55 protein-coding genes and 1 pseudogene (1 of these 56 only partly in view) are annotated in these 55335 nt (G+C 72.8%); 28 read left to right on the top strand and 28 right to left on the bottom strand.

What is annotated here, in order from left to right:
- Nucleotides 1-15: 15 nt before the first annotated feature.
- The 6 genes from ABZX02_RS02000 to ABZX02_RS01975 form a co-directional block, all read right to left on the bottom strand.
- Nucleotides 16-834 carry an ABC transporter ATP-binding protein gene (locus ABZX02_RS02000; protein ID WP_355294228.1) on the bottom strand — a complete coding sequence of 273 codons (819 nt, stop codon included), beginning with the start codon at nt 832-834 and terminating at the stop codon, nt 16-18.
- Between the two features lie 205 nt (nt 835-1039).
- A complete protein-coding gene (locus ABZX02_RS01995) occupies nt 1040-1531 on the bottom strand; it encodes a GreA/GreB family elongation factor (RefSeq protein ID WP_355294227.1) in 492 nt (163 codons plus the stop codon).
- Nucleotides 1532-1651: 120 nt separating this feature from the next.
- Nucleotides 1652-1810, bottom strand: coding sequence for a hypothetical protein (locus ABZX02_RS01990; protein ID WP_355294226.1), 159 nt, complete (start codon nt 1808-1810; stop codon nt 1652-1654).
- Nucleotides 1811-1817: 7 nt separating this feature from the next.
- Nucleotides 1818-3071, bottom strand: a complete 1254-nt coding sequence (locus ABZX02_RS01985; protein ID WP_355294225.1) for an FAD-dependent oxidoreductase — start codon at nt 3069-3071, stop codon at nt 1818-1820.
- 84 nt (nt 3072-3155) lie between these two features.
- Nucleotides 3156-4703, bottom strand: a complete 1548-nt coding sequence (locus ABZX02_RS01980) for a helix-turn-helix domain-containing protein (RefSeq protein ID WP_355294224.1) — start codon at nt 4701-4703, stop codon at nt 3156-3158.
- Between the two features lie 108 nt (nt 4704-4811).
- Nucleotides 4812-5873 carry a hypothetical protein gene (locus tag ABZX02_RS01975; protein ID WP_355294223.1) on the bottom strand — a complete coding sequence of 354 codons (1062 nt, stop codon included), beginning with the start codon at nt 5871-5873 and terminating at the stop codon, nt 4812-4814.
- A gap of 161 nt (nt 5874-6034) precedes the next feature.
- On the opposite strand from ABZX02_RS01975, the gene ABZX02_RS01970 reads away from it, so the two are divergent.
- Complete coding sequence (locus tag ABZX02_RS01970) at nt 6035-8755, top strand: BTAD domain-containing putative transcriptional regulator (RefSeq protein ID WP_355294222.1); 2721 nt, start codon at nt 6035-6037, stop codon at nt 8753-8755.
- Here the strand turns inward: ABZX02_RS01970 and ABZX02_RS01965 are convergent.
- Nucleotides 8722-9240, bottom strand: coding sequence for a hypothetical protein (locus ABZX02_RS01965; RefSeq protein WP_355294221.1), 519 nt, complete (start codon nt 9238-9240; stop codon nt 8722-8724). The two genes, ABZX02_RS01970 and ABZX02_RS01965, sit on opposite strands and share 34 nt — an antisense overlap.
- Before the next feature lie 98 nt (nt 9241-9338).
- On the opposite strand from ABZX02_RS01965, the gene ABZX02_RS01960 reads away from it, so the two are divergent.
- Nucleotides 9339-9998, top strand: a complete 660-nt coding sequence (locus ABZX02_RS01960; RefSeq protein ID WP_355294220.1) for a hypothetical protein — start codon at nt 9339-9341, stop codon at nt 9996-9998.
- A 43-nt stretch (nt 9999-10041) separates the two neighbouring features.
- A complete protein-coding gene (locus tag ABZX02_RS01955) occupies nt 10042-10815 on the top strand; it encodes a maleylpyruvate isomerase family mycothiol-dependent enzyme (RefSeq protein ID WP_355294219.1) in 774 nt (257 codons plus the stop codon).
- Between the two features lie 163 nt (nt 10816-10978).
- On the opposite strand, the gene ABZX02_RS01950 is transcribed toward ABZX02_RS01955, so the two are convergent.
- Entirely contained in the window at nt 10979-11971 is a 993-nt protein-coding gene (locus ABZX02_RS01950; RefSeq protein WP_355294218.1) for a WYL domain-containing protein, read from the bottom strand.
- A 99-nt stretch (nt 11972-12070) separates the two neighbouring features.
- On the opposite strand from ABZX02_RS01950, the gene ABZX02_RS01945 reads away from it, so the two are divergent.
- Both ABZX02_RS01945 and ABZX02_RS01940 read left to right on the top strand, forming a co-directional pair.
- Complete coding sequence (locus ABZX02_RS01945) at nt 12071-13327, top strand: FAD-dependent monooxygenase (RefSeq protein WP_355294357.1); 1257 nt, start codon at nt 12071-12073, stop codon at nt 13325-13327.
- Nucleotides 13328-13523: 196 nt separating this feature from the next.
- The gene (locus ABZX02_RS01940) at nt 13524-14087 is read left to right on the top strand and encodes an EF-hand domain-containing protein (protein WP_355294217.1); all 564 of its coding nucleotides are present in this window, start codon (nt 13524-13526) and stop codon (nt 14085-14087) included.
- 103 nt (nt 14088-14190) lie between these two features.
- Here the strand turns inward: ABZX02_RS01940 and ABZX02_RS01935 are convergent, their stop codons facing one another.
- From ABZX02_RS01935 to ABZX02_RS01925, 3 genes are all read right to left on the bottom strand, one after another.
- Nucleotides 14191-15468, bottom strand: coding sequence for a glycosyltransferase (locus ABZX02_RS01935; protein WP_355294216.1), 1278 nt, complete (start codon nt 15466-15468; stop codon nt 14191-14193).
- On the bottom strand, nt 15465-17678 hold the full coding sequence (locus tag ABZX02_RS01930; protein WP_355294356.1) for a glycoside hydrolase domain-containing protein: 2214 nt from the start codon (nt 17676-17678) through the stop codon (nt 15465-15467). Before ABZX02_RS01930 ends, ABZX02_RS01935 begins: the two co-directional genes overlap by 4 nt.
- Before the next feature lie 93 nt (nt 17679-17771).
- On the bottom strand, nt 17772-18650 hold the full coding sequence (locus tag ABZX02_RS01925; protein ID WP_355294215.1) for an enoyl-CoA hydratase/isomerase family protein: 879 nt from the start codon (nt 18648-18650) through the stop codon (nt 17772-17774).
- A gap of 130 nt (nt 18651-18780) precedes the next feature.
- On the opposite strand from ABZX02_RS01925, the gene ABZX02_RS01920 reads away from it, so the two are divergent.
- A complete protein-coding gene (locus ABZX02_RS01920; protein WP_355294214.1) occupies nt 18781-19761 on the top strand; it encodes an AraC family transcriptional regulator in 981 nt (326 codons plus the stop codon).
- A 225-nt stretch (nt 19762-19986) separates the two neighbouring features.
- Here the strand turns inward: ABZX02_RS01920 and ABZX02_RS01915 are convergent, their stop codons facing one another.
- On the bottom strand, nt 19987-20547 hold the full coding sequence (locus ABZX02_RS01915) for a snapalysin family zinc-dependent metalloprotease (protein WP_355294213.1): 561 nt from the start codon (nt 20545-20547) through the stop codon (nt 19987-19989).
- A gap of 402 nt (nt 20548-20949) precedes the next feature.
- Between ABZX02_RS01915 and ABZX02_RS01910 the strand changes: the two genes are divergently transcribed.
- From ABZX02_RS01910 to ABZX02_RS01895, 4 genes are all read left to right on the top strand, one after another.
- Nucleotides 20950-22158 carry a S8 family peptidase gene (locus tag ABZX02_RS01910; RefSeq protein WP_355294212.1) on the top strand — a complete coding sequence of 403 codons (1209 nt, stop codon included), beginning with the start codon at nt 20950-20952 and terminating at the stop codon, nt 22156-22158.
- Nucleotides 22159-22296: 138 nt separating this feature from the next.
- Nucleotides 22297-23169, top strand: a complete 873-nt coding sequence (locus ABZX02_RS01905) for an XRE family transcriptional regulator (RefSeq protein ID WP_355294211.1) — start codon at nt 22297-22299, stop codon at nt 23167-23169.
- 154 nt (nt 23170-23323) lie between these two features.
- The gene (locus tag ABZX02_RS01900) at nt 23324-24883 is read left to right on the top strand and encodes a hypothetical protein (protein ID WP_355294210.1); all 1560 of its coding nucleotides are present in this window, start codon (nt 23324-23326) and stop codon (nt 24881-24883) included.
- Nucleotides 24884-24981: 98 nt separating this feature from the next.
- Complete coding sequence (locus ABZX02_RS01895) at nt 24982-27792, top strand: AAA family ATPase (RefSeq protein ID WP_355294209.1); 2811 nt, start codon at nt 24982-24984, stop codon at nt 27790-27792.
- A 217-nt stretch (nt 27793-28009) separates the two neighbouring features.
- Here the strand turns inward: ABZX02_RS01895 and ABZX02_RS01890 are convergent, their stop codons facing one another.
- Nucleotides 28010-28825, bottom strand: coding sequence for an SDR family NAD(P)-dependent oxidoreductase (locus tag ABZX02_RS01890; RefSeq protein WP_355294208.1), 816 nt, complete (start codon nt 28823-28825; stop codon nt 28010-28012).
- An 81-nt stretch (nt 28826-28906) separates the two neighbouring features.
- Here ABZX02_RS01890 and ABZX02_RS01885 point away from each other — a divergent pair, with 81 nt between their 5' ends.
- From ABZX02_RS01885 to ABZX02_RS01870, 4 genes are all read left to right on the top strand, one after another.
- Nucleotides 28907-29848: a LysR family transcriptional regulator gene (locus ABZX02_RS01885; RefSeq protein WP_355294207.1), complete on the top strand. Its 942-nt coding sequence runs from the start codon at nt 28907-28909 to the stop codon at nt 29846-29848.
- Between the two features lie 10 nt (nt 29849-29858).
- On the top strand, nt 29859-30206 hold the full coding sequence (locus tag ABZX02_RS01880) for a hypothetical protein (protein ID WP_355294206.1): 348 nt from the start codon (nt 29859-29861) through the stop codon (nt 30204-30206).
- Between the two features lie 96 nt (nt 30207-30302).
- Entirely contained in the window at nt 30303-30713 is a 411-nt protein-coding gene (locus tag ABZX02_RS01875) for a VOC family protein (protein ID WP_355294205.1), read from the top strand.
- 35 nt (nt 30714-30748) lie between these two features.
- The gene (locus tag ABZX02_RS01870; RefSeq protein ID WP_355294204.1) at nt 30749-31789 is read left to right on the top strand and encodes an aldo/keto reductase; all 1041 of its coding nucleotides are present in this window, start codon (nt 30749-30751) and stop codon (nt 31787-31789) included.
- A gap of 37 nt (nt 31790-31826) precedes the next feature.
- Here ABZX02_RS01870 and ABZX02_RS01865 read toward each other — a convergent pair whose 3' ends face one another.
- The gene (locus ABZX02_RS01865) at nt 31827-32939 is read right to left on the bottom strand and encodes a tetratricopeptide repeat protein (RefSeq protein ID WP_355294203.1); all 1113 of its coding nucleotides are present in this window, start codon (nt 32937-32939) and stop codon (nt 31827-31829) included.
- Nucleotides 32940-33042: 103 nt separating this feature from the next.
- Between ABZX02_RS01865 and ABZX02_RS01860 the strand changes: the two genes are divergently transcribed.
- Nucleotides 33043-33504, top strand: coding sequence for a hypothetical protein (locus tag ABZX02_RS01860; protein ID WP_355294202.1), 462 nt, complete (start codon nt 33043-33045; stop codon nt 33502-33504).
- A 4-nt stretch (nt 33505-33508) separates the two neighbouring features.
- Here the strand turns inward: ABZX02_RS01860 and ABZX02_RS01855 are convergent, their stop codons facing one another.
- The 3 genes from ABZX02_RS01855 to ABZX02_RS01845 form a co-directional block, all read right to left on the bottom strand.
- On the bottom strand, nt 33509-34666 hold the full coding sequence (locus tag ABZX02_RS01855) for a DUF6357 family protein (RefSeq protein ID WP_355294201.1): 1158 nt from the start codon (nt 34664-34666) through the stop codon (nt 33509-33511).
- A gap of 87 nt (nt 34667-34753) precedes the next feature.
- On the bottom strand, nt 34754-35797 hold the full coding sequence (locus tag ABZX02_RS01850) for a hypothetical protein (RefSeq protein ID WP_355294200.1): 1044 nt from the start codon (nt 35795-35797) through the stop codon (nt 34754-34756).
- Nucleotides 35794-36297, bottom strand: coding sequence for a SigE family RNA polymerase sigma factor (locus ABZX02_RS01845; protein WP_355294199.1), 504 nt, complete (start codon nt 36295-36297; stop codon nt 35794-35796). The genes ABZX02_RS01850 and ABZX02_RS01845 overlap by 4 nt, the downstream gene beginning before the upstream one ends.
- Before the next feature lie 125 nt (nt 36298-36422).
- Between ABZX02_RS01845 and ABZX02_RS01840 the strand changes: the two genes are divergently transcribed.
- Nucleotides 36423-37583, top strand: coding sequence for a GAF domain-containing sensor histidine kinase (locus ABZX02_RS01840; RefSeq protein ID WP_355294198.1), 1161 nt, complete (start codon nt 36423-36425; stop codon nt 37581-37583).
- On the opposite strand, the gene ABZX02_RS01835 is transcribed toward ABZX02_RS01840, so the two are convergent.
- From ABZX02_RS01835 to ABZX02_RS01815, 5 genes are read right to left on the bottom strand one after another with little or no spacing between them, the layout of a single operon-like run.
- On the bottom strand, nt 37546-37917 hold the full coding sequence (locus tag ABZX02_RS01835; protein WP_355294197.1) for a response regulator: 372 nt from the start codon (nt 37915-37917) through the stop codon (nt 37546-37548). The genes ABZX02_RS01840 and ABZX02_RS01835 overlap by 38 nt on opposite strands.
- Nucleotides 37914-38663 carry a response regulator transcription factor gene (locus ABZX02_RS01830; RefSeq protein WP_355294196.1) on the bottom strand — a complete coding sequence of 250 codons (750 nt, stop codon included), beginning with the start codon at nt 38661-38663 and terminating at the stop codon, nt 37914-37916. Before ABZX02_RS01830 ends, ABZX02_RS01835 begins: the two co-directional genes overlap by 4 nt.
- Nucleotides 38660-39175: a signal peptidase I gene (locus tag ABZX02_RS01825; protein WP_355294195.1), complete on the bottom strand. Its 516-nt coding sequence runs from the start codon at nt 39173-39175 to the stop codon at nt 38660-38662. The genes ABZX02_RS01830 and ABZX02_RS01825 overlap by 4 nt, the downstream gene beginning before the upstream one ends.
- A gap of 11 nt (nt 39176-39186) precedes the next feature.
- The gene (locus tag ABZX02_RS01820) at nt 39187-39702 is read right to left on the bottom strand and encodes a hypothetical protein (RefSeq protein WP_355294194.1); all 516 of its coding nucleotides are present in this window, start codon (nt 39700-39702) and stop codon (nt 39187-39189) included.
- Nucleotides 39703-39725: 23 nt separating this feature from the next.
- Nucleotides 39726-40382, bottom strand: a complete 657-nt coding sequence (locus tag ABZX02_RS01815; protein WP_355294193.1) for a TasA family protein — start codon at nt 40380-40382, stop codon at nt 39726-39728.
- 310 nt (nt 40383-40692) lie between these two features.
- Here ABZX02_RS01815 and ABZX02_RS01810 point away from each other — a divergent pair, with 310 nt between their 5' ends.
- From ABZX02_RS01810 to ABZX02_RS01790, 5 genes are read left to right on the top strand one after another with little or no spacing between them, the layout of a single operon-like run.
- Complete coding sequence (locus ABZX02_RS01810; RefSeq protein WP_355294192.1) at nt 40693-41526, top strand: hypothetical protein; 834 nt, start codon at nt 40693-40695, stop codon at nt 41524-41526.
- A 12-nt stretch (nt 41527-41538) separates the two neighbouring features.
- Nucleotides 41539-41862 (top strand): hypothetical protein, encoded by a 324-nt coding sequence (locus ABZX02_RS01805; RefSeq protein WP_355294191.1) that lies wholly within the window; start codon nt 41539-41541, stop codon nt 41860-41862.
- Complete coding sequence (locus tag ABZX02_RS01800; RefSeq protein ID WP_355294190.1) at nt 41859-42359, top strand: hypothetical protein; 501 nt, start codon at nt 41859-41861, stop codon at nt 42357-42359. The genes ABZX02_RS01805 and ABZX02_RS01800 overlap by 4 nt, the downstream gene beginning before the upstream one ends.
- The gene (locus ABZX02_RS01795; RefSeq protein ID WP_355294189.1) at nt 42352-42846 is read left to right on the top strand and encodes a hypothetical protein; all 495 of its coding nucleotides are present in this window, start codon (nt 42352-42354) and stop codon (nt 42844-42846) included. Before ABZX02_RS01800 ends, ABZX02_RS01795 begins: the two co-directional genes overlap by 8 nt.
- Entirely contained in the window at nt 42843-43289 is a 447-nt protein-coding gene (locus ABZX02_RS01790) for a hypothetical protein (protein WP_355294188.1), read from the top strand. The genes ABZX02_RS01795 and ABZX02_RS01790 overlap by 4 nt, the downstream gene beginning before the upstream one ends.
- A gap of 43 nt (nt 43290-43332) precedes the next feature.
- Here the strand turns inward: ABZX02_RS01790 and ABZX02_RS01785 are convergent, their stop codons facing one another.
- The 3 genes from ABZX02_RS01785 to ABZX02_RS01775 all read right to left on the bottom strand — a co-directional run bounded on the left by ABZX02_RS01785 (nt 43333) and on the right by ABZX02_RS01775 (nt 47488).
- Nucleotides 43333-44646 carry an alpha-lytic protease prodomain-containing protein gene (locus tag ABZX02_RS01785; RefSeq protein WP_355294187.1) on the bottom strand — a complete coding sequence of 438 codons (1314 nt, stop codon included), beginning with the start codon at nt 44644-44646 and terminating at the stop codon, nt 43333-43335.
- Between the two features lie 146 nt (nt 44647-44792).
- A complete protein-coding gene (locus tag ABZX02_RS01780; protein ID WP_355294186.1) occupies nt 44793-45752 on the bottom strand; it encodes a beta-ketoacyl-ACP synthase 3 in 960 nt (319 codons plus the stop codon).
- A gap of 5 nt (nt 45753-45757) precedes the next feature.
- Nucleotides 45758-47488 (bottom strand): ThiF family adenylyltransferase, encoded by a 1731-nt coding sequence (locus ABZX02_RS01775; protein WP_355294185.1) that lies wholly within the window; start codon nt 47486-47488, stop codon nt 45758-45760.
- A 269-nt stretch (nt 47489-47757) separates the two neighbouring features.
- Between ABZX02_RS01775 and ABZX02_RS01770 the strand changes: the two genes are divergently transcribed.
- Genes ABZX02_RS01770 through ABZX02_RS01755 form a run of 4 tightly spaced genes read left to right on the top strand, consistent with a single transcriptional unit; the run spans nt 47758 to nt 50769 of the window.
- Entirely contained in the window at nt 47758-48153 is a 396-nt protein-coding gene (locus ABZX02_RS01770; RefSeq protein WP_355294184.1) for a GntR family transcriptional regulator, read from the top strand.
- Nucleotides 48150-49025, top strand: a complete 876-nt coding sequence (locus ABZX02_RS01765) for an ABC transporter ATP-binding protein (RefSeq protein ID WP_355294183.1) — start codon at nt 48150-48152, stop codon at nt 49023-49025. Before ABZX02_RS01770 ends, ABZX02_RS01765 begins: the two co-directional genes overlap by 4 nt.
- Entirely contained in the window at nt 49022-49981 is a 960-nt protein-coding gene (locus ABZX02_RS01760; protein ID WP_355294182.1) for an ABC transporter permease subunit, read from the top strand. The genes ABZX02_RS01765 and ABZX02_RS01760 overlap by 4 nt, the downstream gene beginning before the upstream one ends.
- Nucleotides 49982-50019: 38 nt before the next feature.
- Complete coding sequence (locus ABZX02_RS01755; RefSeq protein WP_355294181.1) at nt 50020-50769, top strand: ZIP family zinc transporter; 750 nt, start codon at nt 50020-50022, stop codon at nt 50767-50769.
- Nucleotides 50770-50977: 208 nt separating this feature from the next.
- Here ABZX02_RS01755 and ABZX02_RS01750 read toward each other — a convergent pair whose 3' ends face one another.
- The 3 genes from ABZX02_RS01750 to ABZX02_RS01740 all read right to left on the bottom strand — a co-directional run bounded on the left by ABZX02_RS01750 (nt 50978) and on the right by ABZX02_RS01740 (nt 53265).
- Entirely contained in the window at nt 50978-51877 is a 900-nt protein-coding gene (locus tag ABZX02_RS01750) for a hypothetical protein (RefSeq protein WP_355294180.1), read from the bottom strand.
- Between the two features lie 83 nt (nt 51878-51960).
- Nucleotides 51961-52326 carry a DUF1330 domain-containing protein gene (locus ABZX02_RS01745; RefSeq protein ID WP_355294179.1) on the bottom strand — a complete coding sequence of 122 codons (366 nt, stop codon included), beginning with the start codon at nt 52324-52326 and terminating at the stop codon, nt 51961-51963.
- 48 nt (nt 52327-52374) lie between these two features.
- Nucleotides 52375-53265 (bottom strand): LysR substrate-binding domain-containing protein, encoded by an 891-nt coding sequence (locus ABZX02_RS01740; protein ID WP_355294178.1) that lies wholly within the window; start codon nt 53263-53265, stop codon nt 52375-52377.
- Between the two features lie 79 nt (nt 53266-53344).
- On the opposite strand from ABZX02_RS01740, the pseudogene ABZX02_RS01735 reads away from it, so the two are divergent.
- The 3 genes and pseudogenes from ABZX02_RS01735 to ABZX02_RS01725 all read left to right on the top strand — a co-directional run.
- A pseudogene (locus ABZX02_RS01735) lies at nt 53345-54557 on the top strand (acetyl-CoA C-acetyltransferase).
- Nucleotides 54557-55321, top strand: coding sequence for a 3-oxoadipate enol-lactonase (pcaD, locus tag ABZX02_RS01730; RefSeq protein ID WP_355294177.1), 765 nt, complete (start codon nt 54557-54559; stop codon nt 55319-55321). Before ABZX02_RS01735 ends, pcaD begins: the two are co-directional and overlap by 1 nt.
- A protein-coding gene (locus ABZX02_RS01725) for a CoA transferase subunit A (RefSeq protein ID WP_355294176.1) crosses the window boundary here: on the top strand, nt 55318-55335 show its 5' end (the start). Its footprint extends 759 nt past the window's final position; only the first 18 of its 777 coding nucleotides appear in the window; its start codon is at nt 55318-55320; the stop codon falls past the right edge of the window. Before pcaD ends, ABZX02_RS01725 begins: the two co-directional genes overlap by 4 nt.

Raw genomic sequence — 55335 nt, 5'->3', positions numbered from 1 at the left:
TTCCGGGTAGTGATTTCAGACGCGAGGGGTGTGTCTGCCGACGGGGCGGCAGTGCAGGGTTCCGGTGACCGGGTCGTCCGCGACGTGCACGACGACGCCGTAGGCCTCGGTCAGGTGCTCGGCCGTGAGCACCTCCTTCACGGCGCCGCTCGCAAGAGCTTTCCCCTGCGACAGCAGGATCACGCGATCGGCGATGATCGCCGCGTGGTCGAGGTCGTGCAGCACCACCCCGACCGCCACGCCGTGGTCGTCGGCGAGATCCCGCACGACGTCGAGGATCTCCACCTGGTAGCGAAGGTCGAGGTGGTTGGTCGGCTCGTCGAGCAGCAGCACCGACGTCTGCTGGGCGAGGCACGACGCGAGCCACACGCGTTGCAGCTCACCGCCGGACAGCTCGTCGACGCCCCGGCCGGCCATGTCGGCCACGCCCGTCATCGTCATCGCCCTGGCGACGGCGACGGCCCCGTCCGGGTCCGTGCCGCGCCAGCCGGAGCGGTACGGGTGACGCCCGTACCCGACGACGTCCTGGACGGACACACCGGACGGCGTCGGCCGCTGCTGCGTGAGCAGGGTGACGTTGCGGGCGAACTCCTTGCCGGACAACACTGAGCCGCGCCACACGGACCGGTCGCCGAGGCGCACCTCGCCGTCCTTCGGCCGGTGCAGGCGGGCCAGCGAGCGCAGCACCGTCGACTTGCCGGATCCGTTCGGGCCGACCAGCGCCGTGACGGCTCCGGGCGTCAGCTCCACCGAGACTCCGTGCACGACCTCGTGCTCGTGGTGGGCGAGCACCAGGCCTTGGGCGGCCAGCACCGCCCCATCCGACTCCGACATGAGGGGAGCCTAACCTAAGTATTCCTCAGGCCAAGCGACCGTGATCGACGGCACGTCCACTGAGGACTCGTCGCCGGCCGGCGAGCGGGCTCTTGCACGACGGGGGCATCCTCCTGGCCGATCGGCCAGGAGCGCCTTACTCGACAAGACGGGAAGGCGGTCCTTGCTCGCCGATCGGACGTTGCCGGACGGGACCGGACGACGGTCAGCCCACCGGAGCCCCGTCGCCCGCCGCTCCCCCTTCACGCGCCTGCCCGTAAGGCACCGCGCGCAGGAGGGTGACGCGGATCGTGGCACCGCCGGGGGTCCGGTAGGTGCGCTGCTCTCCTTGCCGGGCACCGTTGACGGCCGCCCCGAGCGGGGCGTCCGGTGAGCAGACCTCGATCGAGCCGTGTTCCGCGCCGCGTGCTCCGAGCAGGAACGTCTCGGTCTCGCCGGTGTCGTCGAAGCTGACGGTGAGCACCATGCCGGGTTCGGCGATGCCGTCGTCCGGGGGGTCCTCGCCCACGATCGCGCCGGTGAGGAGGTCCTTGATCCGGCGGATGCGCGCTTCCCGGTCCCGCAGGCCGAGGAAGTCCGGCTCGCCGGCCTCCTCGCCCAGGCGGCTGCGCACCGGCGACAGCAAGGTCATCAGTTCGTTGCGGAGCCTGTGGTGCGCCTGCGGCGTCAGCCACACGCGCGGGGTCGTGCTCGTCATGATGCCTCCGTGGCAGGGTCTGGTGCCGTCAGGGCGGTCTGGGGGAGGTACCGCCCTGACGGCGGGGCGTCCGCCCGGGCCGGTTTCGTCGGCCCGCGACCCGCGCGGACAGGAAGGGGGTCAGCGGCGCAGCAGCGCTTCGAAGTCGCGGGCGTAGCCGGACGCCACGCCCAGGAGGATGTCGCGCTGGACGCGGAGGAAGTCGTTCTCCTTGCGCAGCCGCACCAGTTCGGTGCGCTCGTCCTCGGTCAACGGCCCGTCGGCGGGTTCGGCTTCCACGTGATCATCACCTGAGGGGGTCGAACGCGCGGAGGGCGGCGGGTTGTTTGCCGGTGGTGATCTGCTCCGCCAGCAAGCGTCCGGTGACCGGCCCCTGCGCCAGACCCCACATGCCGTGACCGCCGGCGACGTACAGGCCCGGAATCCTCGTCTCGCCGATGAGCGCGCGGCCGTCCGGGGTGACCGGGCGGGGACCGACCCAGACGTCGGTGCGTTCCTCCCACCGCACGCCGTCGAGCAGGGGCCGGGCGGAGGCGATGATCGCGTCCACCCGTGCCTCGTCCAGCGGCGCGTCCGGGGCGCGGAACTCCATGGTGCCCGCGACCCGGAGGCCGTCCCGGTACGGGGTGCACGCCACGCGCACCTCGGGCAGGTAGACCGGACCGCGCACCGGCTCGCGCACCGGCACGGTGAACGAGTACCCGCGGCCCGCCCGGACCGGGGTGCGGACACCGGCCCGTGCGGCGAGTCCCGGCAACCAGGCACCGGTGGCCAGCACGGCCACGTCGGCGCGGAGGATCTCCCCGTCCTTCGAGCGCACGGCCACACCGGCGTTCTCCGGCTCGACTCCGGTCACCTCCAGGGACCGGACCGCGCCGCCACGGGCGAGGACGGCCCGGCCCAGCGCCCGCACGAAGCCGCCGGGGTCGACGAAGCGCTGTCCGTCGACGCGCACACCGGCGGTGAGGACGGACGACGCCAGCGGCACCTGCTCGCGCAGGTCCGTTGTGGACAGTCTCGTGTGGTCGACCGGCTGCCCCGCCGCCGCGAGCCTCTCCAGCTCGCGCAGGAGGCTCTGCGCGCTCACGGCAGAGGTGAAGAGCGCTGTGATCGGCGCGTCGACTGTGGGCGCCTCGACGCCGTTCGCGGTGAGCACGTCGTAGGCCTCGACGCACTCCTCGTTGAGGGGGATGTTCGCCTGGGCCGCTCTGGTCCACGACGACCAGCGGCAGTGGGAGGCGAACCGGGTGAGGAACGACCAGAGCCCCGGGTCGGCGGTCAGCGGGATGTGGAGGGGCGCGGCCGGGTCGAACAGGGACCGCAGGCCGTAGCGCAGGACCGCCGGTTCGTTCAGCGGGATCGCGAGCCCCGGCGCGATCCACCCGGCGTTGCCCCAGGACGCGCCCGCCGCGACCCCGGTCCGGTCGACCACGGTTACCTCGACTCCGCGTTCCTGCAGGAACCAGGCCGTGGACAGGCCCACGACGCCCGCACCGACCACCACCGCTGAGCGCGGACCACCGTCAAGGCGCCCGTCCATCCCGACCTCCCGTCATCGCTTGTCGCGACTCCAGGATGCGGGCGACGACGGGCCGACCGGTTGTCCGATTCCTACAATCGCGGGTCAGCGGTTGTCGGTTTCCGACACCGTCGCGGCCAGATCGATCATCATCGCGACCCTCTTGGCGGCGTCGTCCAGACCGAGGCTGGTCACCGCGCCCATCTTCCGCAGCCGGTTGCGCACCGTGTTCCCGTGCACCCCGAGGCGTTCCCCCGCCGCGGCCAGGTCGCCCTGCGCCTCCAGCCAGGCGCGCAACGTCGCGACGTAGTCGGTGCCGTGGTCACCGTCGTGGCGGCGCAGGTCGGCCACCGGTCCGCGGGCCGACGCCCGGCCGACCCGTGCCGCGGTGCGCAGGCGCTGCACCAGGATCTCGTCCCACGACTCGTCGTAGGCGGGCGCGTCCCCGTCGCCCGCCCGCGCCTCGTGCAACGCCAGGCACTCGTCCGCCTCCTGACGAGCGGCGGGCAGGTCCGCAGGCCCGGCGACCGCGCTGATCCCCGCCGACAGCACGACCTTGCCGGGCAGCGCCGACCTCAGCGCCGCCAGCCAGTCCCGTGCCGCACCGATCCGCTCGCCCGGCAGAACCGTGTAGACGCTGGTGCCCGCCAACGCACTTCGCCCCGGCCGCGACCAGCCGAACCCGGTGGTCGCCTGCTCGAACGCCAGCAGCACGGCCGCATGCCGCTCCTCACCGACGTGCGCGCGCACGGCCACCACCCGGCCGGGTTCCGGCGGCAGCCCGAGCTGGCTGATCACCGTCGCGGCGTCCGCCGTGCCCTCCAGCAACCGGATCACCCACTCCGACTCCACCTGGCGTTCGAGGTCGGCGCTGGCCCGCAGCCGCAGCAGGTGCAACGCCACGATCCGGGCGCCGTCGGTCAGCGCGGTGCGCCGGGTGCCCGTCAACGGTGCCGGGCACGCCACCCAGATCGCACCGAGCAGTTCCCGGCCCACCCGGACCGCGACGACCATCCGCCCGGTCAGGCCGCGCTCCGGCGCGCCGGGGACGAACAGGGGTTCGTCGGACGCCAGCACGTGCGCCCGCACGCCCGCCGCGTCGAAGAGCTCCCGCACCCACGCGGGCACCTGCCGGCCCATGATGGTCTCCAGCCGGGCCGCGTCGACCTCCTGCTGCGGACCCGAGTAGGCCAGCACGCGCGACAGCGGGTCCTCGATCGTCACCGCACCCCCGGTCGCGGCGGAGACGCTGTCGGCCAGCGCGAACAGGTCCGTCGGTCCGCGGCCCGACTCCGTCTCGCGGCCCTCCAGCACCAGTCCGTAGACCACCCCGGCCAGCTGGCTCCACGACAGGGCCGGATCCGCCAGCAGCACGGCGACACCCTCGGCCTCCCCCACGGCGACGGCGTCGGCCAGGAGGTCCTCACCGCCCCGGACGAGCACCACGACGGCGCGCACCGCCACGGCCGCGCGCACGGCCTCGGCCACCGACCCGGCGCCCACGGCGAGGTAGACGTCGCCCACCTCGGCACGGTCGTCCGTGGCGTCCCGCAGCACCACACCGCGCAGCTCCGCCGACCTCGGCACCGGACAGCAGCACAACCGGACCCCGTACCCGCCCAGCACGTTGACCAGGCGGTCCAGCCTCACCATGAGCACGCTCCCCGTCCACCGATGGCGTCACCGTAGAGGCAGGACCGGCGGGCAGCACCTCCGGCAGCGACCGGACGACGATCAGTTCCCGGGAACCGCCTGCCCGTGTCACCGGGGCGGGCGGAGCGCGGCGAGCCTGCGCAGCTGGACCTGGAAGCCGTCGTCCTCCTTCTCCCCCAGCGTCGCGCCGAGGTCGTCCAGCAGGTCCCAGTACCGCCACTTGTCCCGCCACTCCAACGGGATCGAGGCGACCCGCACGGCGCACACGCGCACGGCCAGACGGGTTCGGATGACGACGTGCTCTCCGTCGTAGGCGGGTGGCTGCCACAGCGCGCTCGCCGCCGACAGTTCCGAGAGCAGTGCGTCGTGCGCTCGTTGCGCCGTGTCGCGCTGGGACTGTTCGGTGCGTCCGGCCACCAAGCGGTCGGCGCCCATCTGCAACGCGGCGGCGACCAGCGCGATGACCGCCGTCTTGACGACCTCCTTGAGCGCCGACTCCCCGACGGCGAACGCGCCCGCGGCCGCCGAGGCGAGAGCGACGGTGGCCAGCAGGACGAACTTGGACACGAACGCGAGCAGCCGGTCCAGCAGCGAGTGGTCCTGGGCGGCCTCCACCTGCCGCAGTTGGCCGCGCAGCCACGTGACCTGCTGGAGCGCTTGGTGCCGTTGGGCGGTGGTGATGCCGCCGTGCCGCTTCAGGGACGCCAGCACGGCGTCGACGCGATCCGGGGGCAGGTCCAGGAACTCGCCGATCTCGGCCAGGGGCAGCGCGGCGATCGCGGAGATCGCCACGAGATCGGGCATCGCCTCCTTCACGAGCTGCCGCGACCGGCGCCGGCCGGTCTGGCGCAGGTGGCTCTCCGCGCTGTCGAGCAGCTCGTCGAGATCGCGGACGACCCCGGCGAGCGCGCTCGCGGCGAGCCGCACGTCGCCGGAGGCTCTCGCCGCCGCCCGCTCTTCCTCGTGGTAGAGCAGGAGTTCGAGCACCGGTGGTGCCCCGGCGGCCAGGTTCTCCTCGCGGCGTTGCGCCGGCGTGACGACGACGTCGGCCTCGGGCGGCGGCGTGAGCTGCTCCGCGGCGGCCCTGGCCTCGGCGACGGAGGAGCTGTCCGCTTTCCGGGTCCTGCGGGACGCGCCGTCCTCGCGCCGGAACGGGGTGGAGTAGCTCATCGCGCTCCTCTCACTGCACGCCCACCCTACTGATCACGTCCGAGGCCGGGGCCGGCTTCGGCGCACCTGCCGCAATCGCGGCGGAACGGGACGGGCACGGGCGTCGTCCGAATGGACGGACACCGGAGCACGTCCTGGCGAGCGGAGGAGCCATCAGCAGGGTGAGCGTGCGGGTACTGGGCCCTCTGGAGGTCTGGCGGGACGGCCGCAGGGAGGGTCTCGGCGGCGTCAAGCAGCGGGCCCTGCTCGCGCACCTCGCGCTGCACGCGAACACCGACGTCTCGCTCGACCAGCTGGTCGAGGCGCTGTGGCCCGCGACCCGGCCGCGGTCGGTGGTGCAGAACGTCCGGACCTACGTCTGGCGGCTGCGGCAGCTGCTCGGCGAGCGACTGCGCACCCACGGCACCGGGTACGTGCTGGAGCTCGGGGCCGACGAGCTCGACGCGCTGATGTTCGACGAGCTGGTCGCGGAGTCCCGCCGGCGCCCCGACGCGGCGCTGGGGTTGTTGCGCCGGGCGGAGTCGCTGTGGCGCGGGCGTCCGCTCGAGGACCTGCCGGACCACGACGCGTGGGCTCCCTCCCTCGCCCGGCTCGACGAGGCCCGGCTCGCGGCGACCGAGCACCGGCTCGGGTTGCAGGTGGCCGCGGGCGAGTGCGCCGAGGCGATCCCGGAGCTCCGGGCGTTGCTGGCGGAGCACCCCTACCGCGAGAGCGTGTGCGGACAGCTCGTGCTCGCCCTGCACCAGGACAACCGCCGCGCCGAGGCGTTGCAGGTCTACGCGGACATGCGCGGGCGGCTCACCGACGAGCTCGGCCTGGAGCCCGGAACCGCGCTGCGGGAGGCCCAGCTCGCGGTGCTGCGCGACGAACCGGCACCCGCTCCCCTGCGCCAACTCCCACCGGCGGTGTCCGACTTCCGCGGCCGCGCCGCCGAGATCGCGGTGCTGACGACGGCACTGCGGCAGGGATCCGCGCCGGCCGTGGTGACCGGGCCTCCCGGTGTCGGCAAGTCGGCGCTCGCGGTCCAGGTGGCACACCAGGTCGCCGACCACTTCCCGGACGGACAGCTCCACGTCGACCTCGGCGGCACCTCCGAGCACCCCCGCGAACCGAGCGAGGTGCTCACCGAACTGTTGCACGCCTTGGGGATCACGGGTGCCGGACTGCCCGCGCAGGTCACCGCCCGGTCGGCGCTGTTGCGCTCCAAGCTCGCCGGCCGGCGGGTGCTGCTGGTGCTCGACGACGCCGCCTCGGTGAGCCAGGTCGTGCCCCTGCTCCCGGCCGACGCGGGCTGCGCGGTCCTGGTCACCGGCCGGCGCAGGCTCACGGAGCTCCCCGGCGCGCTGCAGGTGGAGCTGGCACCGTTCTCGCCGGAGGAGGCGGCGGAACTGCTCGCCGCCATCGCGGGTGAGGAGCGGGTCTCCGCGCAACCCGGCGAGGCCGCGGCGATCGCGGTGGCGTGCGGGCACCTGCCGCTGGCGATCCGGGTGGCGGGCGCGCGGCTGGCCGGACGCGGCAGGTGGTCGATGCAGGTGCTGCGCGAGCGGCTCGTCGACGAGTCGACGCGGTTGCGCGAGCTCACCTCGGGCGAGCTGGCCGTGCGGGCGAGCTTCGACCTGAGCGTCCGGCAGCTGTCCCCGCCCGAGTTCCGGGCGTTCGTGCGGTTGGCCCTGCTCGGCCCGCACGACTTCCCGAGCTGGGTGGTCGAGACCCTGCTCGACGAGCCCGGCACCGAGCACCTCGTGGACGGGCTGGTCGACGCCCACCTGCTCGAGACCTTCGGCGCGGACGGCATCGGCCAGCCGCGCTACCGGCTGCACGACCTGTTGCGGTGCCACGCGCTCGACCACGCGCTGCCGGACGGTCGTGCCGCACTCGAACGGACGCTGCGCGCGTGGCTCCGGCTCGCGGTCACGGCCGCACGGCGGCTGCCCGTCACGTTCGGCACCACCATCGCCGACGCCGCCCCGGTCGCGGCGCCGGAACACCTGCTCGCCGAGCCCGTCGCGTGGTTCGAGGCGGAACGGCGCACGTTGTGCGGCGCGGTCGACCTCGCGGCGGACGCGGGTCTCGACGAGGTGGCGTGGCAGCTCGCGGCGGCCTGCGTGCCGTTCTTCGACCTGCACAGCCATTACGAGGACTGGGCGCGCACCCACGCGCGGGCGTTGCGCTGTGTCCGCGCGGCCGGCAACGAGGCGGGCGAGGCGGCGTTGCTGCGCGGCATCTCGCAGGTGCACATCTACCGCAGCGAGTTCACCGAGGCCGAGCAGGGACTGCTTGCGGCACAAGGGCTCTACCGCTCCCTCGGCGACGACCGCGGCCAGGGCGTCTCCGTCGCGGGCATCGGCGTGGTGTACCGGCTGCGGGCGGAGTACGAGCGCTCGATGGAGCTCTACACCGAGGCCCTGCGGCTGCTGGAGCGCGCGGGCGACCTGCACTCCGTCGCCCACGTGCGGGCGTCGATCGGCGGCGTGCACGGCTCGCTCGGGCGGCCGGAGGAGGCGCGGACGTGGCTCACGAACGCCCGGCAGCTCGCCGCGGACCTCGGTGACGCACACCGCGAGGCCCTGGTGCTGGTGCGGCTCTCCGCGCTCCACCGCAGCACGGGCGAGCACGAGCGGGAACTGACCGCCGCACGCCGGGCCGTGGCGATCCTGATGGACCTCACCGACGAGCGGTGCACGGCGTTCGCCCAGGTCGAGCTGGCCGAGGCGTTGATCTCGAACGGCCGCCCGCAGGAGGCGTACGACCTCGTGCGGCAGGCGCTGGAGACCTACCGCCGCACCGGGAACCGGGAAGGCGAACCCGCCGCGCGGCGAGCACTCGCACGCGCGGCGGGATCACTGGATCAGTTGCTGTTGCCGTACTTCCAGCCGAGGTAGTTGTTGAAGTAGCTCAGGGAACCGGGGTGACCGATCTTGCCCCCGACGCTCGTCGACCAGAAGCCGCCGTTGCCGTCCGCGATGCCCACGTGGCCCCACTGGCTGATGTTCCAGAAGACGAACGCTCCCCTGGGCGGCGTGCCGGTGGTGTGGCGGGCGCCGTCCGAGGACCGCCAGTGGTCGATCGCCGACGCGTGGTGCGTCGAGCGGTTCCACGCCAGGCGAACGGCGCGCTCGCAGTAGCCCTCGTACGCCGTGCTGCCGCGGCGGTCGGCCATCCACTTGATGGCGCCGTCCGCCGTCTGCTGGATGCCGACGTCGCCCTCGACGCCGGACGCGGTGGCCGTGTCGGCGAGCCACGGCTGCGCGATCTCGACGGTCGGGCTGAACGCCTCTCCGCTCGCCGCGCCGGCCGGAGCGGCCGTGCCGATCAGGGCCGCGCCGAGCAGACCGATGGCAGCGACCGTGACTTTGGTGAACCGCATGAGATCCCCTTTTCGCATGTCTGCACTGCTCCCCCAGCGTCGGGGGGTCGCATACACGGCCGATACATCGCCGATACACGGCGAACTAGGCTGCCGTCGTGGCACGGGGACGAGCGGGACGGTCGAAGGCGCGGCGGCGGCGCGACAGCGCACGCCGTGCGGCCGCGGGCCAGGCACGAGCCGGGATGGCGCGGGAGGTCGCCGCCACCCGCGACCAGGCGGAACGCACCTGGTGGGAGCGCCAGAGCCCGGGCACCCAGGCCTGGCTCGCCATCGCGGCGATCGTCGCCGTCGTCGGCGGGCACTTCCTGATGTGGGAGCTGCTGCTGCCGGCGCTCGGCGACCTGGTGGGTCCCGTCCCCGTCGTCTCGACGGTCGTCGGCTGGCTCTTCTGCGGTGGCGCCGTCGCGGCGACCGGCGTGACGCTGGTGAACTGGCAGTCCTCCTCGGCCGGCGCGAGGTCGCGCTGGACGACCACGTCGATCGTCTGGGGCCTCGTGGCACTGGCGGTCGGCGTGCCGACCGACCTCGCCTTCGACGTGTCGCTGCCCCTCGACTACTGGGCGGGCCTGTTCGCGGGTGCGCGGGGCCTGCTGGCGCTCCCCCTGGTGGCGGGGCTGCTGGCGCTGGTCTGGGTCGGGATCGCCCGGCTGCTGCGGCGCAAGGCCCGGTGCTCCCGCACCACGGCGGGGTGGTTGTTCATCGCCTACTCCGTCGTCCTGCTGCTCTGGGGAGCGACTTCGCTGCGCACGGGGTGACGCCGGCGGAACACCCGCGCGGGCTCACGGGTTGAGCGCAGGTATGACCTCACTCGTAGACCGCACGATCACCGCCCTGCGCACCGAGCACGACGAGCTCGCCGGCCTCGTCCGCACCCTCACCGACGAGCAGCTGGCCTCCACGAGCGGCGCCTCGGAGTGGACCGTCGCCCAGGCGCTGTCCCACCTCGGCAGCGGCGCGGAGATCGGCCTCGCGCCGATCGCCCGTGCCACCGGCGAGACCGTGGAGGCCGAGGAGAACCAGGCGATCTGGGCCCGCTGGGACGCGTCCGAGCCGCGGGCGCAGGCCCAGGGCTTCCTGGAGCACAACGCCCGCTGGCTCGGCCTGGTCGAGGCGCTCACGCCCGAGCAGCGCTCGACGCTGACCGTCGACCTCGGCTTCCTGCCGGAACCCGTCCCGCTGCTGACCGCCCTGGGCATGCGCCTCAACGAGGTGGCCAACCACTCGTGGGACGTGCGCGTGGCCTTCGATCCCGACGCCGGAGTGCACGCCGACTCGGCCGCGGTGGTCGTCGACCTCTTCACCGGACCCCTGGGCTTCCTGCTGGGCTTCTTCGCGAAGCCGGCCGAGCTCACCGCGCCAGTGTCCGTCGCGTTCCCCGGCGGCGGCCTGGTGATCGACGACGCGGTCACCGTCGTCGACCACCTCGAGTCGCCCTCCGCGACGTTCACCGGGCCTCAGGAAGCACTCGTCCGCCTGCTCAGCGGACGCCTCAAGGCGCCCCACGACAAGGGAGTCGACGTCGAGGGCGCCGTCTCGCTCGACGACCTGCGCCGCGTCTTCCCCGGCTTCTGACCGGCGCGCTCAGCGGGTCCGTTCGGTGGTGATGCCGGCGATCTTCGAGGTGTTGTGCCAGGTGACCCCGACGCGGACCGGTCCGCTGTCGTTGAGGGTGCGGCCTGGACGGTGAACGTGCGGGACACGGTCCCGGGTACCCAGCCGGGGCGTGGCGAAGACGTCACGTCCCGGCGACAGCCGTGAACCGGCGCCCGAGCTCGCGGCACGCCGCGGCGAGCTCCGGCGGGTCGAGGTCGTCGAGGTCGGTGTCGAAGGTGGCGAGGATGCCGGCGATGCCCGCCCAGGACCAGGCACCGAGCGTGAGGCGGCAGTGCCGCTCGTCGAGGTGTTCGACGACGGAGCCGCCGGGCGCCCAGCGGGCCACGACGTCGGCGGGCAGGGCGAGCCGCGCGCTCCCGGTGCACTGCCAGGCCGCCGGGGTGTCCCCGCGGTCGGGGCTGCTCGTGACGAAGCCCGCCAGGTTCCCGCCGGGCAGGTCGCGGGGCGCGAAGCCGCGGGTGGTGTGGCGCGGGTGCAGGCGGTCGACGCGGTGCACCCGCCACCTGTCCTCGCCGAGGTCGTAGGCGACGGCGTACCACCGGCCCGCCCACACCACGAGGTGGTGGACCTCCAGGTGGCGGGGTGCCGCGAAGTCGGGGTCGCCCGGTGCGGCACGGGTTCCGTCGGGGCGGAGGAGCTCGGCGACGAGGACCTGCCGGAGGCGCACCGCCGTGCCGACCGCGGTGAGCGCGGCGGGGTCGACGGGCAGGGCCGGGAACTCCCAGTAGTTCCGCAGCATGGTCACCTGGAGTGAGTCCATCGCGGTCCGCAGCGCCTCCGGCATCGCCTGCCGCACGGTGGCGAGTGCTCTGGCCGCGTCGTCCTCGAGACCGAACACGGTGGCGGGAGCCGTCTGCAGCGCGAGGGCGATCGCGAGCGCCTGGTCGTGGTCGAACAGCAACGGCGGCAACGTGTGCCCGGAGCCGAGCCGGTAGCCGCCGTCCGGGCCCCGGACCGTGCCGACCGGGTAGCCGAGCTCGCGCAGGACGTCGAGATCGCGGCGGACCGTGCGCTCGCTGACCTCGAGGCGCGCGGCCAGGTCGCGCAGTGACCACCGCGCCCGCGATCCGAGCAGGGACAGCAACCGCAACGCTCGCCGCGACGTGCTCGCCATGCTCCGATCCTGCCACCGGTACTGGTCACTCGGTGGCCAGTACCGGTGACACCGTCCTCTTCGAACAGAGGTGGTCGATCGGTGGGAGGAATGGTGAGCATGCGTGTCGCGGTCGTCGGAGGAGGAATCGGCGGACTGGCCCTGGGGGCGGGGTTGCGCCGGCGCGGCTACGAGGTGGCGGTGTTCGACCGCGACACGGACGTCACGGCGACCGGCGGGTACCACATCACCCTCGACCAGCGGGCGCAGTCGGCGCTCGAACGGCTCGTGGACCCGGCGGTCCTGCGGCGGCTGCGCGCGTCGGGGTCGGCCCTGCGCCTGCGCGACCGCGACGCGTTCTGGGACCGCCGGGGCCGGCTGCTCGGCCACGGCCCGGACCTGAGCGGCAGCGCGAGCATCGACGTCGACCGCATCACGCTGCGCTCCCTGCTGGCCGAAGCCGTGGGCGAGGACCTGCACCTCGGCCGCCCGGTGTCCGGCGTCGGCCTCGACGAGCGCGGCAAGCCCCGCGTGGAGTTCACCGACGGCACCTCGGTCACCGCGGACCTGGTGGTCGGCGCCGACGGCACGCACTCCGTCGTCGCACGACACCTGGCGAAGGGCGCGACCAACCGTCCCGCCGGCATCATCGGGTTCTCCGGCCGCACCCACCGCGCCGACCTCGGCGCCGCCGAGCAGCAGCGACTCGGGACGCGCTCCACCATGGGCATCGGCCCGCGGGGCGCGGCGCTCTACGTCGGCTTCCTAGACCCGGTCGGCAACGCGGCGCTCGACGCGCCCGAACTGCGCATGTCCGTCACCACCGGACCGACCTACATCTGGGGCGCGATGTTCCCCGAGTCCGCCGAGACCGAACCTCTGCGCGACCTGCGCGGTGCACAGCTCCGGAACGCCCTGCTCGACCGGTTCCGCGAACGCGGCTGGGCCGGTCACACGCTCGAGGTCGTCGCCCGCGCCGACCCCTCCTCCGTGGCCGCGTTCCGCTTCAACGCCGCGTCGACGCGCGCCGCCGATCTCGCGCCGTGGCGAGCGGGTCACATCACCGCGCTCGGCGACGCCGTCCACGCCACACCGCCGACCGCGGGCATGGGCGCGGGCGCGGCCATCCAGGACGCCGCCGATCTGGTCGAGCACCTCGACACCGTCGTCGGCGGCGATGCGGCGATCATCGACGCGATCGCGCTGTTCGAAGCCCGGATGCGCAGGCGCGGCAGCGAAGTCCTCACCGCGGCCATGAGGACCGTCCGGCTGATCCTGTTCACCGACACGGCCCTGGGCGCTGCGGTGACCACGGTCGCCACGCCGGTCGTCGCCGCGATCGCGCGGCGCCGAGCAGGACGTCCTTCTCGGCAGTGAGGATCTCCTGGGGTTGTTGCCCGCTGCTCTCGCATCCGAGGTGCTGCGCCTGCTGACCGCGGACGAGGTTGATTTCGGTCTACACTGAACCAATAGTGAGAAAGAACCGCAAGCTTCGGCGAAGTGACCTTCCCGCTCCCCCGGGACCGGCCCGTCGGCTTGCACTCGGCGGGACCCGTTGCCAGGGTTCGGGGTCATGAACGAGGTGCTGTCCCACCGGATCGAGGCGACCTTCGCCCACTACGACGCCGACGGCAACGGCGTCATCGAGCTCGCGGACCTCTACGCGCTGGCCAACCGGTTGATGCTCGGTTTCGGTGAGCCGGCCTCGTCGGAGCGGGGCCGGGAGCTGATCGAGACGTCCGACAGGTTCTGGGACGCGCTGGTCGACCGCTGCGACGTCGACCGCGACGGGCAGATCAGCCTGGACGAGTACCGCACGGCGATGACGGCGGTGCTCGCCGACGTCGACGAGTTCGACGACGTGTTCCTGGAGGTCTCGGAGTCGTTGCTCGCGCTGGCCGACGCCGACGGTGACGGCCGGGTCGAGGTGGCCGAGTTCGCGGTGCTGCTCAAGGCACGCGGCCTGTCCGACTCCGAGTGCGGGCTCGCGTTCGCGCGGCTGGACGCCGACGGCGACGGGTCGATCAGCCTGCAGGAGTACGTGGACGCGGTGTACGACTACTACACGAACCCGGCCGAGGGGACGCCGGGCAGCTGGCTGTACCCGAGGTCGGGGCGGCTCGAGCCGTCGCTCTGAGCCGGACGCCGGTCCGGCAGGACGTCTGACTGGGACGTCGTGGTCCTGCCGGACCGACCTCAGGACTTCGCGGAGCACCGGTCCGGCGTTACGCCCGGCCGGGTCACCCCGTCAGGGCGACGGGCGGGCCGGAGGTGGCGAAGAGGCCGTCGAACACCCGGACCCGGTCGAAGGACAGGGCGTGCTCGCGGGCCCGGTCCGCCATCAGCCGGCGTTCGCCGGCCGGCATGTCGAGCACCACCCGGTCGACCGCCGCGGCGATGTGGGCGACGTTGCCCGCCTCGACGAGGACCGCCGTCCCGCCCACCGCCTCGCCGACGCCCCCGGTGGTGGTCGTGATCACCGGCCCGCCTCCCGCGAGCATCTTCTCGGTGAGCGCGATGCCGAAGGTCTCGACGAAGTCCGGTTCGGGCTTGGTCGGCAACGCGTACGCGGCGCAGCCGTTCATCAGCATCGGTTTCTCGTCGTCCTCCACGTCGGTGAGGAAGACGATCCGGTCGTCGTGCCGGGTGATCTCCCGCAGGTGCTCCAGCTCGGGGCCGGTGCCGGCGACCACGAGCTTCACCCGTGACCGCGCCCGGCTCTGGGCGAACGCGTCCACGAGGTCGTAGACGCCCTTGGCCCGGGTCACCCGCGACAGGAACAGCACGTACCCGTCGCGCTCCAGACCGCGGCGCTGCAGGGCGGCGTCCACGAGCGCCGGGTCGAGGTCGAGGTAGGCCGAGGTGTCGATCGGCGGGTAGCTGACCGTGATCCGGCGCGCGCACTGGCGGGCGAACCGGGTGCCGCAGTGCGCGTCGACGGCCTCCGCGCAGGCGATGATCTCCTGCTTGGTGTACTCCGACACCGCGATCACCTCGTCGTTGGCGAGGAACCGGGTGAACAGCACCACGGCCGCCCCGAACCGTCCCTCGCGCAGGCACGAGCGGATCACGTTGGTGACGTCGGAGCCGACCGCCTTCGCGATGGTGTGGACGTCGGGGGCGTACCCGGCCGCGCGGGCGGCGTCCACGGCGTCGCGCACCACGGCGTCGTGCGGGGCCAGGTACATCGACACGCAGGTGGTCGGGACCGGTTCGGCGAGCAGCTCGACCAGGCGTCCGGTCAGGCCGGCGAGGTACCGGCCGTCGGGTACCCGGTAGTCGCCGACCGGCTCCGGCCGTTCCACGGTGATGCCCGCGCTGTAGGGCTGGATCCGGTCCAGCGGTTTGAGCGGCAGCCCGGCCGCCTGCAGCACCGGGATCGGCCAGGTCAGCAACCGGACGTCGTCGAAGCCGCGGGTGAGCGCGGCCTCGGCCAGGTTGCGGGCTTCTCCGGAGTGACCGCAGATGACCGGGTCGGCCCGGACCACGATGACGAGACGGCGGCGAGGCCTGCTCATGTGCGAGCCCCCTTTCCGAGCGGGTCGGACACTGACGGCGGCAGGATCTTGCGTCCCCATTCCGAGGGCCGCGGGCCGAGCTCGAGCACCAGGCGGCCGCCGGCGTGGACGTCGGAGGCGCGCAGGTGCGCCGCTTCCAGCGGTCTGCCGTCGAGCCGGGCGGACTGCACGTACTGCGGCGGCGGGTCGTCCTCCAGCCCGTCGGAGCTGATGGACGTCTCGCGGTGGCCCCGCGTCTCGACGACGAAGTCGCGGTCGCCGAGGTGCAGGGTGGCGTGGCTGAAGGCGGGCGCGTTGACGAGGAACAGGTTCTGCCCGGCGACCGGGAACAGCCCGAGCGAGGCCCACACGTACCAGGAGCTCAGCCCGCCCGAGTCGTCGTTGCCCGGCAGGCCGCCGCGACCGGTGCCGAACTGCCAGGTCAGTGCCGCGTGCACGATCTCGGCCGTGCGGTCCGGCCGGGCCGCGTAGTGGTAGGACCACGGCGCTTCCATGTCCGGCTCGTTGTTGAGGCCCTCGAACCGGTTCAGCAGGTAGCCGGCCGCCATCTCCGCCGGGCCGGGCCGCCTCCCCGGCTGCGTCACGCGCGGGGCGCCGTAGCCGAAGAACGCGTCGAGCATGCCGACGAAGGCCTCGTTCCCGCCGACCATCGCGATCCTCGCGGCCATGTCGTGCAGCAGCCGGAACGAGTAGTTCCACTTGCCGCCCTCGTAGAACGACGAGTCGAGGAGCAGGCCGGTGTCCGGGTCGAACGCGCCCGACCACAGGTGGCTGCGCGCGTCGAGGTCGTCGGCGAGCTGCACGTCGTTGAGCGCCCTGGCGACGCCGGCGGTGCAGTGGCAGGCGTAGGCGAGGTCGAGCGTGTGCGAGATCGGGTGCACGACGCCGTGCTCGTAGAAGTCCTCGCCGTACATCCGGCGCAGGTCGTCGTACATGTGCACGAGCGCCCAGGTCCAGTCCAGGTCGCCGAGGCCGAGGGCGTGCGCGTCGGCCAGCGCGGTGTGGACCAGCGCGCTCGCCTGCCGGAAGAACCTGTCCGCGCCGCGCGCCATCCGGTACCCGATCGGGAAGTTGCCCTCCTCCTCGCAGACCCGGATCAGCGACTCCAGCAGGTCGACCGCCCGGTCCGGGCACAGCGCCATGAGCAGCGGGAGCTGGGTCTTGTAGATGTCCCACATCGTGCAGATGTCGAACACGAACGGCCCGGAGGACGGCCAGAACGGGCTCTCGTCGTCGGCGAAGCACGGCTTGACCAGGGAGTGGTAGAGGGCCGTCGCGAACACCTGCCGCCGCGCGGGCGACCCGCCCTCGACCTCCACCCTCCCCACGTGGTCGCGCCACCGGGCCTTGGTCCCCGCCCGCACGACGTCGAACGACGACGTCCTGTCGCCGCACTCGCGGAACAGGTTCTCCCTGGCCTGCTCGCAGCCGCGCAGCGAGAACCCGATCTGGATCTCGACGGCCTGCCCGGCCGTGGTGGGGCCCATGTAGAGCATCCCGAACGGGCGCAGCGTGGTCTGCCGGATGCGGTCGAAGTCGAGCCTCGTGCCGCCCTCGATCAACCGGCGGTCGTGCCACAGCATCTGCCGCCAGCCCGGGCTGTCGACCCGGATGTACACCGACAGCGGCACGCCCTCGACGACCACGGTCCCCTGCGCGCGGCCGTTGCCGAGGCTCTCCACGTGCGCCCGCAACGGCACCGTGCGCCCGAGGTCGATGGCCAGCCCGCCGCACGACAGGTCGACGACGACCCGTGCGCTGCGGTGCTCGGGGAAGACGTACCGGTGCACGGCGACCTTGGCGCCGACGGTGAGCTCGCAGCGGATGCCCGTGTCGAGGGTCGCCCCGTAGTAGCCGGCCTCGGCGGTCTCGTCGTGCAGCGGCCAGGCGTGCCCGAGGACGTCCAGCGGCTGCACCATCGGGGTCACCCGCACGTAGTTGTAGTACTTGCGGATCGCCCCGGTCCCGGACTGCTGGAAGTGGGTGAACCCGGACGCCTGCAGCCGGTCGAACAGCTCCTCCGGCTGCCCCTCGGTGTTCTTCGCGTAGAGGCCGTACCCGGTCGGGTAGGCGCCGGAGTAGGCGCAGGCCGACACCATGCCGAGCGGGGACGTCGCACCGGGGTGCGTGTTGCCGACCTGCGCTTTCGGCCACCACCAACTGGCCGCCAGCCCCTGCGCCGCGGGCAGTGAGGTGGCAGCCGTTCCGATGAGTGGATCGATCTCGTCGAGGATGAGCCGACAGTAGGTCGTTCGGGCGCGGCGTTGGTTTCAGCGACATGAACACCGGAGTGGATGCGGGGCTTACTCGCGGGCAGCTGTCGCCAGACGGTCGAGCAGCCCTTCGAGGTCCCGCTCGCCTTCGCGGGTCTGCACGCCGGCGGCGAGCTGCTCGTGCGCCCCCGCGACCATGTCCTCGGTGAACAGCGAGTAGAGGAAGCCGTTCTCGACCACGTAGGGCTCGGCCGAGGGCGGCGGGACCGCGGCACGCACCGTCGCCTTGATCGCGGCGACGACCTCGGGACGGACCCGCGCCATCCGGCGGGCCAGGTCGCCGACGAACGAGTCGATCTCGTCGGCGGGCAGCGCCCGGTTCACCAGGCCGTACCGCTCCGCCACCTCGGCGCCGACGAGCCCGCCGCCGACGAGCAGCTCCAACGCCCGCGCCGGGCCGAGCAGCCGGGCGAGGTGCACCGTGCCACCGCCACCGGGGAGGATCGCCAGGGAGGCCTCGGGCTGGGCCTGCCCGGACCTGCCGATCGCGGCGAACCTCAGGTCGAGGGACAGCAGGAACTCGTTGCCCGCGCCGCGGGCGAAGCCGGCGATCTTGCCGATGGTGACCTGCGGGAGGTCGCGGACCTCCACGCCCAGCGCCTGCAGCACGTTCATCCCCTCCGGGATCACGGCTCCCGGCGCGGCCTCGACGGCGGCGCGGGTGGCGGCGGGCAGCGCGTCCGGGTCGGTGAGGTAGGCCATGTCACCGTGGGCGCTGAAGAACTCCGGGTCGGCGCTCTGGAACACGATCACGCGCACCTCCGCGTCGGTGCGCACCTGGTGCACGAACCCGCGCAGCGCCGGCAGCAGCACGCCGTCCATGAGGTTGAGCGGCGGGTGGTCGAGCGACACGACGGCCACACCGCCGTCCACGGTGATCTCGAGGCCCGCCCAGCTGCTGTAGTCCACGGTGGCTCCTTCTCTTCGAACTGGTTGTGCCGCCACCGTATGTAGCGCCCGCTGAGGCAAACCATTGCTTTCGATCTCAGATAATTGATTCTCTGACTCACACGTCGGACCGAGGTGCTAGCTTCGTCTGGTGGATCCGTTGGCGGACGCCCTGGCGATGTCCGGCGTCAAAGGCGTCCTGAGCACCCGCGTCGAGGCCGGTGGCCGGTGGGCGGTCGCGATCGAGGACTACCCCGGCACCGCCCTGCACGCCGTGACCGCGGGCAGCGCCTGGCTCGTGGTGGCCGGCCGCGCACCGGTGGAACTGGCCGCCGGCGACGTGGTCCTGCTGCCCGGCGGCACCCCGCACAGCCTCACCGACGATCCCGCGCCGGGCGCCACGCACCGCCGCTGCGAGCAGGTGATCGCGCGCGGACGCGGCGCCGGTGAGGTGATCACCCTCGGCGCGCAGCCCGCGACCACCCGAGTCGTGACCCTCCACTACGACTCCGACCCGGCGGCACTCACCCAGGTCCTGGCCCTGCTGCCCGGCCTCGTGCACGTGCGCGCGGAGACGGGCACCCCCGGCCTGGCCGACGCGGTGCGCATGCTCGCCCGCGAGCTCGCCGAACCCCAGCTCGCCACCTCGGCCGTGCTGAGGAGCCTGATCGACATCATGCTGGTGCAGATGCTCCGCGCGTGGCTCGCGGCCAACCCGCCCGAGTGCTTCGGCACGTGGCTCGGCGCCCTCTACGACCCCGTCATCGGCGCGGCCCTGCGGCACCTGCACGCGAACCCGGCCGTCCCGTGGACGACGGCCACGCTCGCGCAGGCCATCTCGGTCTCCCGCGCGACCCTGGCCCGCCGCTTCCCCGCCGCCACCGGGCACACCCCCGCCGCCTACCTCGCGAACTGGCGCATGGAACTGGCCGCCGTCCGGCTGCGCGACAGCCACGACTCGCTCGAGACCATCGCCGAGGCGGTCGGCTACGGGTCGGTGCCCGCGTTCACGCGCGCTTTCACCCGCGCCTTCGGACGCACGCCCGGCCGCTACCGCAGCGGTACGCGGGAGTACGCGGGGTCGGCGTTCCGGCTGGACTCCTCCCCTGCGCCGAGCACGACCGCCGGGTGACGGGGCGCCGCAGCGAGACTCAGCCCGCGAAGTGCGCGCGGCTCAGCTTGAGCAGCCGACGCTGCACGGCGAGGTCGTGGGACACCGGCGGTGTGCTCGACTCCCGGTCCCGGTTGAAGTACCGGCCGGTCATCGACGCCCTGGGCACCTGGTCCGCGGACTGAAGCCGGCGCCCGACGAGCGAGGCCCGGGTCCACAGTGGACCCGGGCCTCGCGGTCACGCGCTCAGGAGTGGACGGGGACCTGCTCGTAGATCACCTTCCACTCGTAGGTGCCGACGAACCCGTTGGCCCACAGGGAGTTCACCCGAGCCGCCTCGGTGGCGTTCGGTGAGGCGACGGTGCACGACGTGCCCGGACCACCACCCGACATCAGCTCCGAGCACGGCCCGCTGTAGTGGTCGGGCAGGCCGAGGGCGTGCCCGGTCTCGTGGGCGGTGATGCGGGTGACGTAGTACTGCCGCGCCTGCGTGTAGTCGATGAAGATGGTGCCGCTGCCGTGCCCGTTGGTGGAGGCGTACGACCCGCGCGGGTCATTTCCCTCGCGATAGCGCAGGGTGGCCGCGCTGCGGTTCTCCACCAGCTTCACGTTGGACACCCGCGCGTTCCAGTTCGCCGCGCCCTGCCGAATGGCGCTCGCGAACGTGGGTGCGCTGCTGGTGTCGTAGTAGACGGTGACGGCCGCCGCGGTGATCGGGGCCTCGCTCGCCGACGCGTGGCCGGTCAGGGGCGCGACGACGGTCGTGGCCGCGGCGAGCGCGACGGAGAGGACGACTTTCCTGAACATGGTTTTCTCCTCGCTTGCAGGATGCGAAGAATGGAGCCCGGGGTTCCGCATTCAACGTAAAGAAAGTCTTCTCGCCCACTCGTCTGCCATTGGCGTGACGCGGTTCGAGTCCGTTGACGGTTGACGTCGCCAACTATTCGGGCGAATGTCGCGAAAGACGGGGAAAGGGGGCGAAATGTCGTCACGGAGCGTCAGGTGCCGCGAGAGCGGATCGACGGGTGTCTGCGGATAACGCTCGTTCGCACCGCGTTCGCGGTAGGTGGTGCGGTAGGTGGTCGGCGCGGAACCGGGTTTGAGTGTTGTCGGCCCGTTCCGGGCGCTTTTACGTTCGTGGGGCGGAACGGCCGCGGTCATCACCGCGGTTCCCGAACCGCACTCCCTGCGAAGCAAAGGTGCACCTCGATGCGCAACAAGATCATGAGGGTGGCCGTCTGCGCGGCCGCCGCGGCCGGGCTGGTGGCGCTGTCCGCCGGCACCGCCTCCTCCCAACCGGTCATGGGGTCCGCGGTCCTGAACGCGGCCTCCGCCGACGCCGTCGCCGACCGCTACATCGTCGTCTTCAAGGGCGAGGACGACGTCCAGGCCACGGCCGCGGCCATGACCAGGCGGTACGGCGGCACCGTGCGCAAGACCTACGACAAGGTGGTCGACGGGTACTCCGCGACGATGTCGGCGGCCCAGGCCGCGAGAATCGCCAAGGACGCCAAGGTCTCCTACGTCCAGCAGGTCAACCGCATGTCCACGATGGACAGCCAGACGCCCACGCCGAACTGGGGTGTCGACCGGATCGACCAGAGGGACCTGCCGTTGAACCGCACTTACGACTACCCGTCGAGCGCGGGCAAGGGCGTGCGCATCTACGTGCTCGACAGCGGCATCAACGCGAACCACTCCGAGTTCACCGGGCGGATCGCGGCGGGGTACGACTACGTCGACAACGACCGCGTGCCCCAGGACTGCCACGGCCACGGCACGCACGTCGCGGGCAGCGCGGCCGGAACGAAGTACGGCGTGGCCAAGAAGGCGACGATCGTGCCGATGCGGGTGCTCGACTGCAAGGGCAACGCCTACGACGACGACATCATCGAGGCGGCGGACTGGATCGCGAAGAACGCCGTCAAGCCCGCGGTGGTGAACTACAGCATCGGCTGCCGCCAGCGGTGCAGCACCCCGGCCATCGACAACGCCGTGAAGGCCGTCGTCGACAGCGGCGTGCAGTGGGTGCAGGCGGCGGGCAACTCCACCGACGACTCCTGCTACTACAGCCCGCAGAAGGTCGCGGCCGCCGTCACCGTCGGCAACGCGACGTGGGAGGACCAGCGCCGCTTCGACAGCAACTACGGCTCGTGCCTCGACATCTGGGCACCGGGCACGGACATCGTGTCGGCCTCCTACAGCAGCAACACCGGCACGGCGACGATGTCGGGCACGTCGATGGCCTCGCCGCACGTGGCGGGTGCCGCGGCGCTGTACCTGGCGCAGAACCCGTCGACCACGCCCGCCCAGGTGCGTGACGCGCTCGTGCGCAACGCGACGACCAACCGGCTGGGCGGCATCGGGTCCTCCCCGAACGCCCTGTTGTACACCGCGTTCCTCAACGGCGCGGCGTAACACCGAGCCCGGTGCCCGGCGAGCCCCGAACTCGCCGGGCACCGCCCTGTGCCGGACCAGGCACTTGAACTCCCGCGCGAAGCCGCCGACCATACCCGGACACGTGCCGGGCACCGCTCGGGCGACGGGAGGACGACGATGTCCCAGGAGGTCGGCCGGGACCGCTTCGCGTCCTTCGCCGAGGCGCTCGACGCCGCCATCACGGCCAGCGGGCTGACGCTCGACCGGGTCCGGCACCGCCTCGCCGAGCAGGGCGCGGAGGTCGGCCTCGCCACCCTGAGCTACTGGCGCCGCGCCCGCCGCCGTCCCGAGGGTCCCGAGTCGTTGCGCGCGGTCCAGGTGCTCGAACGCGTGCTGGGCCTGCCCCCGTCGTCCCTGGTCGTGCTGCTGGGGGCGCCCCGCCCGCGCGGCCGGTGGGTCACCCGGCCCGAGAGCCCCCACGTCGCGCCGCTGGTCGCCGAGTTCGACGACCCGGACGAGGGCCGTTGCGCGCTGATGTCCGCGCACGACGTGTTCACGGTGCGCGCGGACCGCACCGAACGCGGCGTGAGGTCCCGGGCGGTGCTGCGCGGGCTCACCGGCCTGGTCCACCGCTACCTCGTGCGCTACCAGGCCGACGAGCCCGGCACCGCACCGGAGCTGGACGCCGTCGAGTTCTGCCGGGTCGGCCGGACGGTCGTCGACGCCGCCTCCGGCCTGCTGGTGGCCGAGCTGCTGCTGGACCGGCCGCTCACACCCGGCGAGCACGCGGTGGTCGAGTACGCCCTGGGCGCGCCGCCCGGCCCGCGGGTCGAGTTCTACTCCCGCCGCTTCCGCGGCCCCGTGGGCGAGTACGCGCAACTCGTGCGGTTCGAGGGCGACCCGCCGGCCGAGGTCCACGCGTTCCGCAAGGACGGGCCCGACGCCCCCGAGCACACCGCCGAGACCCTGCTGGTCGGCGCGTCCGGGACCAGTTCCCTGATCGCCCACGACCTCAAGCCGTGCGTGGTCGGCACGCGCTGGCGCTGGTGACGGGTTTTTCACGGCATAGAAGCCACTTCCGCACGCAGCGCCGCCGTTTTTCACACAATTGGCGAAGCCGCTCCGAGTCCATTGCCGCGGCGGAATCCGCGATTCATCCTTTCGACCGGCACAACGCCGTGCCCACCCCGAAAGGCATCCCTGCATGTACTCCCACGTCATCGCCGCCGTGGCGGTCGCGTCGGCGGCCGCGCTGGCCGCCCCGCTGCCCGCGACCGCCGCGGCGCACTGCCCACCCGCGCCGGAGTCCTGTGTGGACACCGAGCTCACCCTCGACCGGCTGCCCGCCGTCGGCGAGTCCGCGACCGCGACCCTGCTGCTCCGCCCGAAGGCTCCCGTCGCACGAGCCCGGCTCGCCGTGCGACTGCCCGCCGGGCTCCGGCTCACCGACCGGGGCGGGTTGCCCGCGCCCCGCGAGTCCGGACTCGGCTCGGTCGCCGAGCAGACCGTCGACCTGACCACCGCCCGCACCCTGCGCTTCACCGTCACCGCCCAGCAGTCCGGTCCCGCCCGGGTCGAGGCCACCGTGCGCACCGACGCGCGCCACCGTCCCGCGCGTGCCGCGGCGACCCTCACCGTCGGCGCCCGGCCGGGAGCGTCCACGACCGGTGCCGACGGCACGGACCTCGCCGCCGTGTCCCGCACCGGGGTCCGGACGACCCAGGCCGCCGCGAACCAGGTCTGCGCCAAGGGCAGCTACCGCCACGCCACTCCGACCGGCACGTGGCAGCCCGTGCGCAACGCCGGTGTCGCCGTAGAGGGACGGGCGAGCGCGGGCTCCCCGGTCGTGACCTACGCGTCCGGCCTGACCGGCGTCCAGGACGGGTCGTACCGGCTGTGCTTCCCGACCTCCGCCACGATGACGCAGCTCTGGGTGCGCTTCACCGCGGACTCGGGTCTGTGGCAGGTGCGGCCGTTCACGACCCGGGACGCCTACCGCAGCTACACCGCCGCGAAGACCTCCGTGGCGGCGGGTACCGAGGTCGACTTCGGCGTCACCGTGCCAGCCGACTTCCAGATGCGCGGCTGGCGGGCGTTCGACACGATGACCCGGCTGTGGGGCGTGCACGGCACGAGCCGCTGCTGGAGCAGCGCCGAGACCGGCGCGTGCCGCAAGCTCTCGATCTGGTGGCAGGCGGACAGCACGGTCGGCGCGCATTGGGACAACTCCGTCGCCCTCCCCGATCGGCACGTCGAACTGGCCGCCGCCGACCCCGACTCCGAGCACCTGGTGATCCACGAGGCCGCACACGGGCTGATGGACGTGCTGCAGCAGGGCTGGTGGCCCGACAGCGACTGCCCCAGCCCGCACCTGCCGAACCGGGTGAGCGGCTCGAGGTGCGGGTGGACCGAGGGCTTCGCCAACGCCGTGGCGGGCCACGTGATGGGCGACGGCAAGTATGTCTACGTCGACGGCGTCGAGATCGACCTGATGAACACCCGCTGGTTCGACTCCTCGCAGGCGCCGTCGGCCACCAACTTCCACAACGGCGACCAGGTGGAGGCGAGGGTGGCGGGTGCGCTGATCACGTTGTGGCGCAAGGTCGACGGCGGACCCGTGCCGACGTTCGAGAGCCTGGTCGGCACCCGCACGAACACCTTCCGCGAGTGGTTCCTCACCCACCGGCCGGGTGCCGGGCTGGACGTGTCGGCGGCGACCCGCGACCTCGTGTACCGGCACACGATCGACTACCGCTCCGCCTAGGAACCCCTCGGGGCCGGAACGGATTTGCGTCCCGCGCATCCCGTTCCGGCCCCGCAGGCCTCTACACGGGTGCAGGCACGTTCGCCCGGAGGAACCAGATGCCAGGAGCCCAGCCGTCGTCCACCCCCGCGGTCCTGGTGGGCCGCGCCGCCGAACTGGGCCGGTCGCGGTCGGTCGTCGTGGGGTGCAGACCGGCGCTGGTGCAGGTGGAGGGCGAGGCGGGGGTCGGCAAGAGCCGCCTGGTCGGTGAGCTGGTCGCGGGGGTGGCCGGGGTGGTGCCGGTCGTGCTCACCGGACGCTGCCAGCGCACGCCGGAGCCGTTCGTGCTGGGACCGGTGCTGGAGGCGTTGCGCGGGCTGCGGCACGTGCTCGCCGGGTGCGAGCTGTCGCCGGTGACCGCCGCGTTGCGCGCGGTCGTGCCGGAGCTGGCCTGCGTGCTGCCCGCCCCGGTCACCGCCGCCGACCCGCGGTTCGACCGGCACCTGCTGTTCCGCGCGCTGCGCGAGGTGCTCTCGGTCACCGGACCGACCCTGCTCGTCGTCGAGGACCTGCACTGGGCCGACGAGGCGACGCTCGCGTTCCTGCGGTTCCTGCTGTCGGACCCGCCCGCGCGCCTGGCGGTGGTCGTCACCTTCCGGCGCGAGGACGTGGTGGGCGGGATGCCGCTCGGCACCGCGTTCCGTCCCGGCGCCGGGGTGACGACGGAGATCGTCGAGCTCACGGCGCTGGACGTCGCGCAGGTCGGCGAGCTGGCGGCGGCGGTGCTCGGCGTGGAGGCGGTGGGCGAGGCCGTCGCCACCGAACTGCACGAGCGGACCGGCGGGCTGCCGTTCTGCGTCGAGGAGGTCCTCCGCGCCCCCGACGACGGCGGGGTGCCGGTGCGGGTGCGGGAGTCCGTGGCGGAACGGGTGGCCGCGCTGACCCCCGACGCACGGCGCCTGGTGCACGCCGCCTCGGTGTTCACGGCTCCGGTCACCGCGAGCCGGCTCGGCGAGATGGCCGACCTGAGCGGGCAACGGCTGCGGGCCGCGGTCGACGAGGCCGTGGCCCGGCCGATCCTGCACCAGCAGGAGGAGGGGACCTACTGGTTCCGCCACGGGCTGGCCCGCCGGGCGGTCTACCGCGCGGTCGGCGCGATGCACCGCGCGGAGCTGCACGCGCGGGCCGTCCGCCTGCTGGCCGCGACCGACCCCCCTCCCCTGCTGCAGCTGGCCGAGCACAGCAGGCTCGCGCACCGGCGGGCCGACCTGCTCTCCTACGGTGAACGCGCCGCCGACCAGGCCCTGGCCGCCGCCGACGCCGCCACGGCCACCTCCCTGCTGCGACAGCTGCTGGCCGAGGAGCCGCTCTCCGGCGAGGAGGTGGACCGGCTGGGCAGGAAACTCGGGGAAGCGGCCCTGCTGGGCCTCGACGTCGCCGCCTCGGTGGCGGTGCTGCACCCCCTGCTCGCCGACGAGCGCCTGTCGCCGGCCGCCCGCGGCGAGGTCCGCATGCACCTCGGCCTGTTGCTGGCCCGCCAGTCCGACACGCTCGCGGAGGGCCGCGCCCAGCTGGAGCTCGCGGTCGCCGACCTGGCCGGCCGCCCGGACCTCGCCGCGAGGTGCGTGAGCGCCCTGGCCCAGCCCTTCAACGGCGACGCGCCGCTGCCGTCGCTCACCCGGTGGCTGCACGAGGCCGACGCCATTGCCGGCCGCTGCGAGGACGGCGAGCTGCGGATCTCCCTCGTCGCCAACGTTGTCGGCTCGCTGGTGGCCGTGGGCGACCCCGACGTCCTCGACCGCCTGGACACCCTGCCCCAGGCCGGTCGCACGCCGGGCGAACAGCGCCAGGTCGCGCGGGCGCACTGCAACCTGGCCGACTCGCTGACCATCGTGGGCCGGTTCGACCAGGCCGCGGGCCACCTGCGGCTCGGGATGAAGGCGGCGCAGGACAGCGGCGCCCGCTACGTGCTGAGCACCGCCCGCAGCACCCAGGTCCGCCTCAGCTGGTTCACCGGCGAGTGGCACGGCCTGGCCGCCCGCGCGACGTCGCTGCTGGCCGAACACCACGGCCTGGTGGCGGTGGCGAGCGAGCTGCACCTGGTTCTGGGACTGCTGGCATTGGCCCGCGGCCAGTGGGCGGCCGCCGCGACCCACCTGGAGCTGACCGGGGCGCGCACGCCGCGCGACGCCGTGACCCCGGTCGCGCTGAGCGGCAGCGCGGGTCTCGTCCGGCTGGCACTGCGCGACGACGACGTGCCGCGCGCCGTGCACGAGGCCGGCGCGGGCCTGGCACTGGCGCGGCGCAAACAGGTGTGGGCCTGGGCGGGCGACCTCGCCGAGGCGGCCGTCGACGCCTACCTGGCCGCCGGGCGGACCCACGACGCCGAAGCCGTGGTGCGGGACGTGGAGGACGGCCTCGCCGGGGTGTCCGCCCCGCTGACCGCCGCGGCACTGCACACCTGCCGCGGCGCGCTCGCCGTCCACGCGGGCGGCGACGGGACGCCGTGCTTCACCGCGGCCGCCCGCGCCTACGACGACCGCGGCGCGCCCTACCTGGCCGCACTGGCGTGGGAACGGGCGGACTCCGCTCTGCTGCGCCGCGGTGGCCCCGCCGCGATCGCCGCCCACACCCGGTGCGCCGAACGCTTCGAGGCCCTGGACGCCACCCACGACGCGGCCCGGTGCCGCCACCTGCTGCGCGGCCTGGGCGTGACCACCCCGTCGCGGCGGGGCAGCCGGGGCTACGGCGACGACCTGTCCCCCCGTGAGCGCGAGGTGGCGAGACTGCTGGTCACCGGGCTGACGAACAACCAGATCGCCGAGGTGCTGTTCCTCTCGCCGCGCACGGTGGAACAGCACACGTCGAGCGTGCTGCGCAAGCTCGGCCTCGGCTCGCGGCGCGCGATCCGGTCGTCGCACCTGACCTGACGGGCCGCCGGGGGCTGCGCGGGTGGGGTCGCGCCGCGGTGGACGCGGTCGAGCAGGGCGTACAGCGGCCTGTCGTGGTTCGCGAGCGCTGGGAACCCCGAACGAGGTTCTTCGCGCTCAGAGGGTCAACGATCAGCGGTGCGGGAACTCCGAAAACCGTTGCGTTCGCGGGCTTTCTCCGACAAGCGCGGCGTTCTCGAGCGAGAACCGTCCCCGGTCATCCGCCCGGGGTGCCGAACGCCGCGAGCGACACCGGTTGCCAGTCGCGCCACGTCCGCAGCCGCTCCTGGTAGATCTCCTCGATCACCGGGAAGAGGCGGCCCAGGATCAGCCGGCGTGGCGGGTTCTCCGCGTCGACGAGGGCGAGGATCGCCGGAACGGTGGCCGCTGCCTCGCCGACCTCGAACTCGGCGGCGGTCTCGGCGCGGACCCGCGCGTAGTCCGGCAGCTCGGCGCTGTGCCGTGAGCCGCGGTCGAGCCAGTCGGTCCGGTAGGGGCCGGGCTCGACGCACGTGACGTGGATGCCGAACCCGGCGACCTCCTGCCACAGCGACTCGGAAAGGCCTTCGAGCGCCCACTTCGACGCGTGGTAGGCGCCGATGCCGGGGTAGGCGCGCACGCCGCCCTCGCTGGTGACCTGGAGGAGGTGACCACCGCCCTGGCGGCGCAGGACCGGCAGCACGGCCTGGGTGACCCAGACCGCGCCGAAGAAGTTGGTCTCCAGCTGCCGGCGCAGCTCGCGTTCCGCGAGTTCCTCGACCATGCCGAAGTGGCCGTAGCCCGCGTTGTTGACGACGACGTCGATGCGCCCGAACCGCTCGACCGCGGTGCCGACCGCCGCGAAGACCCCCTCGCGGTCGGTGACGTCGAGTTCCAGGGTCAGCACGGCGTCGGAGAAACGCTCCCGCAGATCCCTGAGTGCCTCGACATCGCGGGCGGTGGCCACGACCCGGTCACCGCGCTCCAGGGCGGCCTCCGCCCAGAGGCGGCCGAAGCCGGACGACGTTCCGGTGACGAACCAGACTTTGCTCATGACCCGAGTCTGGCCGCGGCCTCGGCATGCCACCAGAGAAAGTCGATCAACGCTGGTATTCCGGGATGGCATACTGGCGCGATGCTCCTCGACGTGCATCCCCAGCTCCTGCGCGCGCTGCGGGCGGTCGTCGAGACCGGATCGCTCACCGCGGCCTCCGAACGTCTCGGGTTCACGCAGTCGGCGCTGTCCAAGCAGATCGCCGCCCTGGAGGCGGCCTGCGGCGCGCGCTTGTTCGAGCGGGGGCCTCGCGGCGTCGAGCCGACCGCGGCGGGCAGCCGGCTCGCCGTGCGGGCGGCGGCGATCCTCGACCAGTACGAGGTCGCCCAGCGCGAGCTCGAGGACGTGCCCGCACCGCTGGGCGGCCGGATCACCCTCGGCGGCTTCCCGACCACGGCGCTGCGGCTGGTCCCCCGCGCGATCGCCCGCGTGCGCGCCGACCACCCGTCGGTCGAGGTCGAGTTCCTGGAGTCGTCGACACCGGTGCAGATCCGGCGGCTGCGGGCCGGGCGGCTGGACCTCGCGATCCTCGCGTCCGGAGAGGACCTGCCCGGCTGGGACCTCACCGGCGTCCAGGTCGAACCGCTGCCCTCCGGCGCGCTGCTGCTCGCGGTCGGACGCGGTCACCGCCTGGCCGGCGCGCGCCGGGTCCCGGTCGCCGAGCTCGCGGGGGAAGCGTGGATCGTCGGCAGAGGAGCCCGCGGGGAACCGCAGTTCGGCGCCTGGCCTTCGGTGTCGCACCCCCGCGTGGCGGCCGAACTGAGTGACTGGTCGGCCCGGTTCGGGTTCGTGGCCGCCGGGCTCGGCATCACGACGATCCCCCGCCTCGCCGCCCCTGCCCTGCCGGACGGGATCGTCTGCCTGGAGGTCGACGACCCCGGCCGAGCGCACCGCTCGATGGGGCTGGCGTGGATCGGCGACCTCACCGCACCTGCCGCCGCCGTGCGCACCGCGTTGATCGAGGAGGCGCGCCAGATCGCCGGCGACCCGGCGTCGTGGACCGTCCCGAGTGGAGCCCGTTAGGGTGACGGGTGTGGGCGTTTCCCTTTACTACACAGCTCGCCGCGCGACTCCGCTGACCGACGCCGAACTCGCGGCGGTCAGCCAGGCGGTCGACACCTACGACGCGAACGCACCCTTCGGCACCGAGGAAGAGGGGCTGTACCTCTACGACCGGCTGGAGCCGGGAACGGTGCTCGACGGGTCGACCAAGCTGCCCACCGCGCCCGAGCGCGCGGTCCCGTCGCTGGTGCACTGGCTCGCCGCGATCACCGCGCTGCGCACCGCGGTGCCGGACGCGGACTGGACCTTCACCCTCGACGACCTCGAGATCGAGTGGGACGACCAGGCCGGCTACCACCTGCCCGGCCTCACCGGCTGATCGTTCGCCCGGTTCGCCAGCCCGGGTAGAAGCGGACGTTCCCTGACACCTACTGCTGCGAGTCTGATCTCAGAACCGCAGCAGGAGGAGAACGTCATGAGCATCGAGACCACCGTCCACCTGAACTTCCGCGACACCGCCCGCGAGGCGCTGGAGTTCTACCGGTCCGTCTTCGGCGGGCAGGTGGTCGCGTTCACGTACGCGCAGGCCCAGGACGTGGAGCACCCGGCAGACGCCGACCGCGTCGCCTGGGGCGAGGTCCGCACCGGAGCTGGTTTCCACGTCATGGCCTACGACGTCCGCGAGAACCAGACCCACGACGCGGGCGATCGGCCGTTCTTCGTCTCGGTGCGCGGCACCGACACCGAGGAGCTCACCGGCTACTGGAAGGGCCTGTCCGAGGGCGCCACGGTCATGACCGACCTCGGCCCGGCCGGATGGGCACCGCTGTACGGCATGCTCCGGGACCGCTTCGGGGTCATCTGGACGCTCGACATCGCCGCCTGACCCCGTCCCCTTCCGTTACAGCGAAAGGCTTTCCCGTGCGCATGCGCACCTTGGGCGGCACCGGCATCCAGGTCAGCCCGTACTGCCTCGGCACCATGAAGTTCGGCCCCCACGGCAACCCCGACCCCGACGACTGCGTCCGGATCATCCACCGCGCGCTCGACGCGGGCATCAACTTCCTCGACACCGCCGACGTCTACGGCGGCGACGGCGAGACCGAGCGGATCGTCGGCAGGGCGCTGCGCGGCCGCCGCGACGACGTCGTCCTGGCCACGAAGTTCAACGGCCCCATGGGTTCCGACCCCAACCGGCAGGGCAACTCGCGCCGGTGGATCATGACCGCCGTCGAGGACTCCCTGCGCCGCCTCGGGGTCGATCACCTCGACCTCTACCAGGTCCACCACGCCGACCACCGCACCGACGCGGAGGAGACCCTGTCCGCGCTGACCGACCTGCTGCGGTCCGGCAAGGTGCGGGCGATCGGCACCTCCGGTCTCCCGGCCGCCCAGATCGTCGAGGCGCAGTGGCTCGCCGACCGGCGCGGGCTCGCCCGGTTCCGGACCGAGCAGCCGCACTACTCGATCCTCAACCGCGGCGTCGAACGGGACGTCCTGCCCACCTGCGAGCGGTACGGCCTGGGCGTGCTGACCTGGAGCCCGCTGGCCGCGGGCCTGCTCACCGGCCGCTTCCGCCCCGGCGGCGAACCGGTCTCGGCGGGCAGCCTGCACTGGCTCCCCCGGCACATGACCGACGAGCGCAAGCACGCCGCGGTAGAGAGGCTCCTGCCGATCGCCCACGAGGCCGGGCTTTCACTGACCCACCTCGCCCTCGCGTTCGTGGTGGGCCATCCCGGCGTCACGTCGGCGATCATCGGCCCGCGCACCGCGGCCCACCTCGACGACCTGCTCGCCGGTGCCGGCACCGTGCTGCCCGACGACGTGCTCGACCGGATCGACGAGGTCGTGCCACCCGGCACCGACCTCGGGGCGATCGACGTGGCGCCGGTGCCGGACGCGCTCGTCCGTCCGGGGCTGCGGCGCCGGGCGGTGGACGACCGCGCCGCCGGATCGTTGTAGCGAACCGCGGAGTACTGCTCCACTGTGGACGGACGATCTACCCCCGCTGCCAGAACCGCTTCTTGGCCGGCCGGACGTCACCGCTCTGCTGGCTGCGGGACAGGTTGGCCAGGGCGAGCGACAGGTTCCGCTGGTAGGCGGGATTGCCGGCGGCCAAGGGCCGGTAGATGGTCACGGCCTCCTCGAGGGGACCGACGGCCTCGGCATGTCGCCCTGTCTGGCCGAGCTGGAGGCCGAGGTTGTTCAACGCCATGGCGAGGTCGGGCAGGTGCCCGGGGTTGCCGGCCGCCAGGGGGCGGAAGACCTCGGCCGCCTCCCTGTTCAGCACGACCGCCTCCGCACCTCGGCCCACCACGCCGTAGGCGTTGCCGAGGTTCGTCAGCGCGGTGCCGAGGTTGCCGAGGTGACCGGGATTCCGCTCGGCGAGAGGCCGGTAGATCGACACGGCTTCCTCCGCGTTGGCGAGGGCGTCCGCGAACCGGCCGGTGCTGTGGCAGCGGCCGCCCAGGTTGGTCAGGGCGGCCGCGAGGTCGGGGAGGTGGTCGGGGTTCTCGGCGGCCAGCGTCCGGCGCAGGCGGACCGCCTCCTCCGACGGGCCCATCGCGTCCGCGTGCCGGCCGACCTCGCTGTACTCGACGCCCAGACCGGCCAACGCCGTCGCCAGGTGGGGCAGCAGGGCGGGCTCGTGCTCGGCCAGGTAACGGTACAGCGCGACGGCCTCCTCGGCGGTGGCAACGGCGTCGTCCCGCTGACCGACGGCGCTGTACCGGCCGCCCAGGTTCGTCAGGGCACCGGCGAGGTTCGGCGTGTACATCGGGTCCTCCGCCGCCAGGGCGCGGCACAGGGCAACGGCTTCCTCGGACGGGCCGAGCGCGTCCGCGTGCCGGCCCAGCAAGCCGTAGAGGGTGCCGAGATCGCTCAGCGTGCCGGCCAGGTCCAACCGGTGCCCGGAGTTGTTCGCGACCACCCGGCGCCACGTCGCACTCGCCTGCTCGACTTGCTCCACCGCGTCCGCCTGCAGGCCTCTCTGGTGGTACGCGATCCCCAGGTGGGCCAACGCCATGGCGAGATCAGGCAGGTGGGCCGGGTCGTCGGCGGCCCGTGCCCGGCACGTCGCGACCGAGTCCGTCAACTCCGCGACCACATCCATGTCCGCTCCCCCTCGCCCCTGTGCCGGCCGGTGCCGGCCAGGAATCATAGGCAGAGCGACCGCCGTCGCCGTGCGGAAAGCGGGAAGCTGGTTGGATCACGTCGTGCACTACACCGAGGTGGAGCAGGCCGTCCGCGATCTGGTCGCGGCCGCAGACCACGAGAAGCGCCAACGGTTCTGCGCGGAGACCGTCGTCCGGCTGACCGCCGACGGCGATCTCGCGGACGCCGCGGAGGTCGAGTTCGACGACGCCGCCCGGCAGGCGTTCGACGAGGCGCGCACCGATCCGGCGGGCAGCACGCCGGACCAGCTGCGCGCGTGGCTGGACACCGTCGACGGCGGCACGCTGTCCGACGGCGACATGGATCCGCAGGTGCTGTGGGCGTTGCAGGCCTTGGAGCACTGGATGAACTACCTCGCCGACCGCGACCCGGAACACGTGGTGCAGCTGGCGATCCGGTCGCTGGAGGCAGTCGACTACGAGGTGTCCGCGCGCCTGGACGACTTCCTCGCGTCCCCGGAGATGACGGCCGCGTTCGACCGGATCGTCGGGTACCTGCGCTAGCCGGCTACGCCCAGTTGCCGAGCTCGGCGTCGATCCGGGGGTCGGTGCGGACCCACACCTCACCGGTGGCCGCCCCCGGTGGGGAGTCGACGCGCTCGAGGCCGAGCGTGCGGACCAGGTCGAGGAGTTCGTCCCTGGCCGGACCCGCCTCTTCGAGCGTGCGGCTGTCGAACAGGACGTAGTGCACGTCCCAGCGGTCGTTGTAGCCGCTGTCGGCCCAGATCTCGCAGAAGCGGGTCAGCGCCTCGGGGTCGAGTGGCGCGGTCTCGTCCTTCTCCGGAGCCGAGATCTCGAGGTGGTGTTCGAGCAGCCGGCCGACTCCGGTGGCCTCGATGCCGAGCCCGTCTTCCCACAGGCGCGTCACCAGGCCGTCCGCCATCGCGCACGGGCCGGAGAACGTGAAGATCCCGGTGGCGGCCACCACCGTGCCGCCGTCGGGGTGCGGGACGGTGCGCGTGGTCGCCGTCTCCGGCACGTTCCTCACCCAGGCCATCAGGTCCGCCGGCACGCCGTCGTACAGCGCGGCGTGAGTGTCCTCTGTGGAGGCGAGCGCGCTGGAGCGGTCGTACGTCAGCACCAGTCCGCGACCGTCCGATCCGAACCAGGCGTTGACGGTGTCGCCGGTGCCGAAGCCGTAGTGGGTGACTCCGGAGACCGTGACCGGGTCGCGTCCGTCGGCGCGGGTCAGGGCGTCCACATGGCGGCGCAGTTCGCGCGGGTGGGTCCGGCGCAGCACGGACCGGTCGAACTCCGAGCGGAGGTCGTCGCCTGGACGGGCCGCGGGTGCCGCTCGGCGCCTCAGGTGCTCCGATCGGGCCTCCAGGAAGCTATCGGCATCCGGCAGCCAGGGGCCGTGGACGTCGAGAGCGGTGAACCCGCCGCGGGCGAACTCGGCCGCCAGGGTCCGGTGGTCGCCAGGGCCGGTGACGACCCGGTACTCGGTGTGCGAGTCCTGCCACCCCTTGACCCGGCAGATTGCGCCGATGTCCACCATGAACACCAGCGCCTCTTCGACGGCCTCGTCCTCCATGCAGAACGACGTGTTGTCCGCGGCGCGGTGCCGGGCGACGAACTCCAGGAAGGCGTCCTCGGCGGCCTGGTCGCCGCCGGGAAGCCAGTCCTGCTCGTGGTCCTGGTCGTCGCTGAAACCCAGCGGTCGCATCAGCCGTCCTCACTGTCGGACCGCGGGTTCGTCGCGGCGCCGCCCAGGGTAGGTCGTCCGGTTGCGGACGCTCGCGCCGAGCCGGGGTCAGCCCGGCAGGACGAGCCGGTTCGCGATGTCGTACAGGTCGGCCACGGGCACGCGGCCGGCCAGGACGACCGGGGCGTCCCCGAGTGCGTCGAGGACCCACAGCCGGTGGTAGCCGTTCTCGTCGGAGTAGCGCGTCTGATGGCCCTGCACCGGTTGTCCCGGCGTGGCGGGCGGCTGGCCGACGACGGCGCTGTTGACGTGGACGGTCGGCTGGACGGCGCACGTGCCCAGCGAATAGCTCGTGCCGGCCCCCGCGGCGCCCAGGACTCGGACGGAGTCCTGCTGGACGTTGAAGGCGCAGACCCGCATCCCGCCGGGCAGCTCGCGCAGGCCGAACGCCGGGGTGACGGTCGTCGTGCCCGGGAACTGGACGTTCTCCGCGATCCGGCGGCCGGCGTCGACGAGTTGCTGCGCGGGCGCGGTGCTGCCGGGCGCGGCGGACACGTTCACGTACGTCGACCCGCCGTCGGGGTGCTCCACGTACAGCTCGTACCCGCCCGGCCCGGTCGACACCGAGCTCTCGACCGCGCGCCGGCCCCCGATGGTCGTCGGCCGGCCGGGGCCGGACTTGAAGTGCGCCTCGGCCACGGACACCATCCGGAACTCCTGGACGTCGACCTCCAGGACCTGCGCGCCGGCCGTGACGGTCAGCATGTACTCGCCGCCGTACAGGGGTGTGGCCGGGGCGGCCGCGCTGGACCCGACGTTGATCCGCTGCGCCCGGTAGGCGACCGTGCCCGGCGGCAGCCACCCCAGGGAGAAGGGCATCTTCAGGCCCGCCGGGGCCGGGTCGGCGGCCTGGGAGTCGTTGGCGGCGGTGGCGATCATCTCGGGCGGTGTCACGGGATCCGGGCGGTTCAGCACCACGGCGGTGACCGCGCCCAGCGTCAGCACGGTCGCACCGGCGGCGACGGCCAGCGGCCGGCTCCGGCTCGAGCGCCGGTCGATGCGCCGGCGGGCCGCGGCGAGCACCGCGTCGCTGTCGGGCGCCTCGTCCTCGCGCGCGGCGAAGGTGTCCTTGATCAGGTTTTCGATGTTCATCGGGTCTCCCTGGCCTCGGCCATCTGCTCGATGGCCAGGCCGTGTCGCAGTGCGGCCAGTGCCTTGTGGGCGTGTGCGCGGACGGTGGCCTGGGCGCAGCCGAGCAGCCCGGCGATCTCGGCGTCGGGCAGCTGCTCGTAGTACCGCAGCACCACCACGGCCCGCTGGCGCTTGGGCAGCCGCGCCAGGCGCTGCCACATGTCCTCGCGCGCGGCGTGGTCCGCCGCGAAGTCGTCCGCCCGCGCCTCGTCGGGGAGGTCGCCCGGCGTGATCACACGCGCGGACCAGCTGTGCCGCCAGGACAGGTAGCCGTTGGTCACCATCCGCAGCACGTACCGCTCGGGGTGGTCCGCGGCGCTGATCCGGGACCAGTGCCGGTACATCTTGACCAGCACGTCCTGCACCAGGTCCGCGGCCTGCTCCCGTTCGCCGGTGAGCATCGTGGCGTACCGCAGCAGCCGCGGCAGGTGCGCTCGGGTGAAGTCGTCGTAGTCAGCCATCACCCTTGAAGACTCGCCTCGGCGGCGAACCGTTTACCCGCTACTCGGAAGACCACGACCGGCGCCTGTCCCCCGATGGTGTCGGCGACGTGCGCCGCCGTCCCGGTCGTGCCGATACTCGAACGGTGATCAGCGACGCGTGGGACGCCGAGATCAGCAGGGTCGCGGCGGTGCGCGGGACCGGTGTGCTGGACACTCCCGCCGAGGAGCGGTTCGACCGGATCACCCGCACCGCACGGCGTCTGCTGAACGCGCCGATCGCGCTGGTGTCACTGGTGGACCTCGACCGGCAGTGGTTCAAGTCGGCCGCGGGCCTCGACGCCGCGCAGACACCGCGCAGCGAGTCGTTCTGCTCGCACGCGCTCGGCGAGCCGGAGCTCATGGAGGTGCCCGACGCGCTCGACGACCCGCGGTTCGCGACCAACCCGATGGTGGTGGGGCCACCGCACGTCCGGTTCTACGCGGGCCGGCCGATCGCGGCGGCGTCCGGGCACCTGATCGGCACGTTGTGCGTGCTCGACGAACGGCCGCGCAGGCTCACGCCGGACGAGCGGGAGCTGTTGAACGACCTGGCGGCGTGGGCGGAGGTCGAGTGCCGGGCCGGGGCGACCGGGGACCTGGTGGCGGTCGCCAGTCACGAGCTGCGGACTCCGCTGACGTCGGTGCACGGGTCGCTGGAGCTGCTGGAGTCGGGGCGGTTCGGGTCCCTGCCGCCGCAGGCGGAACGGCTCGTGGAGATCGCCGTGCGCAACACCGACCGGCTGGTGCGGCTGACGAACGACCTGATGGACCTCACGCTCACGCGCCGGGGCACGCTGCCGTTGCGGATCGGCGAGGTGGGGCTCGCGTCCGTGACGGAGCAGGCCTTCTGCTCGGTCGCGGAGACGGCGCGCCGGGCCGGGGTGCGGCTGGCCGAACGCGGCCCGGACGTGGTCGTGCGCGGGGACGCCGACCGGTTGGCTCAGGTGCTGACGAACCTGCTGGCGAACGCCGTGAAGGTGTCCCGCCCGGACACCACCGTCGAGGTCGTGCGCGAGGCCGGGCCGCTGACCGCGCGGGTGCAGGTGCGCGACGAGGGACCGGGCATCCCGCCGGACCAGGCCGACCGCGTCTTCGAACCGTTCGTGCGGCTGGAGGCGGGCGCGCGCGACGGGGGTGCGGGGCTCGGGCTGGCCATCACCCGCGGGATCGTGACCGCGCACGGTGGCACCGTCGCGGTGACGGAGACGTCGGCGGCGGGCACGACCTTCACACTGGAGCTGCCGCTGGCGGAGCCCCGGGGCTGACCAGCTCCTCCACCTGGGCCGCCAGGAGCAGCGGGTCGAACGGCTTGCGCACGACCGGTCCCGGCAGGTCCTCGACGTCGGCCGAGGCGGTGAGGAACACGACCTCGACGGTCGCGCGGGGATCGGCGAGCAGTGCCTCGGCGGTCTGCCTGCCGTCCATGCCGGGCATGTCCACGTCGAGGAGCACGACGTCGACCCCTCCCGCGGCGCACAGGCGCACCGCCTCCTCGCCGGACGCCACCGCGCCGACGGTCCAGCCGGTGCCGAGCAGCGACAGCACGACCAGCTCGCGGATGTCCGCTTCGTCGTCGACGACGAGCACCCGGCGGGTCACAGGTTCTTCCAGTTCACCCGGTAGCCGACGCCGCGGACCGTGCTGATCAGGTCGGGGGCTCCGGCGGTGGCGAGCTTGCGGCGCAGGTTCGACAGGTGCACGTCGACGGCGTGGTCGTCGGCGAGCCACGCCTCGCCCCACGCACGGGTGCGCAGCTGGTCGCGGGTGCGGATCTGACGCGGGTTCTCGCTGATGGCGGCGAGCAGCTCGAACTCGATGCGGGTGACCGGCACCGGTTCGCCGCGCACCAGCACCTCGCGGGTGTCGAGGTCGACCTCGACGGGCCCGAGCGTGCGGCGCTGGTGCGGTACCTCGGGCGCGGACGGACCGCCGCGCGGGCGCCGGAGCATCACCTGCACCCGCGCGGTGAGCTCGCGCGGGGAGAACGGCTTGGTCATGTAGTCGTCGGCGCCGCTGGTCAGGCCGATCAGCTTGTCGACCTCGTCGGCGCGGCCGGTCAGCATGATCACGTAGGCCGACGTGAACTGGCGCAGCCGCCGGCACACCTCGAACCCGTCGAGGTCCGGGAGGTTGAGGTCCAGCACGACGACGTCCGGCACCCACTGCCGGGCGGCCCGCAGGCCCTCTTCGCCGTCCGCGGCGACGCGCACGTCGAACCGGGCGTCGGCGAGCGCCAGCTCGATCACGTAGCTGATCTCGGGGGTGTCCTCGACGACGAGGATCTTCGCGGCGGCCATCCCGTCCAGTGTGGAGCGGCCGGCCGGACGCGGCAGGACGGATGTCACCGCGGGTCCCGGTAGAGGAGGCGGCGCGTCCCGAGCAGCACCGCGCCGCCGATCAGCACGATCAGCCCGATCCGCACGCCCGTGTCCCGGCCGAGGAGCGCGACCCTGCCCACGACCGGCACGTTCGCGACGGCGACGGGCACGGTGGGCGACGTGATGCGCAACGGCTGCGGGTCGGCCGACTCGTTCGCGTCCCCCTTCGTCCGCACCACGGGTTCACCCGAACGTGCGGTCAGTTCGACGACGCGGTGGGCGTACCGCTCCCCCGGCACGTCCGGGCGGGGCAGCACCACGACGTCGCCGACCCGGAGGTCCGCCACCGGCACGGCACGGGTGACGAGCAGGTCGCCCGGCGCGAAGGCGGGCTCCATGCTGGGCGACAGCACCGGCGAGAACCCGACCCTGGCGAGCACGACGACCAGTGCGCCCGCGACCGCGGCCACGGCGAGCGCGGCCAGCAGCACGCCGGACACGACACCGCGCACCGGCTTCTTGTTCGTGGTGGTCGTCATGGGGTTTCCGTTCACGAGGTGGCGCGGGCTTGGGAACGAGCGACGGACACGGACAGGGCGACCGTGCCGTTGAGCGCGGGCGGCAGGGTGAGCCGCACGGAGACGGCGCCCCCGGCCGCGACCGGCAGCGCGGTCGCGCCGGACAACGGCACCGGGGTGCCGGTGCAGGTGTTGCCGGCCGCCTGCCAGACGCCGTTCACGCACGCCGTGGCGGCGGGCGCGCCGAGGAGGAACCCGGAGGTCGACAGCGCGTAGGTCTGGGCGGCGAGCGGGAGGGTGCCGGTGTTGCGGACGCTCCCGTGGACGTAGCTCGTGACGGCGCTGGTGTAGTTGGTGCTCCAGGCGCTTCCGGTCAGGACCGTCCCGTCCGGGCGGACGAGCGTGGCCGCCCACCGCGCCGTCGCGGCCTGGGAGGTCGCGACGGCGTCCGCGTCCACGTCGGCGTGCGCGGTGCCGGGGAGGGCGCAGGCCGCGAGAACGACGCCGAGCACCGCGCCCAGGCGAGCGGGGAACGAGGTCGTCGTCATCGCGGCCGGATGTCCTTCGCTGCTCAGGAGTTGGTGGTGGCGGCGGTGCGCTGGGTCTCGGAGAACGTGTAGGTGAGCGACACCGACTGGCCCTGCACGGTCGCCGCGGGCGCCACGCCGTTCACCGTGGTCTCGGTCTGGTCGGGCAGCTGCACCGACACCTGCAGGCGGGTCACTCCCCCGCTCGCGATGCTGCACGGCACCAGCGGGACGGCGGATCCCAGGCCGGACAACGGAGTGGCGGCGAGGACGCTGGTGGCGCTGCCTCCGGTGCAGACGCCGGTGTTCGGGTTCCAGGTGCCGCCGGTGCACTGCCAGACCGAGACCCGCAGCGCCTTCGAGGTGGCGCCGTCGGTGACGAGCTGGGGCGACCCGGCCGCCGCGACCTGGAGGGTGAGGGCCTGCCCGTCGAGCGTGCCGGCGTTGGTCAGGTCGACGTAGCGGTTGACCGTGTCGCCGGGCGCCAGGTTGGTGATGTTCTGCGCGAAACCGGCGCCGTTGTTCGCCATCGTCAGCTTCAGCGTGCCGGAGGTGACCTGCTCGGGCGTCGTGTTGGTCGCGGTGGCGGACAACGTCGCCCACACGCCGGTGCCCATGGCGACGAGCGTCGCGGTCCCGATGGCGGCGAAGGCGAGCGGACGCCAGGCGGAACGGCGGCGGTCGGCGTGGTGCTGGGTCATCTGCGGTGCTCCCGGTGGTCTGCGCGGCCGCCCCGTGCGGTGGCGCTGACACAAGACTGCGAGGGCTCTCTCAGGGCACCCTCCGCGTTTCCTCTGGCCAACCTCAAGATTCCGGAGGAAGTCCCGAACCGGTCGGGGCGGGTCCGCCCAGGGCACCGCCATCTCCCGCATTCGCATACCCGATTCGGAGTAATCAGAAGACTCAAAGCCACCCTGCGTATCAATTGGCGCTTTCCAGCGCTCTCAGTTACTCCTTTCGCGCTATCGCTCCGCGACCATGTTGCTACTCTCCGAAGCAGGGAGGTAATTCATGACAGAGGGTGACAGGTCGGACGAGGGCCAGGACTACGAGTCACGGCTTGCCGAGCAGCGCCACCGGCTGGCGCTCGCGAGAGCGGGGTACACGCCACCGCCGCCGGAGCCGTACGAGCTCGAGGACTCGGTCGCCACGACACCGGGGGTGAGCGTCGTGGTGCGGGACCGCCGGGTCATCTGGCTCGACATCCACCCGGAGCTGCTCACGCTGCCGCCCGGTGCGGTGGCGCAGCCGATCAGGGGCGCGATCAACGCCGCGCTGGCGCAGTCGTTGATCGACACGCCCGGCGCCGGTGATCCGGGGCCCGACCTCGCCGCGCTGGGGCAGCAGCTCGCCGACTTCGGCCGGCAGGGCGGCGACGCGTTGCGCCGGATCCAGGGGCTGCTCGAGGCGTCCATGGCGAAGACCGGGACCAGCGGGGACAGCACGCCGCAGTACGTCGACCACCTGTTCCAGGACGCGCTGAGCGTGGTCACGTCCGCGCAGGCGGCGCTGGCGGCGGATCCGGCGCCGATGGTCGTCGGCGAGGGCAGCGACGAGGACAACGAGGTCAACGCCGCCGTCGTGCACGGGCAGGTCCACGCGCTGTCGCTGACCATCGTCGCGGTGCAGTACCCGCCCGCGCAGCTGACGCAGTCGGTGATCCAGGCCGTCAACACCGCGATCGACGAGTGGGAACGCCAGGCCGCCGCCGCGCAACGGCCGGCGCTCGACGTCGCCGCGTTGCAGGCGGTCAGCGACCAGGCCGAGCAGATCCGCGAGCAGAGCATGCAGCACCTGCGCGCCTACACGACGAACCTCACCTCGATCATGCGCACCGTCCACTAGGGAGTGACAACGATGTCCGGGATGGAAGTGTCCGCCGAGGTGATCGGCGGGTCCGCGAAGGAGATCCTGGGGACCGGCGACTCGCTGACGGGCGACATCGCCGCGTTCCGCAGCCGGGTCGAGGCGCTGTCGGACGCGTTCGGCGGCGACGAGCTCGGCTCGGCGCTGGGCACGATCTACCAGATCGTCTCCGAGGCCGCCTTCGAGTCGTTCGAGGACAACGCCGACGGTCTCGCGGAGATCGGCCACAACCTGCAGGGCATGGCCGACGAGTACACGGCGGTCGAGATCGCCAACCAGACCTCGTTCCAGCAGCTCATGGGAGATCAGGCATGACCACGGGCATGATGTTGCCGCCGGAGCTGTCCGGGCTGCTCAACACCCTCGGCTTCAACTGGCCGGAAAGCGACGAGGGCAAGCTCTTCGACCTCGGCGGCCTCTGGTCCGACTTCGCCGACCGCCTCGGCCCCGCCGCGGCCGCCGCCGACGGGCACGCCCAGCAGGTGCTGACCGCGAACACCGGCGCGGCCATCGACGGCTTCAAGGCGTTCTGGACCGACGAGGAGTCACCGAAGAAGAACCTCGAGGACGGCGCCACCGCCTCGTCACTGGTCGGGGCAGGCCTCTACGTCTGCGCAGGCGTGGTGGTCGCACTCAAGATCGCCGTCGTCGCGCAGCTGGTCGTGCTCGCCGTCCAGATCGCCCAGGCCATCGCGACCGCGGTGCCCACGTTCGGCGTCTCGCTGCTGGAGATCCCCATCTTCAAGGAGATCACCTCGATCCTCCTCGACCAGGCGATCGACCTCGCCATCAGCCAGGTGCTCAATGCCTAAGGTCAAGAAGCCCAAGGCGAACAGGACCATCACCAACGCCGGGGTCTTCAACCCTATCGGCACGAAGCTGCGCACGGCGAAGCGTCCGAACAACGTCCAGGCGCTCGACGTCGACTCCTACGCCAACCTCAAGAAGCGCGAGAAGGTCGGCGACAACCTGGAGCACGACCACATCCCGTCCTCCGCCGCGCTCAAACGCGCCGAGGAGAAGCGGCTCGGCCGCAAGCTGACGAGGCAGGAGGCCGACGCCCTGCACAACAAGGCGAACGCCATCGAGGTCCCGAAGGACGTCCACGCCAAGAGCGACACCTTCCGCGGCAAGAACACGAAGAAGCAGATCGAGGACGACGCGGCGGATCTCAGCAAGGCCGCGAACAGGGACTACGCTACGACCCGCAAGAACCTCCTCGCTCACGGTTACTCGGCCAAGGACGTCGACGCGGCCCTCGCCGAGTTGCGCGCCGCGAACCGAAAGAAGGGCATATGAACACGGTTTCCGGCGAGATCGCCGTGCTGCTGGACGTGCTGGGCCACCGCCAGGGCGACAGCCGCATCCTCGAGGCGGTCGTCCTCGTCGGCCCCGCGATGGAGGTCAGCGAGTACGACTTCGACGGCGAGAAGTCCACGTACTTCGTCTTCAAGGAGGCCGGGACCGAACTCCTCTTCGAGGACGACGTCCTGACGTCGGCGATGGTGCGGACCCAGCCGGATCCCGACGACGAGACCTACGGCGTGTACCCGCGTCCGGCGGAGCTCGTGCACGGGCTCTCCACCACCGCCACCCGCGACGAGGTCACGGCGTTCCTGGGCACTCCGGAGCGCAGCGGCCCGAGCTTCGACCGGTTCGAGGTCAACAACCGGTACCTGCACTTCGAGTACGGCGCGAACGGCCGGGTCGCCCGGATCTCCGCGCTGCTCGAACCCGTTTAGCCAGCACGGTCCCCGACGGCGCCGCCGTCGGGGACCGTCGCCGTCAGACCTGCTGCCAGAGGGCAGGGGTGTTCGGCGGCTCCCAGCCGGGCACGGACGTGTGCGGCTGCACGACGCGGTAGGTCGCGCCGCTGTAGGTGACCTGGGCACCGGTGCCGTAGTAGGTGTACGGCGCCCACGAGTCACCACCGCCGGGCGGCGTGGTCGTCGTCGTGCTGGTCGGCGGGGTCGTCGTGGTCGGACCGGCCGACGTCACCAGGCGCAGGTTGTAGGCCTGCAGGATCTCGGTCACCGGCTGGAAGTAGATCGTGCCGCCGGACTGGCAGTTGCCGGACCCGCCGGACGTGACGCCCTGGGCCTGGTCACCGGTCAGCCACGACCCGCCGGAGTCGCCGGGCTCGGCGCAGGCGTTGGTGCGCGTCAGACCGGTGATGGTGCCCTCGGGGTAGGTGACCGAGGCGTTCTTCTGCTGGATGGTGCCGCAGCGCCAGCCGGTGGTGGAGCCGGAGCGGCAGACCGAGGAGCCGACCGGCGCCTCCTGCGAGCCCGCGACCGGAACCGTGCCGGGGTAGCGGTTCACCAGGGCGCGCGGGGTGTTGCCCGCGTCGGTGCGGACCCAGGCGTAGTCGTTGCCGGGGAAGCTGCTGCCCTGGATGGTGCCGCCGGGGTTGGACGTGCGGCCGCCCGTGGAGCCGCAGTGGCCCGCGGTGACGAAGCCGCCCTCGACGGCGAAGCCGATGGAGCAGCGGCCGCCGCCGGGGACGCCGTAGGCGTTGCCGCCGATGACGTCGATCAACGGCTTCGGGTCCTCGGTGCTGGCCTCGACGGCGACGACGTCGCCACGCAGACCGGCCTCGGCCGCCCACGCCGTCGCCTGTGCCTCGCCACCGGAGCGGGCGAGCACCACGACCTTGTTGGCGCGCACATCGACGTACCAGCCGGGAACGGCGTCGGGGGCGGTGGTGGACTTGGCGTCCAGCCTGGTCTTCGCACTGTCCAGAGTGGACGCGCTGTGCTTGGCCGTGGAGGCGACGGCGCCGTGCGAGCGCACCGTGCCCGCCAGCGCGGGGTCGGTGACCGCGACGGTGAGGGTCCTGCCGGCGCCGTCCAGCCAGGACCCGGCGTACGCCGCGCCGAGGCGGGACTTCAGGGTGGCGTCGGTCTGGCCCGCGACCTTCTCGGCGCCGAGGCGCTCGCGCGCCTGCTCCGAGGAGATGCCGAGGTCGCGGGCCATCGCGGCCAGCAGGGCGGGGTCGGTCGTGTCGGCCGCGGTGGCGCTGGTCGTCAGCGCCACCGCGACTGTCAGTCCGACCGCGGTGACCGCCGCTGTGGCGGCGGCGATGAGCTTGCGGTTCATGTCCGCTCCTTGCACGCAGGGTGATTGCCCGCAGACCGTACGACGAGGGTCACTCGAAGTGGTACATACCAATTGGCCATAAGGTTCGGGCATACCCGCGCCCGAGGCGTCTCAGCTGACCTGGGAAATCACGTCCCGCGCGCACCTCAGTGCCGGAAGCAGAGCGTGCCCCACTGGAACCCGGCGCCAATCGCGGACATGACGAAGACGTCCCCCTCCTCCAGCTCGCCGAAGCGCGCGTGCAGAGCGGTGAAGACCCCCGCGGACCCGGTGTTGCCCAGCCGGTCGAGGGTGATCGGCGCCTTCGCCGCGGGGACGCCGAGCTTGTCCAGCGCCGCCGTGAGGATGTTCAGGTTGGCCTGGTGCAGGAAGAAGTGGTCGATCCGGTCGAGCTCCACCCCCGCGTGGGCCGCGGCGGTGAGGATGCTGTCGGGCAGCCACCTCGTCGCCGTGTCCCAGACCGCCCTGCCGTTCATCGCCAGGTAGTGCTCGCGCTGCGCCACGGTCGTCGCCGTGGTGGGCAGCCGGGAGCCACCGGCCTTGATCTGGACCTCGTAGGACAGCTCGGAACCGAAGTCCCAGCCCAGCAGACCGCCGCCGGTGCCCCGCCCGAGCACGACCGCGGCCGCCGCGTCGCCGAAGAAGACGCGGCTGGTCCGTTCGAGCGGGTCGGTCACGCGGCTCGCGCAGTCCGCGGCGACCACGAGCACCTCGCGGGCGGCCGAGGTCTGCAGCAGGTGGGCCGCGAGCAACAACGCCTGCACCCCGTTCGCGCACGCCGCCTGCGTGACGTCGAGAGTCAGCGCCCGGTGCGCGCCGAGCGCCTCCTTGACGATCAGGGCCGTGGACGGCAGCGGCTGGTCCCCGGTGTAGGTCGCGACGATGACCACGTCGAGGTCCCGCGCGGCCGTCCCGGCGCTGTCGAGTGCCTGCACCGCCGCGTCGACGCACATGTCGGAGACCGCGCGCTCGGGCGCGAGCCAGCGCCGTTCCCTGATGCCGGTCCGGCTGGTGATCCACTCGTCGGACGTGTCGACCACCGCCGCGAGGTCGTCGTTGGTGACGACCCGCTCCGGCAGGTGCAGACCGGTCCCCTTGAAGGCCATCGGAATCACACGAGGCTCCCGGCTGTGTTCGTGGCCGGGGTGATGAGCTCGGCGAAGTCGACGTAGAACCGGCCGGAGACGCACTCCTGGCCGAGCAGGATCCGGCGCGCCACCTCGGCGGTGAGCGCACCGCCCAGCGCGACGCCGGACGCGAGCTGGGGCCAGCTGCTCAGCGTCCTGCCCAGCTCGCCGAACGAGGCGCGCAGCTCGGGGCTGATCCGCTCGGCGTCGACCATCGCGAGGATGAGGTCGACCTTCTGCTGCCGGGTCAGGTCCTCCAGCTCGTCCGCGGTGACGTCGCCGATCAGGCCGTGCAGCAGCGGGCGGTGCGGTTCGAGGTCGAACCGCTCGACGTCGAGCATGCCCCTGTCGTTGCAGTCCATGACGACCGGGATGCCGTGCCGGCGCGCTTCCTCCCGTGCGGCGATCTTGGCGTACGGGGTGTCGCACTCCTCGACGAGCAGGTCCAGGCCCGCGACGAACTCGGCCAGGTTCGCACTCGTGAGGCCGTCGGTGAAGATCTCGACGTCGAGGTAGGGGTCGATCTCGAACAGCTGCCGCGCCGAGATCACCGCCTTGTTCACGCCGAGGTCGTGCACGGTCGCCTTGAGGCGGTTGAGGTTCGACAGCCCGAACGCGTCGAAGTCGGCGAGCTTGAAGCTGCCGCCCACACCCTCGAGCGCGAACGTGACGGCGGCGCTGTTGCCGACCGAGAGCCCGACGACGCCGATCCGCTTGCCCAGCAACGCCCTCTGCTGCGGACGCTCGATCTTGCCGCGGTTGCGGTCGGTGCGCACGAGCCGGAACTCCTCGCGCGGCAGCACGTGCACCAGCCGTTGCGACCACGGGTAGTGCACCCAGGTGCCGTACTCCCAGGGGTCGAGGCCGCCGAGCTGTTCCGCGCGGCGCTGGGTGAGGTCCTCGTGCGGCGGGAGCCACGGTTCCCGGCTGCGGATCAGCTCTTCCAGCTGCGTCTCGATGCTGTCGTGGACCTCGCGGACCTGCCCGCTGTCGAGCAGGGCCGTGATCGCGTCGCGGTCGGCGGCGACCGCCGGCGTGAGCAGGACGGGCCGCCAGCTCGTGGTGTCGGCCCCGGCGCGCAGCGACTTCGGCCGTTCGTGCCGCGTGCGCGCCGCCGGGAGGTGCTCGACCGCGGCCAGCGCCGGGAACTCGGCGCGCATCCGCGTCACGAGCTCGTCGTACTCGCCCGCGCCCGCGGCCACGTCGTGGCACATGATCACGACGTCCTCGGTGTACTGCTCGACGTACCGGCGCGTCCCCTCGACACACCGGAAGCCGAACCGTTCGTGGAACTCGTGCTGGCCGTCTTTCGTCCCGGACGTGCCGATCATCATTTTCGCACCGAGAGCGTGTGCGGCACCGATTGCCACGGCGTTCAAATAGGCGCCGAGTCCGAGTTTTCTGGCCCTGTGCTCGACCACCAGTCGGCTGTGTTCAAACGTTTCGGCGTCCGTGACGCCGGCGTCGCGAAGAATGCGTTCGTATTCGACGTCACCGAGAAAGGCCCGGGACTGGAAGAGCGCCGCCGTCAGCGGCGTCGAGAGCCTGATGTACCCCAGCGGCGGACCACCGGGGTGTGCGCCGGCCACGAAGTGCCAGGCCCCGTGGTCGAGTTGCTGGTCGTCGACGTGCCGGCCGTCCGGCGTCCGGAACGCCGGACGGCGCCCGCGGTCGAACAACACCTTCGCCCGCAACTCCCGGACGATTTCCACCACGTCGTTCCCGGCGTTTCCGTCAACGGGAGCTAAGTACGCGCTTACGTGCCACTGCGGCCGCATAGAACGCCACCTTTGAAATCAAGAGGAACAACGATCGCGGCGCAGGTTAACCAAAGATGATCATGCTTGCGAAATTGGCGTTCTCGATCGAGTGAACGAGACGGCGGACCGCGGCCGCACGCGTCCACTGTGGAGGCTCACGGCGCTCGACAGCGGCCCCGCTGTCCTGCTTTACTAGGTTACTAGTAAAGCAGTGAGGGGCTCCCGTGTTCGTCTTCCGGCTCGACACCCACTCCGGCGTGCCGCCGTACCTCCAGCTCGTCCAGCAGGTCCGCCAGGCGGTGCTGCTGGGCTTCCTCCAGCCCGGTGACCGCCTCCCCCTCATCCGCGAGGTGGTCGAGGACCTGGCGATCAACCCGAACACCGTCGCCAAGGCGTACCGGCAGATGGAGCAGGAGAACCTGGTCACCGGCCGGCCCGGCCAGGGCACGTTCGTCGACGAGCAGCAGTCGGCGGTGATGTCGGCCTCGACGTACACCTCGCTGCGCCGCGGCCTGACGACCTGGCTGCGCCGCGCCTACGCGGCCGGACTCGACGAGCAGGCGGTCACCGCGCTCCTCGCGTCCGTCCACCAGGAGATGCGGAACGAGGGCGTGGCGTGACGGAGACCGAGCTCGCGCTGCGCACCGACGGGGTGGGCAAGCGGTACCGCAAGGGCTGGGCGCTGCGCGACTGCACCCTGTCCCTGCCGGCGGGTGGCGTGATCGCCCTGGTCGGGCCGAACGGCGCGGGCAAGACCACGCTGCTGCGCCTGGTCGTCGGGCTGCTGGCACCGAGCACCGGCACGGTGGAGGTCCTCGGCCGGGACGTCACCGCGAGCACCCCGCAGACCCTGTCCCGCATCGGGTTCCTGGCCCAGGACCACCCGCTGTACAAGCGGTTCACCGTCGCGGAGATGCTCCGGTTCGGCCGGGCCTGCAACCTGCGGTTCGACCAGGGGCTGGCCGAGCGCCGGCTCGCGAAGCTGGGCATTCCGCTCGACCGCAGGGCCGGCACGCTCTCCGGCGGGCAGCAGGCCCAGGTCGCGCTGGCCCTGGCCCTCGCGAAGCGGCCGGACCTGCTCGTCCTCGACGAACCGGTGGCGAGCCTCGACCCGTTGGCACGCCACGAGTTCCTGCAGGTGCTCATGGGCGCGGTGGCCGAGGGAGACGTGACCGTCCTGTTCTCTTCGCACGTCGTGCACGAGCTGGAGCGCGTCTGCGACCACCTGGTCGTGCTGAACCAGGGCCGGGTCACGCTGACCGGGGACATCGACACCCTCCTCGCCGAGCACCGCCTGCTCGTCGGCCCGCGCACCGCCACCGACCCCGCCCGGACCGACGCCGTCGTCGAGGCCGTCCACAGCGACCGGCACACCACCCTGCTGGTGCGCGACGGCGCACTCCCGGCGGCGCCAGGCTGGCAGGCCAAGCCCGTCTCCCTGGAGGACCTGGTGCTCGCGTACCTGCGCCGACCCGAGGTGGAGGCGGCATGACGTGGCTGCTCTGGCGCCAGCACCGGACCGAGGTCCTCGTCCTGGGCCTGCTCGTCGGCGTGTTCGGCGTCGTCCTGTTCGTGCTGGGGGCGCAGGCCCACGACCTGTTCCCCGGCGGTGCCGCCCGGTGCGCGGGTGCCGTCGACGAGGCCTGCACGGCCTCGTTCCGCCTCCTCGACGAGCGGTACGGGTTCGTCGAGAACCTGCTGGCGGCCTTCTACGTGGTCCCCGTCGTCATCGGCGCGTTCCTCGGGGCGCCGCTGCTCGCGCGCGAGCTGGAGGACGGCACCTGGCAGCTCGCCTGGACGCAGGCCGTGCCCCGGATGCGCTGGCTGGCGGCCAAGCTCGCGGCACTGGCCGGCGTCACCGCCGCGCTCACCGGGCTGTTCACCGCCGTGCTCACCTGGTTCCGCGAGCCGTTCGACGCGTGGGAGGGCCGGTTCCAGTACGACGCCTTCGACCTGCAAGGACTCGTTCCGGTGGCGTACGCGCTGTTCGCGTTCGGCGCGGCCACCGCCGCCGGAGCGGTCCTGCGGCGCAGCCTGCCCGCGTTCGGTGTCGCGTTCGGGGCGTTCCTCGTCACCCGCATGCTGGTGGCGCTGGTGGCGCGTCCCGCATACGCCACGCCGCTCACCACCACCAGTCCGGTGCCCGTCGGCGGTGCAGCGGACCAGCGCGATCCCGGCTTCGCCGACTGGACGATCGAACAGGGCTACGCGGACGCCACGGGGCGCAGGCTGAGTTCGACGGAGTACGCCGCGCTGGAGGCCGCCGCCGATCGGGCCGGCACCAACCTCAACCAGTTCCTGCACGCGCAGGGCGTCCAGCGGTTCGAGGTCCACCACCCGGCCGACCGGTTCTGGACGTTCCAGGTCATCGAGGCGGCGCTGTTCGTGGCCGTCGCGGCGGCGCTGGTCAGCGTGGTGGTGTGGCGGGTGCGGCGCCGTCTGGTCTGAGGGGTGTAATCCACCAAGATCCAGGCCATCCCCGTGGCATGCCGCAGTGGGTGGAAGCAGGGCTCTGGGGACTGGCCGGTGGCGGCGCGCTCGTGGTGGGCGCGCTGATCGCCTGGTTCGTGCGGGTGCCCCGGGACGTGGTCGCGGTCGTGATGGCGTTCGGCGCCGGCGTGCTGATCGCGGCGGCCGCGTTCGAACTGGTCGACGAGGCGGAGAAGACCGGCGGCCTGCTCGCGACCACCACCGGGTTCCTCGGCGGCGCGGTCGTCTACGTGCTCGCCAACGTCGTGCTCGCCCGGTACGGGGCGCGGCACCGCAAGCGCAGCAGCGACCAGCCCACCGAGTCCGAGCAGACGGGCAGCGGCACCGCGATCGCGGTCGGCGCGCTGCTCGACGGGGTGCCCGAGTCGGTCGTGCTCGGGGTGTCGCTGCTCGGCGGCGGCGGGGTCGGCGCGGCGATGGTCGCGGCGGTCGTGATCTCGAACGTGCCGGAGGGACTCTCCAGCGCCGCCGGCATGAAGCAGGCGGGACGCGGGCCGGGGTACGTGTTCGGCGTGTGGGGTGCGATCGCCCTCGTCAGTGGCCTGTCGGCCGCGCTGGGCAACGTGCTGCTCCACGGCGCGTCCCCCCAGGTCGTCGCGGTGATCACGGCCGTCGCGGCGGGCGCGATCCTCGCGATGGTGGCCGACACCATGATCCCCGAGGCGTTCGAGCGCGCCCGCCTCTACACCGGGCTGTGCACCACCGCCGGGTTCCTCACGGCGTTCGTGGTGGAGCGCCTCGGCTAGGAGCGTGCAGGTGCCGCTGGAGGTCGGCCACGTCCTCGGCCCGGTACAGCTCGACGGCCCCCAGCCCGGCCGTTCGTGGTGTCCGAGGCGTGGTGGGTGTGGTCCAGTCGCTCGAGAATGCTCGCTCCCGGGTGGGCGTGCCGATCTCGCGGAACAGGCGAGCGCGGCCGTAGTGGCCGAGCGCCCAGGCCAGGTAGCCGGAGTGCCCCTAGTTCGTCGGCCCTGATTGAGTGAGCTGTTCACGGCCCGTTCGGACCCGTTCGGCCGGCGCCGGCTCGGCGTCCTTGTGCCGGGAGTTCGCCGAGTAGTGGGCGACGGCGATCGCACCGGCGATCGCCAGGACGAACCCGGTGGTCGCGGCGATCACGTACCCGTCGCGGACGGTGTCGCCGAGGTAGACCAGGCCGACGAACGACGACAGCGACGTGTTGGTGGTGAACATGATCGCGGTGACCCCGGTCGGACCGCCCCGCTGCAACGCCATCGCGAACAGCACCGCCGCGGTGAGCCCGTTGAGGACGATGGCCCAGGCGGCCGGTTCCAGGACGAGCCGCCACACGGCGTCCGGCAGGTGGAGCGTGCGGGCCGAGATGCCGACGATGCTGTACGCGACACCCGAGCCGAACGCCAGTGCGACCGTCGACCACACGTGGCGGTGGCGCCGGGCGTAGAGGGCGATCGCCCCGACCGGGACGGCGGCGAAGACGAGGACCCACCGCCACTGCGGCGGCAGGACCTGGGCGGGACCCGGCTCGGCGGACACGCCCAGCATCACGAGCCCGGCCGCGCCGACCCCCAGCGCGCCCCAGCCCCGCGCGCTGAGGTGGGCGCCCATGAAAGCGCTGATCATGGCGGTCACGCCGACGCTGAACGCGAGCATCGACTGCACGAGGAACAGCGGCAGCCGGTGCAACGCGGCCGAGGCGAAACCGAAGCCCAGCAGGTTCACGCCCAGGCCGAGGAAGTACAGCCACTGGCGCCAGAGGGCGATGAGGTCGGAGGACCGTCCGCCGTAGGCACCGGCGCGCCGGACACCCAACGACTCGAGGATCGAGCCGCTGCCCGATGCCAGGGTCGCCAGCACGGCGAAGACGTAACCCAGTGCCATTCGTCCATTGTGTCAGCCGATGATCGGGGCGCTCTCGACATCCCCGAAGAGTGTTGTGCGGGTCATGTGTCGCGGGGCACGGCTCAGCTCCAGGGAACGGTCGCCTGGAGCACCGCCTCGGTCAGCGCCTCGGTGCGCAGGCGCGTCACCTCCTGGTACTCCGGGTCCGCCACCATCCGACTGAACGCGGCCCGGTCCGGGTACCGGACGACGATCACGGCGTCCCAGCTCTGCCCGTCCTCGGCCACGAGCGCCGTGGACCCGTTCCCGGCGTACAGGACCTCGCCGCCGTAGCGGGGCAGGAACGTCTCGCTCAGGTGCCGCGCGTACTCCCGGTAGGAGTCGGCGCCGCCCTCGGCGAACCGCAGCAGGTTCAGCATCACCACCGGCCCCCCGGGGTCCTCGGCGAGCAGTCGTTTCAGGTCCGCACCACGTGGATCCACCGCCATCCGGACAGCATGCCTGCCAGAGCCCGCCGGCCGCACCTCGCAGCAGTTTCAGCGTGTCCGCTCTTGCCACCGCGCCAGCAGACCGAGCGCGCGGGCGAGGACCGGGGAGTCGTCGTCCACGCGCACGGCCGCCATCAGGTCGATGCCCTGGTTCCCCGCCAACGGCCGGTAGGTGGTGCCCGGCACGCCGAGCTCCGCGACCGGTTCGGGCACAACGGCCACCCCGAGTCCCGCCGCGACGAAGGTGACCAGCGTCGAGGTCTCCGCGACCTCGTGGCGGACCCGCGCCTCGAACCCCGCCGAGCGGCACAGCTCCGTGACGATGCCGTGCAGGACGGAACGCCCGCCCGACGCGTGCACGATCAGGTCCTCCCCGCGCAGGTCGGCGACCTTCAGGCGCTTGCGCCGCGCGAGGCGGTGGTCCTCCGGCAACGCCACGATGAGACGGTCGCGCCGCACATTGCTCGTGCGCACCGCCGGGTGTTCGACCGGGGGCCGCAGCACCGCGAGGTCGATGCGGCGGCCGAGCAGGGACTCCAGCTGGTCCGGCGCCAGCATCTCGCCCCGGAACACGACGTCGACGGCGGGCAGTTCCTCGCGCAGCGCCCTGGCGAACGCCGGGAGCAGGCTGTAGGTGGCCGAGCCGACGCACCCCACGACGAGCCGGCCCTGCAGTCCCTCGGCGACGCGGCGGGCCTCTTCGGCGGCGTCGTCCGCGGCGGCGAGCACCGCACGGGCACGGACCAGGTACACCGCGCCGGCGTCGGTCAGCTCGACCTTGCGGGTGGTGCGGTGCAGCAACGTCACGCCGAGCTCCGCCTCCAGCTGCTGGATCTGCTGGGACAGCGGTGGCTGCGCCATGTGCAGGCGTGCGGCGGCGCGGCCGAAGTGCCGTTCCTCGGCTACGGCGACGAAGTAGCGCAGGTGACGCAGTTCCACGACATTGATACTCGCAAAGTCTCACTGCGAGCGAAATGAGTATTTCAGGATATGAAGCGCAGGTCCTAGCGTGGAGCGCATGACCGACGTCGTGATCTGCGAACCCCTCCGCACCCCGGTCGGGCGGTTCGGCGGAGCCCTCGCCTCCCTGAGCGCCACCGACCTCGCCACCACCGTGCTCCAGGAGCTGGTGCGGCGCACGGGGTTGCGCGAGGGCGACGTCGACGACGTCGTGCTCGGGCAGTGCTACGCCAACGGCGAGTCGCCCGCGATCGGCAGGATCGCGGCGCTCGACGCGGGCCTCGGCGTCAGCGTCCCGGGTCTCCAGATCGACCGGCGCTGCGGGTCCGGTCTGCAGGCGGTGCTGTACGCGGCGGGCCAGGTCGCGACCGGGGCCGCCCAGGTCGTCGTGGCCGGTGGCGCGGAGTCGATGTCGCAGGTCGAGCACTACGCGCTGGGGCTGCGCACCGGCGTGCGCAGCGGTGGGGTGCAGCTCGTCGACCGCCTCGACCGGGCGCGCGAGACCGCCGGCGGACGGTTCCACCCGGTGGCGGGCGGCATGCTGGAGACCGCCGAGAACCTCCGCCGCGAGTACGGCATCGCGCGCGGAGCAGGACGAGCTGGCGGTGCGGTCGCAGCAGCGGTGGGCCGCCGCGCACGAGGCGGGCCGGTTCGCGGACGAGCTCGTGCCGGTGACCGTGCCCGGTCGCCGCGGCAAGCCCGACGTCACGGTCGACCGCGACGAGCACCCGCGACCGGACACGACGCTGGAGGACCTCGCCGCGCTGCGCCCGGTCCGGCTGAAGCTCGACCCGGAGTCCACCGTCACGGCGGGCAACGCGAGCGGTCAGAACGACGGCGCCGCATTGTGCGTGGTCACGACGCGCGCCGAGGCGGAGAAGCGCGGCCTGAGGCCCGTGCTCGCCCTGAAGTCCTGGGCCGTGGCCGGGGTCGGGCCGGAGGTCATGGGCATCGGACCGGTCCCCGCGACCGCCGCCGCGCTCGACCGGGCCGGGCTCTCGCTCGACGACGTCGACGTGATCGAGCTCAACGAGGCCTTCGCCGCCCAGGTGCTCGCGGTGCTGCGGGAGTGGAAGGTCGACGCCGCCGACGACCGCCTCAACCCCAACGGGTCCGGCATCTCGCTCGGCCACCCGGTGGGCGCGACCGGCGCGCGGATGCTCGCCACCCTCGCGCACGAGATGCGGCGCCGCGGCAGCCGGTACGGGCTGGAGACGATGTGCATCGGCGGCGGACAGGGCCTCGCCGCGGTGTTCGAGGCGGTGCGCTGATGGGCGTCGCCGAGGTGCACCACGTGGTCAGCGGCAGGCCGGACGGCCCGGTCGTGGTGCTGTCCAACTCGCTCGGCTCGACGCTGGAGATGTGGGACGCGAACGTCGCCGCGCTCGAGGAGCACTTCCGGGTGGTCCGCTACGACACCCGCGGCCACGGCCGCTCCCCCGTCGTGCCCGGCCCGCACACGATCGACGCCCTGGCGGACGACCTGGTCGCGCTGCTCGACCGCCTCGGCGTCGGGAAGGCGCACCTCGTCGGCCTGTCGCTCGGCGGCATGACCGCGCTGCGCGTCGCCGCCCGCGACCCCGGACGGGTCGACCGGCTCGCGGTCCTGTGCACGAGCGCTCACCTCGGCCCCGCCTCGAACTGGACCGACCGCGCGGCCCTCGTGCGCGCCCAGGGCACGGGAGTGGTCGCCGAGGCCGCCGTCGGCCGTTGGTTCACCCCCGCGCACCAGGACCGTGCGCGCTGGCAGGCGATGGTGGCGGCCACCCCGGCGGAGGGCTATGCGGGTTGCTGCGACGCCATCGCCGCCATGGACCAGCGCGCGGACCTCGCCGCGATCAGCGCGCCCACCCTCGCGATCGCGGGCGCCGACGACCCGGCGACACCACCCCACCACCTGGAGGAGATCGCCACGTCCGTCCAGGACGGACGGCTCCTCGTCGTCCCCGCGGCCGCACATCTCGCGAACGCCGAGCAGCCCGGCGTCGTCACGCCGGCGCTCGTCGACCACCTCACGAAGGAGAGCCGTTCATGAGCCTGGACAAGGTG

It is taken from the genome of Lentzea sp. NPDC003310 (assembly GCF_040610935.1).
Taxonomy (GTDB): domain Bacteria; phylum Actinomycetota; class Actinomycetes; order Mycobacteriales; family Pseudonocardiaceae; genus Lentzea.
This window is presented reverse-complemented; position numbering and strand designations above follow the sequence as displayed.

Bases quoted from the DNA above. Each gene is read 5' to 3' on its own strand.
- ABZX02_RS02000 (WP_355294228.1), bottom strand. From the start codon at position 834: ATGTCGGAGTCGGATGGGGCGGTGCTGGCCGCCCAAGGCCTGGTGCTC.
- ABZX02_RS01995 (WP_355294227.1), bottom strand. From the start codon at position 1,531: ATGACGAGCACGACCCCGCGCGTGTGGCTGACGCCGCAGGCGCACCAC.
- ABZX02_RS01985 (WP_355294225.1), bottom strand. From the start codon at position 3,071: ATGGACGGGCGCCTTGACGGTGGTCCGCGCTCAGCGGTGGTGGTCGGT.
- ABZX02_RS01980 (WP_355294224.1), bottom strand. From the start codon at position 4,703: ATGGTGAGGCTGGACCGCCTGGTCAACGTGCTGGGCGGGTACGGGGTC.
- ABZX02_RS01975 (WP_355294223.1), bottom strand. From the start codon at position 5,873: ATGAGCTACTCCACCCCGTTCCGGCGCGAGGACGGCGCGTCCCGCAGG.
- ABZX02_RS01965 (WP_355294221.1), bottom strand. From the start codon at position 9,240: ATGCGGTTCACCAAAGTCACGGTCGCTGCCATCGGTCTGCTCGGCGCG.
- ABZX02_RS01955 (WP_355294219.1), top strand. From the start codon at position 10,042: ATGACCTCACTCGTAGACCGCACGATCACCGCCCTGCGCACCGAGCAC.
- ABZX02_RS01950 (WP_355294218.1), bottom strand. From the start codon at position 11,971: ATGGCGAGCACGTCGCGGCGAGCGTTGCGGTTGCTGTCCCTGCTCGGA.
- ABZX02_RS01945 (WP_355294357.1), top strand. From the start codon at position 12,071: ATGCGTGTCGCGGTCGTCGGAGGAGGAATCGGCGGACTGGCCCTGGGG.
- ABZX02_RS01940 (WP_355294217.1), top strand. From the start codon at position 13,524: ATGAACGAGGTGCTGTCCCACCGGATCGAGGCGACCTTCGCCCACTAC.
- ABZX02_RS01935 (WP_355294216.1), bottom strand. From the start codon at position 15,468: ATGAGCAGGCCTCGCCGCCGTCTCGTCATCGTGGTCCGGGCCGACCCG.
- ABZX02_RS01915 (WP_355294213.1), bottom strand. From the start codon at position 20,547: ATGTTCAGGAAAGTCGTCCTCTCCGTCGCGCTCGCCGCGGCCACGACC.
- ABZX02_RS01910 (WP_355294212.1), top strand. From the start codon at position 20,950: ATGCGCAACAAGATCATGAGGGTGGCCGTCTGCGCGGCCGCCGCGGCC.
- ABZX02_RS01905 (WP_355294211.1), top strand. From the start codon at position 22,297: ATGTCCCAGGAGGTCGGCCGGGACCGCTTCGCGTCCTTCGCCGAGGCG.
- ABZX02_RS01900 (WP_355294210.1), top strand. From the start codon at position 23,324: ATGTACTCCCACGTCATCGCCGCCGTGGCGGTCGCGTCGGCGGCCGCG.
- ABZX02_RS01895 (WP_355294209.1), top strand. From the start codon at position 24,982: ATGCCAGGAGCCCAGCCGTCGTCCACCCCCGCGGTCCTGGTGGGCCGC.
- ABZX02_RS01890 (WP_355294208.1), bottom strand. From the start codon at position 28,825: ATGAGCAAAGTCTGGTTCGTCACCGGAACGTCGTCCGGCTTCGGCCGC.
- ABZX02_RS01885 (WP_355294207.1), top strand. From the start codon at position 28,907: ATGCTCCTCGACGTGCATCCCCAGCTCCTGCGCGCGCTGCGGGCGGTC.
- ABZX02_RS01875 (WP_355294205.1), top strand. From the start codon at position 30,303: ATGAGCATCGAGACCACCGTCCACCTGAACTTCCGCGACACCGCCCGC.
- ABZX02_RS01865 (WP_355294203.1), bottom strand. From the start codon at position 32,939: ATGGATGTGGTCGCGGAGTTGACGGACTCGGTCGCGACGTGCCGGGCA.
- ABZX02_RS01855 (WP_355294201.1), bottom strand. From the start codon at position 34,666: ATGCGACCGCTGGGTTTCAGCGACGACCAGGACCACGAGCAGGACTGG.
- ABZX02_RS01850 (WP_355294200.1), bottom strand. From the start codon at position 35,797: ATGAACATCGAAAACCTGATCAAGGACACCTTCGCCGCGCGCGAGGAC.
- ABZX02_RS01845 (WP_355294199.1), bottom strand. From the start codon at position 36,297: ATGGCTGACTACGACGACTTCACCCGAGCGCACCTGCCGCGGCTGCTG.
- ABZX02_RS01825 (WP_355294195.1), bottom strand. From the start codon at position 39,175: ATGACGACCACCACGAACAAGAAGCCGGTGCGCGGTGTCGTGTCCGGC.
- ABZX02_RS01820 (WP_355294194.1), bottom strand. From the start codon at position 39,702: ATGACGACGACCTCGTTCCCCGCTCGCCTGGGCGCGGTGCTCGGCGTC.
- ABZX02_RS01815 (WP_355294193.1), bottom strand. From the start codon at position 40,382: ATGACCCAGCACCACGCCGACCGCCGCCGTTCCGCCTGGCGTCCGCTC.
- ABZX02_RS01810 (WP_355294192.1), top strand. From the start codon at position 40,693: ATGACAGAGGGTGACAGGTCGGACGAGGGCCAGGACTACGAGTCACGG.
- ABZX02_RS01805 (WP_355294191.1), top strand. From the start codon at position 41,539: ATGTCCGGGATGGAAGTGTCCGCCGAGGTGATCGGCGGGTCCGCGAAG.
- ABZX02_RS01800 (WP_355294190.1), top strand. From the start codon at position 41,859: ATGACCACGGGCATGATGTTGCCGCCGGAGCTGTCCGGGCTGCTCAAC.
- ABZX02_RS01795 (WP_355294189.1), top strand. From the start codon at position 42,352: ATGCCTAAGGTCAAGAAGCCCAAGGCGAACAGGACCATCACCAACGCC.
- ABZX02_RS01790 (WP_355294188.1), top strand. From the start codon at position 42,843: ATGAACACGGTTTCCGGCGAGATCGCCGTGCTGCTGGACGTGCTGGGC.
- ABZX02_RS01785 (WP_355294187.1), bottom strand. From the start codon at position 44,646: ATGAACCGCAAGCTCATCGCCGCCGCCACAGCGGCGGTCACCGCGGTC.
- ABZX02_RS01780 (WP_355294186.1), bottom strand. From the start codon at position 45,752: ATGGCCTTCAAGGGGACCGGTCTGCACCTGCCGGAGCGGGTCGTCACC.
- ABZX02_RS01760 (WP_355294182.1), top strand. From the start codon at position 49,022: ATGACGTGGCTGCTCTGGCGCCAGCACCGGACCGAGGTCCTCGTCCTG.
- ABZX02_RS01755 (WP_355294181.1), top strand. From the start codon at position 50,020: ATGCCGCAGTGGGTGGAAGCAGGGCTCTGGGGACTGGCCGGTGGCGGC.
- ABZX02_RS01750 (WP_355294180.1), bottom strand. From the start codon at position 51,877: ATGGCACTGGGTTACGTCTTCGCCGTGCTGGCGACCCTGGCATCGGGC.
- ABZX02_RS01745 (WP_355294179.1), bottom strand. From the start codon at position 52,326: ATGGCGGTGGATCCACGTGGTGCGGACCTGAAACGACTGCTCGCCGAG.
- pcaD (WP_355294177.1), top strand. From the start codon at position 54,557: ATGGGCGTCGCCGAGGTGCACCACGTGGTCAGCGGCAGGCCGGACGGC.